The sequence below is a fragment of the Sphingobacterium puteale genome (assembly GCF_050986225.1).
Taxonomy (GTDB): Bacteria; Bacteroidota; Bacteroidia; order Sphingobacteriales; family Sphingobacteriaceae; genus Sphingobacterium; species Sphingobacterium puteale.
Window position 1 is genome coordinate 1,672,469 of the sequence record NZ_CP158959.1, and the last position, 57,671, is coordinate 1,730,139.

36 protein-coding genes (1 of these 36 cut by a window edge) are annotated in these 57,671 nt (G+C 45.9%); 26 read left to right on the forward strand and 10 right to left on the reverse strand.

Annotation, left to right across the window (positions count from 1 at the left end; translation table 11 throughout):
- Positions 1 to 1,290: 1,290 nt before the first annotated feature.
- Positions 1,291 to 1,554, reverse strand: coding sequence for a hypothetical protein (locus ABTV71_RS06955; protein WP_433902640.1), 264 nt, complete (start codon positions 1,552 to 1,554; stop codon positions 1,291 to 1,293).
- Between the two features lie 217 nt (positions 1,555 to 1,771).
- Here ABTV71_RS06955 and ABTV71_RS06960 point away from each other — a divergent pair, with 217 nt between their 5' ends.
- The 9 genes from ABTV71_RS06960 (at position 1,772) to ABTV71_RS07000 (ending at position 13,271) form a co-directional block, all read left to right on the forward strand.
- Positions 1,772 to 2,332: an RNA polymerase sigma factor gene (locus ABTV71_RS06960; RefSeq protein WP_433902641.1), complete on the forward strand. Its 561-nt coding sequence runs from the start codon at positions 1,772 to 1,774 to the stop codon at positions 2,330 to 2,332.
- A 55-nt stretch (positions 2,333 to 2,387) separates the two neighbouring features.
- Complete coding sequence (locus tag ABTV71_RS06965; RefSeq protein WP_433902642.1) at positions 2,388 to 3,380, forward strand: FecR family protein; 993 nt, start codon at positions 2,388 to 2,390, stop codon at positions 3,378 to 3,380.
- A gap of 12 nt (positions 3,381 to 3,392) precedes the next feature.
- Positions 3,393 to 6,416 carry a TonB-dependent receptor domain-containing protein gene (locus tag ABTV71_RS06970; RefSeq protein ID WP_433902643.1) on the forward strand — a complete coding sequence of 1,008 codons (3,024 nt, stop codon included), beginning with the start codon at positions 3,393 to 3,395 and terminating at the stop codon, positions 6,414 to 6,416.
- 4 nt (positions 6,417 to 6,420) lie between these two features.
- Positions 6,421 to 7,770 carry a DUF4876 domain-containing protein gene (locus ABTV71_RS06975; RefSeq protein WP_433902644.1) on the forward strand — a complete coding sequence of 450 codons (1,350 nt, stop codon included), beginning with the start codon at positions 6,421 to 6,423 and terminating at the stop codon, positions 7,768 to 7,770.
- 10 nt (positions 7,771 to 7,780) lie between these two features.
- Positions 7,781 to 9,355 carry a DUF6850 family outer membrane beta-barrel protein gene (locus tag ABTV71_RS06980; protein ID WP_433902645.1) on the forward strand — a complete coding sequence of 525 codons (1,575 nt, stop codon included), beginning with the start codon at positions 7,781 to 7,783 and terminating at the stop codon, positions 9,353 to 9,355.
- A gap of 13 nt (positions 9,356 to 9,368) precedes the next feature.
- Positions 9,369 to 10,514, forward strand: a complete 1,146-nt coding sequence (locus tag ABTV71_RS06985) for a cytochrome-c peroxidase (RefSeq protein ID WP_433902646.1) — start codon at positions 9,369 to 9,371, stop codon at positions 10,512 to 10,514.
- A 313-nt stretch (positions 10,515 to 10,827) separates the two neighbouring features.
- Entirely contained in the window at positions 10,828 to 11,841 is a 1,014-nt protein-coding gene (locus ABTV71_RS06990) for a terpene synthase family protein (protein WP_121125744.1), read from the forward strand.
- Positions 11,842 to 11,962: 121 nt separating this feature from the next.
- Positions 11,963 to 12,544: a glycoside hydrolase family 88 protein gene (locus ABTV71_RS06995; protein ID WP_433902647.1), complete on the forward strand. Its 582-nt coding sequence runs from the start codon at positions 11,963 to 11,965 to the stop codon at positions 12,542 to 12,544.
- Positions 12,545 to 12,659: 115 nt separating this feature from the next.
- Positions 12,660 to 13,271, forward strand: a complete 612-nt coding sequence (locus tag ABTV71_RS07000; protein WP_433902648.1) for a YdeI/OmpD-associated family protein — start codon at positions 12,660 to 12,662, stop codon at positions 13,269 to 13,271.
- Here ABTV71_RS07000 and ABTV71_RS07005 read toward each other — a convergent pair.
- Positions 13,266 to 17,303 (reverse strand): hybrid sensor histidine kinase/response regulator transcription factor, encoded by a 4,038-nt coding sequence (locus tag ABTV71_RS07005; RefSeq protein ID WP_433902649.1) that lies wholly within the window; start codon positions 17,301 to 17,303, stop codon positions 13,266 to 13,268. The two genes, ABTV71_RS07000 and ABTV71_RS07005, sit on opposite strands and share 6 nt — an antisense overlap.
- Before the next feature lie 321 nt (positions 17,304 to 17,624).
- Between ABTV71_RS07005 and ABTV71_RS07010 the strand changes: the two genes are divergently transcribed.
- The 11 genes from ABTV71_RS07010 to ABTV71_RS07060 all read left to right on the forward strand — a co-directional run bounded on the left by ABTV71_RS07010 (position 17,625) and on the right by ABTV71_RS07060 (position 37,982).
- Complete coding sequence (locus ABTV71_RS07010; protein WP_433902650.1) at positions 17,625 to 20,228, forward strand: glycosyl hydrolase 115 family protein; 2,604 nt, start codon at positions 17,625 to 17,627, stop codon at positions 20,226 to 20,228.
- A gap of 66 nt (positions 20,229 to 20,294) precedes the next feature.
- Complete coding sequence (locus tag ABTV71_RS07015; protein WP_433902651.1) at positions 20,295 to 21,794, forward strand: MFS transporter; 1,500 nt, start codon at positions 20,295 to 20,297, stop codon at positions 21,792 to 21,794.
- A gap of 116 nt (positions 21,795 to 21,910) precedes the next feature.
- Positions 21,911 to 23,044, forward strand: coding sequence for an endo-1,4-beta-xylanase (locus tag ABTV71_RS07020; RefSeq protein WP_433902652.1), 1,134 nt, complete (start codon positions 21,911 to 21,913; stop codon positions 23,042 to 23,044).
- Positions 23,045 to 23,071: 27 nt separating this feature from the next.
- Complete coding sequence (locus ABTV71_RS07025) at positions 23,072 to 24,037, forward strand: glycoside hydrolase family 43 protein (protein WP_121125738.1); 966 nt, start codon at positions 23,072 to 23,074, stop codon at positions 24,035 to 24,037.
- The gene (locus ABTV71_RS07030; RefSeq protein ID WP_433902653.1) at positions 24,037 to 26,079 is read left to right on the forward strand and encodes an alpha-glucuronidase; all 2,043 of its coding nucleotides are present in this window, start codon (positions 24,037 to 24,039) and stop codon (positions 26,077 to 26,079) included. Before ABTV71_RS07025 ends, ABTV71_RS07030 begins: the two co-directional genes overlap by 1 nt.
- Positions 26,080 to 26,258: 179 nt before the next feature.
- Positions 26,259 to 27,998: a glycoside hydrolase family 43 protein gene (locus ABTV71_RS07035; RefSeq protein ID WP_433902654.1), complete on the forward strand. Its 1,740-nt coding sequence runs from the start codon at positions 26,259 to 26,261 to the stop codon at positions 27,996 to 27,998.
- 85 nt (positions 27,999 to 28,083) lie between these two features.
- A complete protein-coding gene (locus ABTV71_RS07040) occupies positions 28,084 to 31,164 on the forward strand; it encodes a SusC/RagA family TonB-linked outer membrane protein (protein ID WP_433902655.1) in 3,081 nt (1,026 codons plus the stop codon).
- Positions 31,165 to 31,175: 11 nt separating this feature from the next.
- Positions 31,176 to 33,137 carry a RagB/SusD family nutrient uptake outer membrane protein gene (locus ABTV71_RS07045; RefSeq protein ID WP_433902656.1) on the forward strand — a complete coding sequence of 654 codons (1,962 nt, stop codon included), beginning with the start codon at positions 31,176 to 31,178 and terminating at the stop codon, positions 33,135 to 33,137.
- Between the two features lie 71 nt (positions 33,138 to 33,208).
- Positions 33,209 to 35,089: a sialate O-acetylesterase gene (locus tag ABTV71_RS07050; RefSeq protein WP_433902657.1), complete on the forward strand. Its 1,881-nt coding sequence runs from the start codon at positions 33,209 to 33,211 to the stop codon at positions 35,087 to 35,089.
- A 44-nt stretch (positions 35,090 to 35,133) separates the two neighbouring features.
- Positions 35,134 to 36,741 (forward strand): xylulokinase, encoded by a 1,608-nt coding sequence (locus ABTV71_RS07055; protein WP_433902658.1) that lies wholly within the window; start codon positions 35,134 to 35,136, stop codon positions 36,739 to 36,741.
- A gap of 2 nt (positions 36,742 to 36,743) precedes the next feature.
- The gene (locus ABTV71_RS07060; RefSeq protein ID WP_433902659.1) at positions 36,744 to 37,982 is read left to right on the forward strand and encodes an MFS transporter; all 1,239 of its coding nucleotides are present in this window, start codon (positions 36,744 to 36,746) and stop codon (positions 37,980 to 37,982) included.
- Positions 37,983 to 38,220: 238 nt separating this feature from the next.
- Here ABTV71_RS07060 and ABTV71_RS07065 read toward each other — a convergent pair whose 3' ends face one another.
- From ABTV71_RS07065 to murQ, 8 genes are all read right to left on the reverse strand, one after another.
- Positions 38,221 to 39,126, reverse strand: a complete 906-nt coding sequence (locus tag ABTV71_RS07065; RefSeq protein ID WP_433902660.1) for a hypothetical protein — start codon at positions 39,124 to 39,126, stop codon at positions 38,221 to 38,223.
- 20 nt (positions 39,127 to 39,146) lie between these two features.
- Positions 39,147 to 39,839, reverse strand: a complete 693-nt coding sequence (locus tag ABTV71_RS07070) for a hypothetical protein (RefSeq protein WP_433902661.1) — start codon at positions 39,837 to 39,839, stop codon at positions 39,147 to 39,149.
- Between the two features lie 91 nt (positions 39,840 to 39,930).
- Positions 39,931 to 41,043: a helix-turn-helix domain-containing protein gene (locus ABTV71_RS07075; RefSeq protein ID WP_433902662.1), complete on the reverse strand. Its 1,113-nt coding sequence runs from the start codon at positions 41,041 to 41,043 to the stop codon at positions 39,931 to 39,933.
- 55 nt (positions 41,044 to 41,098) lie between these two features.
- Positions 41,099 to 42,982, reverse strand: a complete 1,884-nt coding sequence (locus ABTV71_RS07080) for a serine hydrolase domain-containing protein (protein ID WP_433902663.1) — start codon at positions 42,980 to 42,982, stop codon at positions 41,099 to 41,101.
- Between the two features lie 438 nt (positions 42,983 to 43,420).
- The gene (locus ABTV71_RS07085) at positions 43,421 to 46,054 is read right to left on the reverse strand and encodes an outer membrane beta-barrel protein (protein WP_433902664.1); all 2,634 of its coding nucleotides are present in this window, start codon (positions 46,052 to 46,054) and stop codon (positions 43,421 to 43,423) included.
- A 10-nt stretch (positions 46,055 to 46,064) separates the two neighbouring features.
- Positions 46,065 to 47,066, reverse strand: coding sequence for a FecR family protein (locus tag ABTV71_RS07090; protein WP_433902665.1), 1,002 nt, complete (start codon positions 47,064 to 47,066; stop codon positions 46,065 to 46,067).
- Positions 47,067 to 47,097: 31 nt separating this feature from the next.
- Complete coding sequence (locus ABTV71_RS07095; protein WP_433902666.1) at positions 47,098 to 47,721, reverse strand: RNA polymerase sigma factor; 624 nt, start codon at positions 47,719 to 47,721, stop codon at positions 47,098 to 47,100.
- 3 nt (positions 47,722 to 47,724) lie between these two features.
- A complete protein-coding gene (murQ, locus tag ABTV71_RS07100) occupies positions 47,725 to 48,531 on the reverse strand; it encodes an N-acetylmuramic acid 6-phosphate etherase (RefSeq protein WP_433902667.1) in 807 nt (268 codons plus the stop codon).
- Between the two features lie 595 nt (positions 48,532 to 49,126).
- On the opposite strand from murQ, the gene ABTV71_RS07105 reads away from it, so the two are divergent.
- From ABTV71_RS07105 to ABTV71_RS07130, 6 genes are all read left to right on the forward strand, one after another.
- Positions 49,127 to 49,726 carry an RNA polymerase sigma factor gene (locus tag ABTV71_RS07105; protein ID WP_433902668.1) on the forward strand — a complete coding sequence of 200 codons (600 nt, stop codon included), beginning with the start codon at positions 49,127 to 49,129 and terminating at the stop codon, positions 49,724 to 49,726.
- Between the two features lie 92 nt (positions 49,727 to 49,818).
- Entirely contained in the window at positions 49,819 to 51,048 is a 1,230-nt protein-coding gene (locus tag ABTV71_RS07110) for a FecR family protein (protein WP_433902669.1), read from the forward strand.
- A gap of 94 nt (positions 51,049 to 51,142) precedes the next feature.
- Positions 51,143 to 54,454 carry a SusC/RagA family TonB-linked outer membrane protein gene (locus ABTV71_RS07115; protein ID WP_433902670.1) on the forward strand — a complete coding sequence of 1,104 codons (3,312 nt, stop codon included), beginning with the start codon at positions 51,143 to 51,145 and terminating at the stop codon, positions 54,452 to 54,454.
- 12 nt (positions 54,455 to 54,466) lie between these two features.
- The gene (locus tag ABTV71_RS07120; RefSeq protein ID WP_433902671.1) at positions 54,467 to 55,891 is read left to right on the forward strand and encodes a RagB/SusD family nutrient uptake outer membrane protein; all 1,425 of its coding nucleotides are present in this window, start codon (positions 54,467 to 54,469) and stop codon (positions 55,889 to 55,891) included.
- A 4-nt stretch (positions 55,892 to 55,895) separates the two neighbouring features.
- Complete coding sequence (locus ABTV71_RS07125; RefSeq protein ID WP_433902672.1) at positions 55,896 to 56,609, forward strand: DUF4843 domain-containing protein; 714 nt, start codon at positions 55,896 to 55,898, stop codon at positions 56,607 to 56,609.
- Between the two features lie 11 nt (positions 56,610 to 56,620).
- On the forward strand, positions 56,621 to 57,671 hold the 5' portion of the coding sequence (locus ABTV71_RS07130; RefSeq protein ID WP_433902673.1) for a PKD-like family lipoprotein. 386 nt of this gene lie beyond the right edge of the window; only the first 1,051 of its 1,437 coding nucleotides appear in the window; its start codon is at positions 56,621 to 56,623; its stop codon lies beyond the right edge, outside the window.

A 57,671-nucleotide genomic window follows, 5' to 3' on the forward strand; every position in this document is an offset into this window, starting at 1 on the left:
TCATTTTTATTGTTTTTTTTATTTGTGTATAGTTGGTTTTTGTTGAAATAAATTCTATAAAAATGTTTTTATCTTATTTTTTTAATAAAAACATAGTGTGTTATCTTTTTTATTTAGAGTAAATGGTTTTTTTTAAAAAAAACTCGACTTTTAGCATAATAATATGATATTTATCATGTTATTATGTAATTATTTGTATCAAATTTAATAATAATATTGTATAAAACATGTTTTTGTTATTTTATTTTTTTTGTTTTTGTGTTTGTTTTGTTGTTATTCATAGATGATAAATGATTTTTTTTGTGATAAAAAAAATTTTATGTGTAAAAATTGTTAAAAATTGATTTGTGTTGTTTTTTTTAAGGTTTTTGGCTTGTTTTTACTTTGAAAACGAAAGTTTTTAGATCTATTTTGGTTAAAATTCTTAAAAATCTGCTGTATAAATGGCGTTAGTATTATCTGATGGATTTACAAAGGGATTTTTATCAGAATTTTTGATGTGTAAATTTCTAATTAGTATAGCTGGTATTGTGTGTTAACTATTGATGCAAAGCCATGTGGATTTTTTTCTTTCGCTAAGTTCCATGATATCTCTCAGCTTTAACAATCATGTCAATGGCGTTCGTTGGTTTTATCGATCTATTGACCTATGGGCATAATAAATCTATTCGATCCAGCTTCTTCTAAATACTGAGTTTTCTAAAGTATTTTTTTACAATACACCTATTAATTAAAACACTTTCTTTAAAGGATTAAATCATCAATTTGATTTCACTAATCATATTTTTGAGCAACTGTTTTTGTAATTGTGTCACTACATTTGTATCAATTGAATACTCATGATCAAATACATGTTGGATAACTTTTTGGCCGTCTACATTAATCTTTAATGCAGGATGAGTATTGTTCAACGCCAATTTTAAGTCTATTATAAGCTTGGTTTTATTTCAAAAATTGCTAGACTTTTTTCCTCTGTACGTCTAGCGGCTAGATCATCAGGTATTCCTTTTAACCCGAAAAGGGGATGCACTTGATAAAATACCGCGAAATGATTGTTTACAGTCGCCTATGTGTTGGGCGATTCGGAAACCGCCATGACGATATATAAATTTTTTTAAGACAATCCCAATTTTGACATACAACATATTTACTTCAGAAGTTTTTGGAAAAAAAACGGGAACGCAAATAATCACAAAAAAGTTTAATGACCGTATGTCTTACCAAATGGTAACGGTGACTTCCTGAAGAGAAAGTTTGCCTTTAGTATTTTTGATCACGCGTATCAACTAATTAAGATTCAATTTCTTTCTTGTCTAAAACAGTTTGCAATGCTTTGTATACTCCCAAAAATAGGATGATCAGGCATGTCAGTGTAAGACCAAGATATTGCGCAACCCAAGCGATAAGAATTGTTACAATATGGATCTTGCCGTTTTCCGGCCTGAACATCTCCCCTGTGAAAAGATAAAAAGCAAAAGTAGCGAACACAGCCAACCAGATCAGGGCATAAATATAATGCAGTGGATTTTTACTGAATTGGTATTTGCTTAACATAGTTATCTTTAATTTAATTTTAAATATACAGAGGTTTGTGTTTGTTTATGAATGGAATTACAATTCGCAAGATGAGATTTATGAATCGTTGGGTAGTGATGGTGTCTTTTAAATAATCCAGTTCTTTTGGAGAGGTCATATTCGAGGTGAAAAAGATGGAGTATTAAAGGTTTAATATTATTTGGAATAGATCTAAATAATTGTTTATTTTGTGCACTTGGATGCAATACAAACATGGAACTCGATTAAAACCGGCGATAGCAACAGTTTTTTGGCCTTATACGACTCGTTATATACAGCCCTGTTCCGCTACGGATTGAAAATCAATGCTGACCGTGAAGTTGTAAAAGAATCCATCCATATCGTATTCTGTGACCTATGGGAAAAACGGGAAAAATTACCCATACTAACTACAGATCCAAAATATTACCTTTTTGTATGGCTAAAACGCGTGATCTACAAACAGCGTGCTTACCAAAAAATACCACTGGAAGACCTGTTGCACACACCGACGGAGGATTCGATCGAATCGCAAAAAATCGCAATTGAAGAAACATTGGAACGAGATCAGGCGCTGCGCGCTGCAATGGACAACCTGACGAAAAAACAGCAGCGTTATATAGAGCTAAAGTTTTTTCATAATAAGAGTTATGAGGAAATCGCGGACATGGAAAATGCTGCACTGAGAACAGTTTATAACGTTGTTTATGAAGCGATCAAAAAATTAAAGGGCTCACTATCAGTTATTATTGTTGTTGTTTTAAATTTTTCCAAATAAAAATAGGTAAAAAAAGACCCTTTACTGCACTATTGTATAAACGTAATATCGAGCAATGGAACAACCTACTTTGGAAAAACTGATCTGTGATGAATCCTTTATCAATTATTGTCTACAAGCCAGGCTTGAGGATATGGAATATTGGAAACAATGGGTTGAGGCGAATCCGCAGCACCGGCAACTTGTAAAAGATGCGAAAGGATTAGTCTCACTGCTGCAGGCCGGTCCAGGTCAGACCGAGATAGCGGAGGAACGTGCCCGACTTCAGGCCTTTATCCATAAAAATGACACTCCCGTATATCGTTTACGGAATTACAGGTGGATTGGCTATACCGCTGCGAGTCTCCTATTCGTATCCATGGGTTTTCTGTTCTTAAAACAACAGTTGCCGCTAGCGGAAAATGCCACTCAAACTGAATTTGTTAGCCAATTGGTACCGACCGGTAAGTATATGAATGTCCTTTTGAGCGATAGTACCAAAGTGAAGCTCGGCCCAACGTCTACACTGCGATATCCGAAGAATTTCAATGGCGATAAACGGGTCGTAAGCCTCAATGGTGAAGGCTATTTTGAGGTCGCACATAACGCCCGTAAGCCTTTTATTATTCAAACAGGTGAACTTGAAATCAAAGTGTTGGGAACTTCTTTTAATGTACACGCCTTTGAAAACGATAAACTGTCAAAAATAGCATTGTTTACTGGAAAAGTAGAAGTTTCAAACGGAACAAAGAGACTACAGCTCATTCCGGGGCAGGCAATTGTGTATCATAAAAACAAAGCGATCTTTAGTGTTGAATCATTTGAAGCAGCTAAAGAAAAGGAAATTATGGCGGGTGTCCTGCATTTTGAGAAGGCTACTTACCAAGAAATAGCCCGACAGCTAAACCGAAAATATGGTATCATCGTGCCCGACCGGCCGGATATCGAACTGATGTATTCGGGGACCATAGGGCATGAGCCGTTGGAAATGGTGCTTGAAAAGCTTTCCTTGACAACAGGCTATCGGTTCAGCATCGAATCCAATACACTTATCGTTCGCAAAAAATAACATCATATATCTATGTCTTCTAAATCCATCCATAGAAGAGCCCTGCTTCTTGGTGTACTTCTTTCTTTTCAGGTCTTAGCCGTGGACGCGCAACAACTGAAGATTGAAAGCAAAAATCAACCACTGAGGTCTGTTCTGAAGCAGATCGAAGAAAAATCGGGTTACAGTTTTCTCTATGACGAGTCTCAGATCAATGTGGAGCGTCGTATCAATATCGAGGTAAATGGAGCCCTTCCGCAGGTTTTAAATCAGCTGGAACAGTTGACTTATCTCAAATTGCAGGTCTCAGGTAAGAATATTCTGATCAGTAAGACTTCCTGGGCTGTTTTATTAGGTAGAGTTGTCGATGAGAATGGAAAAGGAATACCATTGGTAACCGTGCATCTTAAAGAACTTAACCAGTATTATTTTACGGATAATAATGGCTCTTTTAAATTCCAGTTTCCGGCCCATCGGCTGAAGTCCGCAAATTTGCAGTTTTCCATGATCGGAAGACAAGGATCCTCCATGACAACTGTTTTAAATGGAGCAAATAATACTATTGCCGACATCACATTACCAACGTTGAGTGTGGGCCTGGAAGAAATAGCCGTCACTCCCCGCATTAACAGACGACTGGAAAGCAACAGCTCACTTTATATCAACCGCGAAGTGATCGAACAGTCGGGTGCATTAAGTATTAATGACTTATTGAGCCTTATTCCTGGACAAAAGATTGCCGCGCCCTCTTTACAACAGGTCCAGCAAGCTAATTTGAGAAGCGCAACATTGGGCACAAATTCTTTTTCCAACAAAGATCCATTTGCACTCAATAATTCTTTTGGTGTAGCGCTGATTATGGATGGTATCGCATTGTCCAACAACGCCAATATGCAGACCTTAAATGCGGGAATCTACGGTATGGGTAATTCCTATGTCAGTGGCAAGATATCTGCGCTTAGTGGCAGTGATGCCGCCACGGATAATTATACTGGCGACTATACTTTTGGAGGTATCGATCTCCGCCAGATTGCCACAGACAATATCGAAAGTATAGAAATTGCTGCCGGCGTACCTTCGGTGAAGTATGGGGATATGACAAATGGTGCGATTATCATCAATCGTATTGCAGGAAAAACTCCGCTCAATTTTAATGTTCAACTCCGCGATAATGCAACCGTTTACGGAATGAGTAAAGGTATTGATACCCGTAAGTTTGGTGCGATCACCATTGGTGGAAATTTCACGCGCTCCTTTGAAGACAACAGGGATAAGATGAAATCCTACGATCGTGTTGGCGGAAATATCATGTGGAGCACTTTCGCCGGAAAAGAAAAAGCTTTCACCAATACTTTATCCTTAGATTATGGCCGCAACATGGATAAAGTCCGTCGTGATAGCGATGATCCAACGGCTGCGGTCATGCGCTTCAAATCATATAATTTCGCTATCGGAAGCCGCGCCAATTATCGGATTGACCGAGGTTTTCTTTCCAATATCGGGTTGAATGTCCGTTATAGCGAAACTTATCAGAATACATACAAGGAACAGGACGTCAACGGTACTTATATTATCTACTCAGATGCCACCGAGACGGGCATTCATCAAGGCCAATATGCAAGCGGGATCTATCAAGCTGTAACCAATATTGAGGGTAAGCCCATCGATTTAACGGCACGCCTGGATCTGACGGGTACATTTCAGACGGGCGTTCTACTGCATCAAGTGAATTTTGGGTCATTTTTCAATTACTCAAAAAATATAGGAAAAGGACAGATTGTGGACCCATCCAGACCACGCAATAATACCATCGCAGCAAATGCTGATCTTCGCAAAGAACGCTATTATGATGTCTCGCGTATTCATGGACAAAAACAGCTGGGATTTTATGCGGAGGACCTTTTTACGGCGGAAATTGCTGAGCGTGACCTGAACGTACGTATTGGTACACGGTTGGACAAATTTGAAAAATATCTTACATTTTCACCACGTACGAATATTAACTATGCCATTACCCCAGCGCTGACAGTGGGGGTAGCGTATGGCTGGGCCAGCAAGGCCCCCGCCTTGGCGCAATTGTATCCAGGACCGGTATTTTATGAGATTCCCTTATTTCAGCATACCGCCTTTAATGGGGGAAGTGTCGATGAGGCAAATAGTCTCTACCTAATGTATGTAGATAAATTTACACCGGATAACAGCAAGCTTAAGCCTTCGTTGTCCGAACAGCTTGAATTTTCAGCCACCTATGAATATAAAGATTTTAAATTGGGGATGAACCTTTATCATAAAAGGAATTACAGAGATGTCGTTACTGTTAACAGTTTTGAGAAAATCCTGCTGGACAAATACGACGATAATCCGGATCCCAATGCGGAAGTGCCCTATATTATTGAGGGGAGAAAACAATATAGGCTATCGCGCTATGAATTTATGAATGCTGGCGACAAAAGAACGCAGGGGATCGAATTCATGCTATCTACCCCAAAATGGATGGCGATCGCTACCTCATTTAATCTAAGGGCTGGAGTGACCCAATCAACCTATAGACCCTTGCAGAACATGGCGACATTTACGAATAACACGGACAATCCCAATCGTGCAGAATCTGCAATATATCCCACACAGCGCAGGACGACTACGGTAAGCAATGCGGCAATTACTTCAAGTACGCATATTCCTAAGGCTAAACTGTTGATCAATTTCACGACCGAACTTAACCTCATGAATAAAACGGATACCGATGCGTCCGACGGTATTCCTATCGGTTATTATACGCAGGATGGAACCTATCATGCCATAGTCAATTTTGATCGCGACAATGTCAATTATGCCCATACACTAAGGCCAATAGAAGAAATCAATAATCAGAACCAGCCTGCTGTCTATACAAATTTCCACTTAAATGTATCGAAGGAAATCAGCAAACGGCTAAGCTTGGCTTTCCATGTCTATAACGTATTTAATTATCGTCCGCAGTACAAACGTTCTGATAATTCCATGATCATTCCGAATGGTAAACCGACTTATGGTGCGCAACTCAGACTTAAATTATAATGCCATGAAAATCATCATTAAACTTATACTTTTAATCTTTGGCTCCAGCTATCTTTTTAGCGGTTGTCAAAAAGATAGCTATGCCGAAAATGGATCGGTAGACATCTCGTTGAGTACGTCTTACGAAAGTGAAACCTATGCCAATAAATTACCGTTGGATGATATTACTTTAAATCTTTATACCTTGAAAGGCAAACTGTTGTTGACGGTAAAATCTGATGAAAATGGTGTAATTGAGTTCGTGGATCTGGCGCCTAATACGTATAATGTTCAGGTCGTGAAAAAATTCAGTGCTGCAGAATTCAACCAGTTAACAGGGCAGCGTGAAGACAATGAGGTCACTTTTAGTTCGGTGATACGCCGGATCGAAGTCGTAAAAGGGTCGGCGGAGACACATTGGGATCTTTCTCTCCTGACCGGTAATAGTAATGAGGAGGGCTTGGTGATCAAACAGATTTATTACGCAGGTTCAGACGCCAATCAAGGCGCTAGTTTTAGGGATCAATTTATCGAAATATATAACAATTCCGATGAGGTCCGCTATGCAGACAGTCTCTATATAGCCGAAGCTTTTGGTACTACAAATGCAAGTACGACCTATGTATACCAGCCCAATAGTGGACAGTATGATTGGAGTAAGTCGTATCGTATGCCACAGGATATTGATGCCAACAGTGATTATGTCTACGCTCATTTGATCATACAGCTTCCAGGCAGTGGAAAAGAATATCCGATTCTGCCGGGCGAGAGTATTGTTGTTGCCTCAACAGCAGCTAACCATCAGTCGCCTTATATCGGAGCTGATGGGGTTGCGATCTCCGTAAAAAATCCGAACCTCACCATTGACCTCAGCAAGGCAGATTTTGAAGCTTATTATGTACCCTATCTCGGAAGTACCAAACCTTTGGCATCTGACATCGATAATCCAAATGTTCCCAATATCCGGCTGATCAACCGCGGTAATGGTGCTGACATGATTATGAACCAAGCGGGCCAACGCAGCTGGATCATTTTCCGTGATCAGAACATGGGGCCGGTACTCAGCTGGAAGGGCTATATGCCGCCATATGCCGATGGACGGGAGAATTTGGGCACAGATTACCTTCAGATTCCAATCGCTAATATTTTGGATGGCGTGGAAATTCAGTCCTCAACCTCTACACAATATCCGAAACGATTTACGGCAAAAATCGATGCCGGATCTATCGCTGTAGACGGAGGTGCGCGTTCCTCAAATTCAGTTAATAGGAAAACAAAAGAGATTATCAATGGAAGAAGAATACTGGAGGATTCTAATAACTCAAGTGACGATTTTGTGTCAATGAAGGCAATTCCAAAGGGATTTATTGATTAAGCGAAGAAAAATGAAAAATTATATTCAAATTACCTTATGCCTATTTGTCGGGGCGTTGTCCCAGCTTCCGGTCAAAGCGATAGCAAGACAAGATACCATATCCTATATTCAATATATTGACCAGGACAGTATGCAATTGCGCTTAAGGCAGTATGCTGTCGATAATCCGATGTGGCTGGAAAAGAAGGTGCCGCAGCGCTACAGTTTGATTCGTATGCGATATAATTCCACCTCGGGCGATTATCACCGCGCCCAGGACGCACAGCAGGTAAATACGCTGAATTTTAGTTCGGAAGGAGCTGTTACTATTAAAGATGTACGCTTGTGGGGGCGTTTCAATTATACGCGATCTGTCGAGGATAGTACAAGGTTTGCCCATCAGACCAGAGAAAACACTTCTTCCCCCTGGTATTTTGGTTCCTACGGTTACAATCATTATGAACGAACAACCTATCGTATCCAGACGCGGGGTCAACGATATTTTGCAGACAGAAAATACGCTGTCTTTGGGGGATTCGATTACCAGGTAGCAAATCATTTTAGCAATAATGACCCGAGAGGTAGCATCCGCGTAGCACAACTTAACGGTACGGTGGGCGGTAGCATGCGTGTAGTCAAAAACGTTGATATGGGTGTCGAAGGGAGGTATGGTTATGGGCAGGAGGACTTTGAAATCGCTTATAAAAATGGAAATTCGGCCACAAGCGCTGTGGAATCGCCCTACATGAATTATATTATCAGAGGATACGGTTGGAAGGTCAGCGACTGGCTCCTGGAGCAGAAGATGTTCTATCAGAATGACATGAAGCGCTTTGGTGGTAAGGTTTACTTCTCATGGAATTCTTCAATAGGTGACTTTTATGCCAATGCAGCTTATTTGCGTGAAGAACAGAAGTATCGACAAACACTGCGCAATGAGTCTCGCATCCATGAACTCAGTCAGTATAATTTAAATCGATTAGACTACAATTTAGTATGGCAGCTGTCAAAAGGAATTCATTCTTATATGGCATCGCTTGATTGGTCCAGTACACGTGGAAAGGACCAGGTAAAAGAAAGTGGAAATGCACAGAATTATGTTTATCAGAATGATAATGGAGCATTGAATTTATCTTATATGCTGGCCAAGAAAAGGTGGCGACACTATTACGGCGCGAAAATTAGTATATTGAATGAAATCAGAAGGGATGGCGGCACCGGGACAAATCTGGATTACGAGCATTTAAACTATCAACTCAAAGGAGCGTGGACCTATATAACCGCTGCGAATCAAGAAATAGAATTTGGTCTCACAGGTTCCCTTCGCCAAAATATAGGTACATCCTGGTCGCTACCACTAATCAATGAAAATGTATTCCATCAATATGTGTTTTATCATGATGTTATTTATAATCGCGCAAATTTATATGGTGGCAAAGTGAAATTGGGTTTCAAACAACGTTTAAGAAAGGGAAATTTCATTCATCTGGTAGCAGATTATTGTTATCAAAAAGCGGAGCGTTTATCTGATCTGGATCGCACCAATCTTGCCCCTCTAGGGACAACCCGGAAACAAATGAATTTAATGGTAGCATATGGATTTTAAGAGGCTGACCTTGATGAAGAAGAATACACTAATTGTTATCGCCATCTTTATAGCACCTTTGTTGATTTCTGCATTTGCAAACCGTACTGACGAGCAGGAAGAACTACAGGCATTGCGCAAACGCTACAGTAGCGGAAATCAGGAACTATGGCCCAAACCATATATCGACTCCGCTGTGAGACCTGGTTTTATGGATATCGGAGTATTGCCCGAGGTAAGCTATCCGGCAGATAATCTTTATAGCAAAGAAAAATCGTTGCTCGGAAAGCTATTGTTTTTTGACCCCAGACTTTCGGCATCGAAGCAAATCTCCTGCGCAAGCTGTCATGACCCGCAATTGGGATTTGGAGATGGAAAGAGTCTGGCTCACGGTCATGGAAGGCGAGAGGGAAAAAGAAATGCGATGACACTGTACAATGTCGCATTTTACAAATATTTTATGTGGGACGGCCGTGCTAAGAGCCTGGAAGATCAGGTCTTGTTGCCGACACAGGACCATTTGGAGATGAATACGTCTTTGGATACTTTGATAGCACATGTAAAAGCTGTGCCCGGCTATGTGGCATATTTCGAACAGGCTTTTGGTGATAAACAGATTACGCTGCTCCGAATACAACAGGCGCTTGCCACCTTTGAACGCGGTATCGTAAGCTATCCGACAAAATTTGACCGATTTGTGCAAGGGCAGGCCGATGCGCTGAATGATCAGGAACTTACCGGCCTGCATTTGTTTCGTACAAAGGCACGTTGTATAAATTGCCACAATACCCCTTTGTTCTCGGACAATCTATTTCATAATGACGGACAGACACTGTACGGAACCAAACAGCAGGATTTTGGCCACTATCATCTTACAGGAGATCAAAAAGACATTGGCGCATTCCGTACACCATCGCTTCGAAATACAGGCCTCACAGGACCCTGGATGCATCATGGTAACTTTCCAACGTTGCGTGATGTGGTCGAACTCTATAATCTGGGCAATCCGGCGCCTATACAAAGGCATGTGAAAATTGATGAAAAGACAAGACCTATACATTCACCATTATTAAAAAAATTGAATTTATCGCGACAGGAAGTTGATGCTGTGATAGCTTTTCTACAGGCTATAAGTACACCGACACAACGTCGGATTGCTATGCCTGAGCTTCCAGAATAAAAGGTAAAAATCAGTAAATATATCTATGTTTTTTAGTTAGCTGGGGAGTTCGTTTCGGCCTGAACATCCTTTTGTGAAAAGGTAAGAAGCAAAGGGCTCCTAAACTAAGATCACCCCATATTATTCGGTTCGTTTTAATATGTTATAGCCATGTAAATTTAATAATCTATAATAATGTAGTTATCTTGTATTATTAATAATAATTTATTTTTTTATTAACATAGTTGTATTCTTTTGTGATCTATAACTGTTTAAGATAATATTTTGTAAAATCTGAGTTTTTGCTAAATTTGTTTAACCAGAAGACAATATTATGAAAGCATCAATTACAGATGAGCAATTTTTTTCAAACTTGTTACATTTGCCAAAACCTTCTTATCCTTTTCCTGATTTTATTCATCCTGATTTTCAAGTGCAGCGCGAAGAATACTATAAATGGATAGATACTGAATATATCATCCACAGTAAAGAAGCACGAGAGAAACATAAAAAGCATAACCTGACTGATATTGCAGCAAGAGGATGTCCATTTTTAAAATCACTTGTTGAGTTGCGGCCTTTGGCAAATTATACTGCAAATGGAGCCATGATGGATGATTATTTTGACCGTTGCTCACGTGAAGAAATGTACATAATTATGGATAAAATAATGGCACTAGTATCGGGTAGCGTTTCCAGGGAACCGGAAGAGCCTGGTATCTTCCATTTATTTTGGCAGTTAAGACAAGATGCTGTAAGGTGTGCAATTCCTGAGAATATATACAATAGGTTTATAAAATCAATGAAAGATGTATTTATAGGTTATGCTGAAGAAAAAGTTTATTACAGGACAAATACAGTACCTCCGCTATCTGTTTATCTCTTGATTCGTGCAGAAACTAGTGGCGTAAAACCTTATTGTGATTATGTTGCTTTGCAAAAAGACTATCGAAAACTACCAGATGAAATATTTGATCATCCTTTTATTAGGCGTCTTTATACTCTTTCATCTTTAATGATCGGTATCCATAATGATATTATTTCTCTACCAAAGGAATTGAGTCGCGAGGGAGATACTATGAATCTTGTAAAGGTACTACAACAAGAAAATAATATATCATTGAAAGAGGCTTATATGCGAGCGCTTGATATGCATGATGCTTACTTAAATGAATTTGAATTGCTTCAAAGAAAAATGTCTTTCTTTGGTGAATATCAGGAACTTGTGTCTAATTATGTGCATGATTTGGGTGTTATGATTTCTGGTGTTTATGCCTGGCATACAAACGATACATCTAGATATGTAAATAATGGTTATGTGGAAGGTGAATATACTAACAAAGGATAGGAGTTGGCTAATGAATACTGCGTTAATATACACTTTATGAGATAGTGTCTTCCTGAAATTTCTTGCCATTCCATATCCTAGTAAAAGTCCAGTATTAGCTTGCTTGATATTTTCTATGCGAATGATAAGGTATTTCTTTGCGATTTTATCTGCGCAATCAAAGGAGTTTCTTTCATACAGATCTTTATATCGATCTAAGATAGATGGGCATGAAAAAGGCGATTTTCAGCTGATCAGCTATGAGTCGGGTATTACCTACGGTGCCATGCTGCTGGCTTCAGAGGTGGTCGGAGATTCTCGTTATGCGGCATATACGCTCGACCGGCTGGAATTTATCTGTAAAGTATTACCCTACTTCCGGAAGCTCAAATCCGCTCAGCCCGGATACTGGTCTCCGGTATATTCGGTCATGCATCCGCATGCTTTGGATAACGCTGGATGCATGTGCGCCGCGATGATTAAGGCACCGCATGGAAGAACATTGCCTCTGGATATGAAACCGGCAATTGCCAATTATATCGATTATATCCTGACCAAAGAATTCCGCCTGAAGGATGGCACATTGGCCCGAAACAGGCCACAGCCAAAAACGCTCTGCCTGGATGACTTGTATATGAGCCTACCCACACTGGCACAGAGAGGGTACCTGTGTAGGCACAGGCATGGGCTTCGATCCGGCATTTCAAAAAGAATACCTATGTGATCAACGATAGTTCAGTGCAATTCTAAAAGAAGTAGCTGGCACTCCGGACATACAGCTGTCATGAGGAATGGCTATCTTTGTATGGAGGTCAACGAAAATAAAGAGAGGCAAACCAATGAAAACCACAGCAGAGAAGTTATCCATAGCCATCTACACACAGGCGGAATGGCGGTACTGGTTAGAAACCAACCATAGGAAGGAACAGTCCGTATGGGTGATCTGCCATACGAAAAAGTCCGGGCTACCGGCTGTCAGCTGGTCGGAGTTGGTGGATGAGGCGCTTTGTTTTGGCTGGATCGACAGTACCCGCAAGACGATCGACACGCATACCTTCAAGCAATTGTTTAGCCGCCGTAAGCCGAACAGTACCTGGTCAAAGATCAACAAGGAGAAAGTGCAGCAGCTGATCGACAGCAAGTTGATGTCAGCGGCAGGACTGGAGTGTATCCAAATCGCCAAGGAGAATGGCTCCTGGACGATCCTTGATACAGTGGAGGCATTGACCATTCCGAGCGATCTGGAGGCGGCCTTTGTGCAATATAAAGGTTCAAAAGCCTATTTTCTGAGCTTGAGTAAATCCATCAGGAAGATGATGTTACACTGGATCGTGCTCGCCCGTCGCCCCGAGACGCGCCAAAAACGAATTGAGGAGATCGTGGCACATGCCGCAAAAAATGAACGTCCCAAACGGTTTCAGCCCATTAATTCGACCAGCCGGCAATTATAAGTGCTTTTCTTTTACATCCGAAGTCGAAGGATTTTCCTTGCAGCTGTGCCGCTGGATATAGTCGGTCGGGCTCAGTCCGTACATTTTCTTGAATAGCGTGGTGAAATGCGTCTGATTGGTGAAGCCGAGCGCATAGGCCACCTGCGAGATATTCATCTTTTTCTCCAGCAGTAGCTTTTCGGCCTGTTGCAGCCTGATATTGCGGATAAACTCTCCTGTAGATATGCCGGTCAGGGACTTCACCTTACGGTGCAGCTGTACGCGGCTCAGTCCGACTTCATCAGCCAGAAACTGCACATTAAACTCCGGATTTTCCAGATATTGGTTGACCGTTTTGAGGATACGTTCCATCAGTTGTTCATCGCTGGATTTGAAGCTGATCGTCTTCACCTTGCCGTCCTGCTGTTGCGCTCCCGAAAACTTCCCTTTCACCTTCATGCGGTTTTTGATCAGGTTGCCGGCCACCAGATGCAGTTCGTCAACCATAAAAGGCTTGGTCAGGTAGGCATCTGCACCCAGGCCGATGCCCTCCATACGATCTTCTGTATTGGTGCGCGCCGTCAGTAGGATCACCGGTATATGGTTGGTGGTGCTGTTGCTCTTGATCTTCTTGACTAAGGTATAGCCGTCCATGGCCGGCATGGCGACGTCAGAAATAATCAGGTCGGGCTGCTCGGCCAAGGCGAGCTGAAATCCTTCGCTGCCATTTTCGGCAACCAGAACCTTATAGCCACAGGCCAGCTCCTGACGCAAAAACTGCAGGATGTCCCGGTCGTCATCGACCACCAGAACCTTATAGCCTGTCTTCTGGTAGCCGTTTTTGGACAACTGCTGATCACCAACGACGACTTTTTCAGACTGTTGTTCAATAGGCGCATGCAGCGGCTGAAAGGCGACCAGATCTTCCTTGCGAAGGTGTCTATGGCCCATCGGAAGGCTGAGCACAAAGCGGCAGCCGCTGCTGTCCTTTCTGTTTTCGGCATGTACCCGTCCACCATGCAGCTCGACCAGCACTTTGGTCAGATGCAGGCCGATGCCGGAGCCCTGACGCTGAGCGGCCCCACCCGAAGTGGACTGATAATACCGCTTGAACACATGTCGGATATCGCTCTCGGGTATACCGGTCCCCGTGTCGCTGACAACAAGCTGTAGGCTTTCGCCCCCGTTTTTCCCTGCTTGGACGGCCAGAGAAAGCCTGATCTGCCCACCGTCCGGCGTGAACTTAAACGCATTGGACACAATATTGTGGATGATCTTTTCAAAGCTGCCCGCATCGATCCATACCGGGATCTCATCGGCTTCGCTGTGTACAGACAGCTCGATCTGATGGGCCAGCACCTGATCGTCAAAGGCCTTGATGACCTGCTTCACATAGTCCACAGCATTGACACGGGCAAACTTGAGGTTCAGGTGTCCGCTTTCGAGCTTGCGGATGTCGAGCAGCTGATTGACCAAGCTGAGGATCCGTTGTGCATTGCGGTTCATATTCTGTAGCGTCGAGCTCGTCTGGGCATCTGGAGCATGCTTGATCAGTTTGTCGATCGGGCTCATCACCAGGGTCAGCGGCGAGCGGATCTCATGGGAGATATCGGTAAAGAGCTGTAGTCTGAACGCATGCAGACGTTCGAGCCGCCGCTCGCGTAGGTATTTGCTGATCAGGAAGACGATACCAGCAATCAGCAGGAAATATACGAAATAGGCCGTGCCGCTAAGGTACCAGGGCGGCAGGATATGTAGTAACACCGTACGGCTCGGTGAATAGGTGCCAAATTTACAGGCCCGTATCTCGAGCTCATGCTCCCCCGAAGACAGGTTGTTGTAGGTAATCAGATTGACTCCGGGAAGTGTGGCGTTCCAGCTTTTGTTGATGCCCTTGATGCGGTACTCGTAGTGGACGTTTTCGGGACTGTTGAAGTCCATAGTGGACAGTTCAAAGGTAAAACTGTCGTCGTTGTTGTGAAAAAAAAACGCGTTTGCAGCCATCAGGTCACCCTGATAGATGACGCTGCCGCTGGGTGACATGTCCGGCTTGATCGGCTGATTTTTGACATAGAGGTTGGTAATCAGCACCGGATAGGAGTAGGTTTGCAACTGAATCTTTTCGGGAAAAAAAGAGGTAATGCCCTGTCTGCCGCCATAGTATATTTTCCCATCATTATCCTGGAAGAAAACGCCGCGGTTGTAGGACCGGTCAACTAGTCCATCCCCTGTATAATAGCTGACGATTTTTCCCGACGTTGGATTCAGACAGTTGATTCCCTTGAAGGTGCTGCACCAGATATGGCCCTTGCGGTCCCAGCCCAAACCTGATATCACATTGCTGGACAGTCCATTGTTACTGGTATAACTGCTGATCTTGCCATTTTTTTTATTAATTTGATAGAGCCCATTGTAGGTCCCCGCCCAGATATGGCCGGCTCGGTCCTCGAGGAGTGAGATCGTGATCTGCTCGGAGAGCCTATGATCGATAAATTGCTCAGAGAAGCTGTTGCGGACAGGATCATAGCAGCTGATGCCTTTGTGGTGTCCCAGCCACACGAGGCCATCCTGATCGCACAGGACAGCCGAAATCCAGTCGTTGGCCAGTGCACCTTTTGTCGAATTGGCGGTGTTCATGCTAAAAATTCGCGACTCTCCAGTCTGGCTGTCGTACTCGACAAATCCGGCACCGAAAGTAGCGATATAGATTTTATTATTTCTGCCCAGGGCAAATGCTTTGACCTGTTTGTTGGAGCAGATATTTAGATTATCGGTTTTACCGGTATGCGGATCGATGCGCCCCAGGCCTTTGGCGTACGAACTGAACCAGATCGTGCCGTCTGTCCCCGTTTCGAGTTGGGTGACATCCTGAATGGTATTTATTTGCCGGTGTGAGCTGCCTTGCGCATCAGTTTTGAATATGCCGCCGTGCTCCAGGGCATACCAGATGCTGCCCTCCCGGTCCCGGGTGATCGCGGTGATGTTCTTTTGATCGGTTTTTTCACGGCTCAGGATGCGCCAGAATTCAAACTGCTTGCTCTGCCCCGGAATAAAGACCAGTCCCCGCTGAAACCAGCCGAGCCAGAGGTTGTTTTCGCGATCCTGTAGAATCGTACGGATGCGCCCCTGCCGGTAGTCGTTGTCCAGATTAGGCAGTTCGGCAGGGGCCGCGATCAACGGCGTCCGCCCCAGATCCAGATACCAGAGACCGTCCCCCTCGGTACTGATCAGCAGATGGTTTTTTATGGTTTTGGAAAGCTGGATCTCCGTTACGGTAGACCGGAGTTTTTCCTTGAAGTCCACTGCTTCAAAACTGTTTTTCGCCGTATCATAACGGCATATTCTGGAAGGGGAGGCAAATAACAGCCTGCCATCGGCCTGCTCGACGATGTCGTAATTGCCACCCTTGGGCTGCGGCAGCAGGTCGGATACAAGTCGCATGGCTTGCTTATGGTCTGGCGAGATCCGCGATACGCCCACGCGGTCCACCGCTACCCAGATCGCGCGGTGTTGGTCTTCAAAGATGCTGCGGGCAAACATGCCGCCTACCTGCGAATTGATTCGCGGCAACGATGCAGCCTGTCTGCGGCCGACCTGGATATCGAAGATGCCCCAGCCCGAAGTGGCCACCCAGATGTGGCCGTCTTTTTTATGGATGATATCCGTGATGTGCGGCGCGATCTGGTTAGGAAAATGGATGCGGACAAACTGATCGATATTTTCATCATAGTATTGCAAACCGTTGTTGCAGCCTACCCACAGCCTTTTGTCACGGTCCAGATAAAGAATGATAATATTGTTGCTCGATATGGAGGTACTGTCCTGCACGTCATGCAGATATTGCACAAAACGGGTACCGTCAAATTTGTTGAGTCCATATTCGGTGCCGGTCCAGATGTAACCGTGCTTGTCCTGACTGATACTACTGGTCAGGTTGGAAGAAAGTTCGCCAAAGCCATAGTCCCGATTGTCATAAATACGTGTGGCCTGTCCATGTGCATAGAGTACAAAAGCAAATAATAGGATGACTGTCGAAAAAAAATCCCTCCGCATTGGTTTTATTGGTTTAAGTGTTGAAGATACATATTATTGCTCAACCCTAAAAACAAAAAAACGTTTGCGGCCCGGTAAACGCCGTTTCTAGCGCTGATGAAACAAATTGAAATAAATATGAAACATGACTGGGCTCTTACGCAACAAAGGCCAAAGGGAATGTAACAGATATGAATGTCGCTACTGCCTGGGACTACTAATTTTAGATTTTCCAGAATAGGGGAATGTACTGAATCCCAGGGGCCCGCCTTGCGCAGGGATAGGTTGCTGTATGTGCTGAGCCCAGAAAAGGGAAAAATACCAATTGTAAATAAGGTCATCATGTTATTATTGAATAAAATGGAGTTATCCGCTAGACGGATCTGTACCGGTCTTTTGACCGGGTACCGCTACGGCAAGGCGCTGCTGGCTGCGACGGTGCTGCTTTGTTGTGCAGGCAATACCCGTGCTGTGTCCCATAGCACAATGGATACGGTAAAGACGGGCTTGGTGGTCCGGGATGCCCAGCCGGGTTATCTGGCGTTGGTCAAGGATGGCCTGCCGCTGCCCATGTTCGTAGATCCCCAGGACCATAAGGGGGTACTTCGGGCCTTCGATAATCTGAAAAAAGACTTTGTGCGCGTCACGGGCCATAATCCAGGCCAGCAGCAACAGAGCCGCTCCAAAATAATTATCGGTACCTATGGCAAATCGGCGCTGATCGACAGCCTTGTCCGTAAAGGCCTTCTGGACAGTAAAGAGCTGGCCGGAAAGCGGGAAAAGTTTGTCATGACCGTGATCAGGCAGCCCCTGGATGGGCTTGAATCGGCTCTGGTCATCGCTGGCAGCGACAAGCGCGGCACCATCTACGGCATTTACGAGCTGTCGGCCCAGATCGGCGTGTCGCCCTGGTATTACTGGGCGGATGTGCCGGTCCGCAAAGCGGCACAGCTGTATGTCAAGCCCGGCGTCTATACACAAGGGGAGCCAAAGGTCAGGTACCGCGGTATTTTCCTCAACGATGAGGCTCCGGCGCTGAGTGGCTGGTCCAAAGCGACTTTTGGTGGGTTTAACGCGGACTTCTATGAAAAGGTGTTCGAACTGCTGCTACGGCTCAAGGCCAATTACCTCTGGCCGGCCATGTGGGGGAGCGCCTTTTACGATGATGATCCCCGCAATGGGCCGCTAGCAGATGAAATGGGCATCGTGATGGGAACCTCGCATCACGAACCGATGGCAAGGGCCCAGGCCGAATGGAAACGCTACGGAAATGGGGGCAGCTGGGATTATACCAAGAATAAAGCGGGGCTGCAGGAATTCTGGCGCGGCGGTATGCAGCGCGCGCGGGGCTGGGAGTCCATCATTACCATCGCCATGCGCGGCGACGGAGATGAGCCCATGAGCGAAGAGCAGAATGTCGGGCTGCTCGAGCAGATCGTCAGAGACCAGCGCCGCCTGATCGGCAAGGCAACGGGCCGGCCGGCTGCTGAAACACCGCAGCTATGGGCCCTCTACAAAGAAGTGCAGGACTATTATGACAAAGGAATGCGCGTACCGGACGATGTGACGCTACTGCTCTGTGACGACAACTGGGGCAATGTCCGCAAGCTACCCGAACGGGATGCTAAGCCACGCCCGGGCGGTTATGGTATGTATTACCATTTTGACTATGTAGGCGGCCCCCGCAATTCCAAATGGATCAATGTGTCGCAGATACAGCGTGTCTGGGAGCAGATGAACCTGACCTACCGGCACGGCGTGGACCGCATTTGGATCGTCAATGTCGGCGATCTCAAGCCGATGGAATTTCCTATCTCATTTTTTCTGGATATGGCCTGGGATCCCGACCGCTTTGATGCCGGCAACCTGATGGCGTATACCGAGCAGTGGTGCCGGCAGCAGTTTGGCGAGGCTTATGCGGCCGATGCCGCCGGACTGATCAACCGCTACAGCAAATATAACCATCGGGTCACACCCGAATTGCTGAACGAAAAGACATTTAGTCTCACTCATTATAACGAGTTTGACAGCGTCGTCAACGACTATAAAACGCTGGCCATGGAAGCCTCGCGCCTTTATTACCTGCTGCCGGATTCGCTGAAGGATGCGTTCGACCAGCTCGTGGTATTTCCGATCAATGCCTGCGCCAACCTGTATGAAATGTACCATGCCAAAGCCATGAACGAATACTGCTACGCAAGAAATGACCGTAAGGCAAATGACTGGGCCGACAAGGTAAAAGCCTGCTTCCGGCGTGATTCACTGTTCAGCGACCACTACAACCATAAGATCGCCGGCGGCAAATGGCAGCACATGATGGATCAGGTGCGTATCGGCTACAGCAGCTGGAACGAGCCACCACGGGCGATCATGCCCACGGTTCGCTATCTGCCGGAACCCGCTACTGCTTCTGTATCAAGGGTATTTGTCGAGGCAGACGGCTATATCGCCATGGAAGCGGCAAGCTATGCGGCAGCAAGCAGCGCTCCGGGCATTCAATGGACGGAAATCCCTGACCTCGGAAAGACCGTGTCGGCCATGACAACGCTGCCGGTCACAGCCAGCTTGGGGAACAATACGGCTTTGGAATACAGGATTCGCGTGAAGGAAAAGCGCGAAGCGAAAATCATCGCACTGCTGTCGCCCACGCTGAACTTCAATGGAAACCGCGGGCTGCGCTATGCTATATCCATAGACGGCGGTCCCGAAACGCTGGTCAACTTTAACGGCCACTACAAAGGGGAACTGGGCCAGTGGCAGGCACGCCGCATCATCGAAAGTGTTTCGGTCCACAGCCTGCTGCCGGGGGAGCATACGCTTAAAATCCGCTTTCTGGATCAGGGCATTGTCCTGCAGCGCATCCTCATCGACCTGGGCGGGCTCAAGCCTTCGTACCTGGGGCCGCGGCAGAGTGCGGAGCAAAGTCCCGCGAACGGGGACCTATAGGGATAAACAGCACAGGCAGCGAAAATGCCTGCAAAAAAATGAATGATTATACACATGATTTAATATATGAATGCAAAAACACAAAAGGTTGGTTTCTGGGAAAAGGTAGGTTACAGCATGGGGGACGGCTCGGCCAACCTCGTCTTCCAGATGATGATGATGTTTCAGCTGTTCTTTTATACCGATGTATTCGGCATAAAAGCGACCACAGCTGGTTTTATACTGCTGTTTGCAAGGGTCTTCGATGCCTTTGTGGACCCTCTGGCGGGTATTCTCGCCGACCGTACGCATACCCGCTGGGGCAAGTACCGCCCTTGGGTGCTCTGGACTGCGCTGCCTTTTGCGGTGTTTTTTGTCCTTTCTTTTACAACACCTGACTTGGAGGAACGTGGAAAAATATGGTATGCGGGTATTACCTACACGCTGCTGATGTCGATCTATTCGTTCAACAACACGCCGTATGCTTCGCTGGGTGGCGTGATGACCAGCGACATCAAGGAGCGTACGAGCATATCGTCCATACGTTTTGTGACGGCGACCATCGCGACCTTTGTGGTCCAGGGACTCACCCTGCCTTTGGTGGCCAAGCTCGGTGATGGCGACGCGGCCAGTGGCTGGATGTATACCATCATGATCTATGCAGCTGTGGCCTTTGTCCTGCTGCTGGTGGCCTTTTTGTCGGCACGCGAACGCATCACCCCGCCGGTGGGACAGACGAGTTCGGTCCGTCAGGACTTTCGCGACATCTTCTCCTGCCGCCCCTGGAAAGCGATGTTTGTGCTGACTTTATTCCTGTTCATCACCCTGGCGCTATGGGGAAGCAGCATGTCTTACTTCTTCAATTATTATGTGGATAAGGAAGCGCTGTTTGCCTTTATGGCACAGTTTGGCCTGGCCAGGGATGCGGCGGCTGAAACGGGGCTTGGACACCGCATATTGGATGCCTTCGGGCTGATTGTCTATAGTCCCGGACAGGTATTTGCGGTAGGCTTTAGCTTTTTCAATATGGTGGGCCAGCTGGTCACGCTGCTGGGCGTGATCTTTTTGTCCCGCTGGCTGTCGGGTATCTTCGGTAAGCGCAATGTCTTTATTGTCTGCCTGGCATTGACCGCTATTTTTACGGCTATGCTCTTTTTGGTGCCGGCAGATGCTATCGGCAGCCTGTTTGTGATCAATATCCTGAAAAGCTTGGCCTATGCACCGACCATACCACTGCTCTGGGCGATGATGGGGGACGTGGCGGATTTCTCGGAGTGGAAAAACCACCGCCGGGCAACGGGATTTGTGTTTGCCGGAATTGTCTTTGCGTTAAAAGCCGGACTGGGTATTGGCGGGGCGCTCTGCGGCTCGTTTATCGACGCATTCGGTTTTGTGGCAAACACGGTTCAGAATGAACAGGCGATACTGGGCATCCGGCTGAGTGCCAGCGTGATTCCGGCGATGACCTTTCTGGTCGGGGTGGTGGCCCTGCTGTTTTATCCGATCACCAAGCAGGTTAATGAAGATTTGCAGGCGGAGCTCCACCTGCGGCGCACATCAGCCAGCAAAAGCCCTGAACAATCTTAAAAATAGCTACGCTATGCACCCAGATAATCATTTGAAATGAACTGAATTGAATAACAAGGTGGGCGTTTCATGGAGACACATGAAAGCGGACACCTGATCAAATAGCTAATTTACGTATGAATACAACAAAAAAGCTGGCGATGCTGATCGCGGGATGTATGCTGCTGTCGGGCCCGGGCCTGTTGGCACAGCAGGCCGCACAGCGCGGAACGCTAAAAGCTGCTTTTGCTGACAAGTTTGACGTCGGCACAGCGCTCAGTCTCAAACAGATTTATGAGCGGGACAAGAAGGCCATGCCACTGATCGAAAGTCAGTTTAACGCGCTCACTGCCGAAAATTGCATGAAAGCCATGTACCTGCAGCCCCGTGAGGGCGAGTTTAACTTCAAGGATGCCGACCGCTTTGTGGAATATGGCGAAAAGCATGGCATGCGCCTGATCGGTCATACGCTGATCTGGCATTCGCAGGCACCGGCTTGGTTTTTTAAAGGCAAAGACGGCCGGGACGTATCCCGCGAGGTGCTGATCGAACGCATGCGCAGGCATATCCATACCGTCGTGTCCCGCTACAAGGGACGGATCAAGGGCTGGGATGTGGTCAACGAGTCTATTCTCGACAACGGCGAATGGCGTAGGAGCAAGTTTTATGACATCATCGGTGAGGACTTTGTGCGCCTGGCCTTCCAGTTTGCCCGCGAGGCAGACCCTCAGGCACAGCTCTATTACAACGATTACTCCATGTTCCTGGAAGGAAAGCGGAAAGGCGTGGTCAGCATGGTCCGCCGGCTGCAGCAGCAAGGGGTCAGGGTTGATGGCATCGGCATGCAGGGCCATCTGAATATCGATCATCCCAAGGTGTCGGACTTTGAAGATAGCCTCCTGGCTTTTGCGGCCCTTGGTGTGAAGGTCATGATCACCGAAATGGATATCTCGGTGCTTCCCTCGCCGCGTCAGACCATGGGTGCCGAGGTCAGCACCCATTTCAAATACGACAAACAGCTGAACCCATACGCCAAGGGATTACCCGCGGATAAGGAACAGCAGCTGGCGCAGCGCTACAAGGACTTCTTTGCGCTGTTTCTCAAACACCAAGACAAAATCGACCGCGTCACGGTCTGGGGTGTCACAGATGGCGACTCCTGGAAAAACAACTGGCCGGTGCCCGGACGTACGGATTATCCCTTGCTGTTTGACCGCAGCTATCAGCCCAAGCCTTTTGTGCAGGACTTGATAGACATGGCCACCAAATAAATATAAATGAACTGAACAGATATAAACATGAAAAAGCAAGCACGTTACTTATTTCCTAAAGACTATATGGCTGACCCGTCAGCGCATGTATTTGAGGGTAAAATCTATATTTATCCGTCCCACGACCGTGAGAGTGGCATCGCCGAAAACGATAATGGCGACCATTTTGACATGCAGGATTATCATGCCTTTTCACTGAGCTCGGTAGATGCCGAGGCGACCGACCACGGCCGTATCTTGTCCGTGGGCGACATCCCCTGGTCGGGAAGGCAGCTCTGGGATTCGGATGTGGCGCATAAGGACGGAAAGTACTACCTCTACTTTTCGCTGAAAGACAAAAATGATATCTTCCGCCTTGGCGTGGCCGTCAGTGACCGGCCGGAGGGGCCGTTTGTGCCTTGCCCTGATCCCATCCGCGGCAGCTATAGCATTGATCCCTGCGCTTTTGAAGACAATGGACAGCACTATTTGTACTTTGGCGGTATCTGGGGCGGCCAGCTGCAGTATTACCGCAACAACAAGCTGACCATGCCCGGACAGCTTCCGGAGGCAGGGCAACCAGCATTATCTCCAAAGGTCGTGCGCCTGTCGGACGATATGCTGCAGTTTGCCGAGGAGCCCCGGGACCTGCTGATCCTCGACGAAAAGGGCCAGCCCCTGTTGCAGGGTGATATCGACCGCCGTTTTTTTGAGGCTTCGTGGATGCACTGCTATCAGGGTAAATACTATTTTTCTTATTCTACGGGCGACAGCCACCTGCTGTGCTACGCGATAGGGGACAACCCTTATGGTCCTTTTACCTATCAGGGCGTCATTCTGACGCCGGTAGTGGGCTGGACCACACACCACAGTATCCTCGAATTTGAGGGACGCTGGTATCTGTTTCACCACGATTCGGTGCCTTCGGGCGGGCGGACATGGTTGCGTAGCATGAAAGTGGTGGAAATCGACTACGATGCGGATGGTCGTATCCTAACCGTGGAGGGCAGCTGATGGGGAATATCGTCTGGTATATCGTCTGTCTACTGGTGATCCTCTGCCATCAGCTGTGCCAAGCCGAGGACGGCAGCCAGCTGTGGCTGCGCTATGCCAGGGTAACCGCCAGTGAGGCTGCATTCCGTAAGATCCACTGCCCGTACCGGGATGCGGTGGCCAGTACGGCAGCGGCAGAGCTACAGGACTACTGGCGCCGGGGAGATGTGGATCTGCAGCTGGACAAAAAGTGGCCAAAGTGGCAGCCGGACGGATACCGGATCCGCTCGCTGGGCAGCAAAACGGTGATCAGTGCGGGCAGCAGCACTGGGCTCCTGTACGGGGCTTTTCACCTGCTGCGGTTACAGCAGCAAGGCGCGGCGATGCAGGGACTCGACATTAGCGAAAAGCCCAGCTATGCACTACGGATGCTCAACCACTGGGATAATCTGGATGGCACGGTCGAGCGTGGCTATGCAGGGCATTCGCTCTGGAAATGGGAAGAGCTCCCCGGTGTAATTTCACCGCGGTACCGCGAGTATGCACGGGCAAATGCCTCGATCGGGATCAACGCCGTTGTGCTCAACAATGTCAATGCATCGCCGCTGATCCTGCGTGCCGACTACCTGGAAAAGGTAAAGACTTTGGCCGATATTTTTCGGCCCTACGGGATCCGCGTATTTCTGTCCATTAATTTTTCCGCTCCCGCACTGCTGGGAAATCTGCCGGATTCGGATCCGCTCCGTCCGGTGGTGGCAGGCTGGTGGAAGGACAAGGCCGACGAGATCTACCGGTTGATACCGGACTTTGGCGGCTTTCTGGTCAAAGCCAATTCGGAGGGGCAGCCCGGACCGCAGGACTATGGCCGTACGCATGCCGATGGAGCCAATATGCTGGCCGCAGCACTCAGACCGCACCGGGGCCTCGTGCTATGGCGGGCGTTTGTATACAACCCCACGGCGGAGGACCGGGCTAAACAGGCGTATCAGGAGTTTGTACCCCTGGATGGCCAGTTTGACGACAACGTGATCCTTCAGATCAAAAATGGGCCCATCGATTTCCAGCCGCGTGAACCGTTCAACCCGCTGTTTGGCACGATGCCCAAAACCAGCCAGATGGTCGAATTCCAGATTACGCAGGAATACCTGGGCTTCTCCAACCACCTGGTCTACCTGGCACCGCTGTTTAAGGAAACACTGGATGCCCAGACCTATTCCCGCTCCGAGGCTGGCACAGTAGCGGGGATAACGCAGCGGGGGCCGCATCTGGTGTCGGCTATTGCGGGTGTGGCCAATATCGGTGAGGACCGCAACTGGTGCGGCCATCATTTTGCCCAGGCCAACTGGTACGCCTTTGGAAGGCTGGCCTGGAATACCGGACTGTCCAGCAATAGCCTGGCGCGGGAGTGGCTCTCGATGACCTTCTCGCCGGATCCGGCCCTAGTCAATCCGCTGTCGGAACTGATGGTGGAATCCCGAGAGGCTGTGGTCAACTATATGATGCCGCTGGGTCTGCACCATATTTTTGCTTTTGAGCATCATTATGGACCGGAGCCCTGGGGCGATATTCCCGGCGGAAGGCCGGACTGGATGCCCTGGTACTATCATAACGCGGATTCGCTGGGTATCGGATTTGACCGGACGGCCACAGGGAGCAATGCCGTAGCACAATACCGCAGTCCGCTCCGCGAGCAATTTGGCCAGATCGGTAGCTGTCCCGAACAATACCTGCTCTGGTTTCACCATGTGCCCTGGAAGCATCGTATGAAAAACGGCCGTTCCCTATGGGACAACCTCTGCTATGCATATCAGCAGGGTGTGGATCAGGTGCGTGGTTTTCAGCGGCAATGGGATAGCCTGGAAGGGAAAATGGATACACAGCGCTTTCAGGAGGTGCAGTCCAAACTAAAAATTCAGGCGCGGGACGCGGTATGGTGGCGTGATGCCTGCCTGCTGTATTTTCAGACCTTCTCCAAGATGCCGATTCCGGCTGCACTGGAACGCCCTGTGCACGAACTGGACGAACTGAAAAAAATCAGGCTGGATCTCAAGCATCATAATTAACTGGACCGGGCGCAATTTTTTTTACTGCGAGACCGTCCAGAGTGCCGTAAAAGGGCAATGGAGAAAGAAGAAAGGATGTGGTAACAAATTGAAATGTTTTTGTTACAAATTTTAATTGTTGCCTATACACTTAAAACTATGTTTGTAGGCAAATACACCAAATTATAAATAAACCAATCATGTTAAAGCGGAAGGAGAAAACGATGCTGGGCATGTCCGTAGTGATATTTGCTACATTAACAGCATTTAATACAAAAGAGCATAAACGAAAGTTACAGGGAGATCGCGTCTCTGGACCTGTATTTTCGGATTTTGTCTATAAAGGCGAAGATGCAGTTTACAAAGAAAATCCATTAAAACCGGGGCAGTTCTATTCGCCCATTCTACAGGGATGTTATCCCGATCCGAGCATTACACGCAAAGGTAATGACTATTACCTGGTGAATTCCTCCTTTTCGATGTTCCCGGGGGTGCCCATTTTCCACTCTGTGGATTTGGTCAACTGGACGCAGCTGGGGCATGTTCTGGACCGTGAATCGCAGCTGAAAGTGCAGTCGGCAGGTATCAGTGCGGGAATATATGCCCCAGATATCGTGTACAACCGGCACAACGACACGTTTTACATGATCACGACACAGATCGCCTCGGGTATCGGGAATATGGTCGTCAAGACCAAAGACCCCAAAGCGGGAAACTGGTCCGATCCGGTCAAGCTGGATTTTGACGGCATTGATCCAGCCCTGTTTTTTGATGATGACGGCAAAGCTTATGTCGTCCATAACGATGCGCCGGATAAAGGCAAACAGCGCTATGAGGGCCACCGCGTGATCAAACTCTGGGCATATGATACCGAAAAGGATCAGGTCATCCCAGGAAGTGACCGGATCCTGGTGGACGGTGGAGTCCATCCGGCTGAAAATCCCATCTGGATCGAAGGGCCGCATATTTACAAAAAAGATGACAAGTACTACCTGATGTGTGCCGAGGGCGGCACAGGCAGCGATCACAGTGAAGTGATCTTCTCGAGCGACCATGTCGCAGGACCTTATACCCCTGCGCCCAAAAATCCGATACTCTCCCAACGCCATCTGGACAAAAGTAGGCCCAACCCAGTGGAATGGTCTGGACACGCGGATCTGGTCGAAGGACCGGACGGATCCTGGTATGGCGTGTTTCTGGGTGTCAGGCCCAATGAAGTAAAACGGGTCAACACGGGCCGTGAAACTTTTATCCTGCCGGTCGACTGGTCGGGTGAATGGCCGGTCTTTGAAGGGGGAATGAAGGCCCTCAAACCCAGTGTGCGAATGCCTGCGGGCGTCAACAACAAGACCCATGCCCGGGGCTACTTTCCCAACGGCAATTTTACGTTCACCGATCCGCTGACCGCCATAGCGCTGGATCACCGCTGGGTTGCCCTGCGCGGTACCCGCGAGAAATTTTTGCAGGCCACGGACAAGGGCATGGTCTTCAGGCCGTACGCCGTGGATATCAGCGAGCAAAAACCAATTTCGGCCTTATTTTATCGGCAGCAGCACAAAAATTTTGAGAGCAGTGTATCGCTGGACTACGTGCCGGCCTCGGATTCACACCTGGCAGGCATCACCTGTCTGCAAAGTGAAAAATACCATTATGTGCTGGGTGTCACCAAGCTCGATAACGAGGACCATATCGTCCTTGCCAGAAGCGAAAATGGCAGCACCCGGATCCTGGCCAAAGAGAAAATCCATCTGAATGCCAAGGTGCAGCTGCAGGTAAAAGCAGCCGGCGACGCCTATCAGTTTGCTTATGCCGTGGGGAAAGGAGCCTTCCGGAATATCGGCAACACCGTGTCGGGCGACATCCTATCGACGGACGTGGCCGGTGGATTCACGGGCGCGCTGATCGGTCTGTACAGTACGACAGCGAACAGGGTCCGATAGACAGCTGAAAAGTATAAAGACTATTGAAATGACGATTATAAACAGAACTGAAAACAAAATTTTCTTAAATCCCTAAGTTATGAGAATGATGAAGTTTACAATTCCTGTGCAACGACAACGATGGCTACAGTATGGAATACTGCCCTTGCTCTTTTTGCTGGCAGCTCTACAGCTGGCCTTTGCACAGGATAAACTGGTCAAGGGGCTGGTCTCAGACCAGCAGAAACAGCCCATTGAAGGGGTGACCGTATCCGTCAAGGGCGGCACCAGGAGCACGACAACAGACAGTAAGGGCACATTTGCCATTGAGGCCGGCAACGGCGCTGTGCTGGTCTTCACCAATGTAGGCTACAAAACAGCCGAAGTGCCGGTGGGCGCCAATAACAGCGTGCAGGTGACGCTGCAATCCGATGATATTGCCATGGAAGAGGTGGTGGTCATCGGTTATGGTACGCAGCGCAAAGAAGCTGTGACGGGTTCGGTGGCCTCGGTAAGCGGTACGACGATGAACGAAGTGCCAGCAGCCAACATCAGCCGTGCCCTGCAGGGCCGTATTGCAGGGGTCAATATGCAGCAGAATTCGTCTAAGCCGGGCTCTCCGATGCAGATCCGGATCCGCGGTACACGCTCCCTGACCGCCGACAACAATCCGCTGATCGTGCTCGATGGAATTCCGTTTGCGGGTTCCATCTCGGATATCAATCCCGCGGACATCAAGAGTGTGGATGTGCTCAAAGATGCTTCGGCAACGGCAATCTACGGTTCGCGTGGTGCCAACGGCGTGATTCTCGTGACCACCAACAAGGGGCGCATGGGGCAGCAGGCACAGCTGGCGTACAACGGTTTTACCGGATTGCGTACGGTATTTGCCAAATATCCAATGATGTCCGGTCCGGAGTTTGCCGAAATGCGCCGCTATGTGGGACAGTTCCAGAACACCCTCGACGAGTCGGACGATACCAATACAGACTGGCAGGACCTTTTCTACAAAAATGGATTGGTCAACAGCCACGATATCAGCGTCAACGGTGGGGCAGAGAAAGGAAACTACAACTTCGGCGCCGGTTACTTCCGCGATGAGGGCGTGGTTCCCCTGCAGAACTATACCCGCTACAATCTGCGTGCTGCACTCGACCAGCAGGTGGGCAAGATATTTAAATTTGGGTTCAACCTCAATCAGAGCTACAGCATCACCAATGGCAACAACCTAGGCCTGTACGGCGTGCTGAGCGCCTCGCCGATAGCCAATCCCTTTAATGCGGATGGCACACTCAAATCCCGTATCCAGCAGCAGACATCGGGTCAGCAATGGGTGCATACCCGCGAGTCCTATGAGGCGCTGGGGGACAGCTATATTAATCAGCAGCGCGTATTCGGTTCGTACAACAACATGTACGGCGAGATCCGGATTCCCGGCGTGGAGGGCCTGACCTACCGCACCAACCTTGGACTCAACTTCCGTCAGAACAATGATGGCAGCTATACTGGACAGGGTGTATTCAGTGGCACCCCGGACAATGTGTCCACAGCTTCGGTCGCAAACGGCAGAACGGTACAATGGGTAATGGAAAATCTGCTGACTTACGATCGTACCTTTGCGCAAAAACATAACCTCAATTTGGTGGCTCTTTATTCGGCGGAGCAGAACACCACCAACAGCACGCTGATATCGGCCCGCGATATTCCGATCGATGCGTTCCAGTTCTATAACATCGGCCGGGCCCAGGGGGAGATCATTGTCAACCCTGACCAGCAGGGCTATGCCAAAAGCAGCCTGATGTCTTTTATGGGCCGCGCCATGTATACCTTTGACAACCGCTACATGCTGACGATGACCATGCGCCGCGACGGCTCCTCGCGACTGGCACCGGGGCACAAGTGGCATGCCTATCCGGCGATTTCGGCAGGATGGAATATCCACAACGAGAAGTTCATGTCCGCCGTGCCATGGATAAACCAGCTTAAGCTGCGCCTAGGCTACGGTCAGACGTCCAATCAGGCGGTCGATCCGTACAAGACCCTGGGCTTGCTGAGTACAAGACCGTATAATTTCGATACGCAGTTCCTGACCGGCTACTACATGTCCGAATTGCCCAATCCTTCGCTGGGCTGGGAGTTTTCCAAGACCTACAACTACGGTCTGGACTTCGGTCTCTTCAACAACAGGGTCAGCGGTACCATGGAATACTATGTGCAGAATACCGACAATATATTGCTGCGCGTGGGACTGCCACCGACAAACGGTGGCGGCAGCTACATGGCGAATATCGGAAAGACGCAGAACAAAGGCTTTGAACTCTCCCTCAACGGCGCGGTGATCGACAATGAAAACGGCTGGAAATGGGATGTGGGGGTCAATCTCTATGCCAACCGAAATAAGCTCGTTGAACTGACCTCCGGAAGCCAGCGTGATGAAGGTAATCAATGGTTTGTCGGCCATCCGATCGACGTGATCTTTGACTATAAGAAAATTGGGTTGTGGCAGGCCGACGATCCCTATCGCGATATCCTGGAGCCGGGTGGCAATCTGGGGATGATCAAGGTGGAGTATACAGGTGAATATGACGAAAATGGCGTGCCTACACGGGCGATCGGTGCTGCGGACCGGCAGATCATCAATATCCAGCCCAATTTTCTGGGTGGCTTCAATACGCGTCTGGCCTACAAAAATGTCGACCTGAATGTGGTGGGTACCTTCCAGAATGGCGGTACGCTGATCAGTTCGCTCTACGGAAGTACCGGCTACCTCAACCAGCTGAATACCCGCGCGGGCAACAACGTGAGCGTCGAATACTGGCGTGAAGACCGTACGGATGCCAAATATCCGAAACCCGGAGGCATACAGAGCGGTGACAATCCCAAATATGGCAGTACGCTGGGCTATTTTGATGCGTCGTATCTAAAGGTGCGTACGATTACGATGGGATACAACTTTAAACAGAAATGGGTGGAACGCATGGGTATTGGCCGCCTGCGCCTCTATGCGACGGTGGAAAATCCATTCGTCCTATTCTCGCCCTACCACAAGGAATCGGGCGGTGATCCGGAACCCAACTCCTATGGCGACGAGAATGTGGCCGTGGGTGGCCTGAGACGGATACTGGTGGTCGGTACAAATACACCGGCAATGAGAAGTTATATTCTGGGGCTCAATCTTTCATTTTAAAACATTCAGGCATGAAAACTTTCAATTCAAAACTTATCATAGGGCTCTGCCTTGGTTCACTGATGCTCGGCATGAACAGCTGCTCCAAATTTTTGGATGAACAGCCCAGAGGAATCTTTACGCCGGGGGATTTTAAGACACCAAACGGTATAAACAACAGTATTGTGGGACTCTATGCCCACCTGCGCTATATCTATGGACAGGCTTATTATTACAATGCCTGCCTGACCGGGACCGATGAGGTGACCTATGCGCAGAGTGCGGACGAAAACTTTCAGGTGATGGACTTTACAGGTCTCAGTACGATGACGGCTATAAATAGCAGGGCGGATGTGGCATGGCAGGCCGCCCTGCCTAACATCAACATGGCCTCGGGCATCATCGAGAATGCTCTGACAGTGGGCACCTCGCCCGCGATCATCGCCGAAGCACACTTTTTCCGGGCATTTGATTATTTCCTGCTGGTGCAGACTTTTGGTGGCGTGCCGCTCGACCTGGGTGGGGGCGAACTCAAATACAGCACCTCTGTGGAGCGTAAATCCAAACGCAATACCGTGGCTGAAGTGTATACACGGGCTATTTTCCCGGACCTGACTAAGGCCATTAGCGATCTGCCCGATGCACCGCGCTTAAAGGGGGCCGTGAGCAAGACGGTGGCCCGCTTATATTTGGCAAAGGCCTACCTGACCTACGCCTGGTGGCTGGAAAATCCGAAAAATATACCGACTTATCCGGAGACCGCACGGACGGATCCTGATGGCAAGACCAGCGCCTGGTATTTCCAGCAGGCTTACGACATAGCCGTGGCTGCTATTGAAAACCCGGGACCGTATGGCCTGCAGCCCACCTTTTACGATGTCAACGTCGGGACTAATGACCGCAACAACGAGATCCTGCTCTTTGCTGACCATACCGAAGACAGCGAGCTGTATAATGGCGGTAGCCTGAGCTATGGCAGTGGCGGTGCACCCGACAACTTTGCGGGCTGGATGATGACCTGGAATTACACGTCGATCACGAGCTCCAAAACAACGGCCTGGAATACCGCCGATCTGGTGAACTCGGTACAGCGGGAGGCCGCGCAGGCACTGGGGCGCCCATGGACACGGATGGCACCGACGATCAACGTGGTGACCGAAACCTTTGCCGACAAAACCAACGACTCGCGCTACGACGGCACCTTCACGACGGTGTACCGCGGCAACTGGAACAAGGCAAATATCAGCAACCCTTCGTTGTTTAACGCCAATAACATACCCGTCAAACCGGAAGAGGCCATCCTCACTTTCTTGAATGAGGAGCCACAGATGCCGATCAACTATGACAATAAAACCTACAAGAGCAGTATCGGGGCGGGGGTACTCCCCGGCAGGGCCGACTATGTGATCTCTCCGGAGGGCATCAGCCGCCGTGTCTATCCTGGACTGTGGAAGCTGGGCCCTTACCGCACCGACAACGGCAATGGCTTGGGACAGCCCAACGCGGGCAGCACCCGGCCGTTCAATATTGCCAAGTTTTCCGAGCTGTACTTTATCGCTGCCGAGGCGGCAGTGAAGGGTGCGACGGCCAAAGCCGGCAAGAGCGCACGCGACCTGGTCAATGTGATCCGCGGCCGCGCGGGGGTATGGCGCTGGGACAACAACGGCAACACGGCCAAGGAAGCCAACCGCCGTGCCGAAATGTTGGCTGCGACGCCGGCTCAGATTACGCTCAATTACATCTTGGCCGAACGTTCGCGCGAGTATTATGGTGAGGGCTACCGCTGGTATGACCTCGTGCGTACACAGACTTGGTCCGACATCGCTAAAACCTATCGTATTGCCGGTTCGAATGTAGGTGACCACACGGCAACAACCTTCACTCGGTCGATACAACCCTTCCACTACCTGCGGCCTATCCCGCAAGGACAGCTGGATGCCATGGATATGTCGGCAGCCGAAAAAGCAGCCTACCAGAATCCCGGATATAACTAATAGGGCTGTAGGACATGCCATCTGTACAGGATGAGCGGTCCTGCACTCTTATTTGTAGAATGTGCAATCGTATGAAGATGAAAAAAAGAAAAGCCTGTACTCTTGCCCTGACATTAGCCCTGTTCCTCTATGCTGTAGTCTCGTCCGCAGCAGTGCGGCTGCCTGCGCTGATAGCAGACCGCATGGTGCTGCAGCGTGATACCGAACTGAAAATCTGGGGCTGGGCCGACAGTGGTGAGAAAATAACGGTACGTTTTCGTGGCCAAAGCTACCTGACTGAGGCGGATGCGGCAGGTAACTGGGCCATCAGGCTGCCGGCACAGAAAGCCGGAGGTCCTTATCTGCTGCAGGTGAATGAGATCGCTATCCGAGATGTCCTGATCGGCGATGTGTGGCTTTGCTCGGGCCAGTCCAATATGGAGACACCGATAGAAAGGCTGGTAGAACGCTTTCCGGAGATCAATGAATCCAATAACCATATGATCCGTTATTTTAAGGTACCGACACAGAATGCGCTGGACCGCCGCAGCGAAATAGCCGGTGGCGGACGCTGGTACTCCGCTGTGGCTTCGGAAGTGATGAACTGGACGGCATTGGCCTATTTCTATGCACAGCAGAGCTATGCTCATACCGGTGTACCCGTGGGCATGCTCGTGTCGAGCCTCGGCGGCTCGAATATAGAAAGCTGGATCAGCCAGGATCAGCTAAAAGAATTTCCCCGGCTGCTGCTCGACCGCCCCGCACTGGACAGCATGCATCTGGCGCAGCATGACCGCGGTATCCGGGACTGGATAAAGCCAGACTGGAACGACAGTAGCTGGCCTACCTTTACCGTGCCGGGATGGTGGCGCGACCAGCAGTTGCATAACAAGGGAGTGGTCTATTTTAGAAAATCATTTGAATTGCCGGGCGAGCTGGCGGGGCGGTATGGCGTGTTGTACCTGGGGACCATGATCGACAGTGATTCGGTATTTGTCAATGGCCACTTTGTGGGTGCCACCGGCTATATGTATCCGCCCCGCAAGTACCCCGTACGGGCAGGTATCCTGCGCGCTGGGCACAATACCGTGACGGTACGCTTGCGGTCTAATACAGGTAATGGGGGATTTGTGGAAGGCAAGTCTTATAAGCTGCTGGTCAATGACAACGAGATCAATCTGGCTGGACCTTGGAAATATCAGGTAGGCATGGATCCCGATCTGGCCAAAAGCTATCAGCCGCGACTTCAAAATATTAATGAAGTAGGGTCAAAGCTGTATAACGGCATGATCTATCCGATAAAAGATGTGGCCGTGAGCGGCGTGATCTGGTACCAGGGAGAGGCCAATACGGGCAGTCCGCAGACCTACGAACAGTATCTGCGTCTGCTGATCAAAGACTGGCGCCTGACGTTGGAGCGCCCGCAGCTGCCTTTTTTGCTAGTGCAGCTACCTAATTATATGCGCAAACAGGAACGCCCCTCTGAATCGGGATGGGCGGGTGTACGGGAAGCGCAGTTTAAGGTATCCCGTGACGTTCCCTATACAGCGTTGACGGTCAACTATGATATTGGCGAGTGGAACGATATTCATCCCCTGAATAAAAAGGACCTTGCTGCGCGGCTGCTGCTGGCTGCCCGCAAACTGGTGTACGGTGAAAAGCTGGTAAGCTCAGGACCCGTCTATGAGCGTATGGAAATCAAGGACAACAGGATCGTACTCTTTTTTAAGGAGGTCGGCGCTGGACTGGCAAGCAGGGACGGGCAACCACTGAGACACTTTGCCATCGCTGGGCAGGACCGCAAATTTGTCTGGGCGGACGCTGTTGTCAAGGGCAATGCCGTCGTTGTCAGTCATAGGGATATAGCCCACCCCGTGGCAGTACGCTATGCCTGGAGTGATAATCCCGAGGATGCTAATCTGATCAACAGGCAACAGCTGCTGGCCTCTCCGTTCCGGACCGATAGCTGGTGATTTTTTAACAGTGGAAATTTGTTTTACAAAATATGGATAATAACATGAAGACGGCGATAATTCAGGGCAGAACCTATCTTGGCATAGAATTGGGTTCGACGAGAATTAAAGCTGTATTGGTTAATGATACATGTGAACAGCTAGCGTCAGGCTTATATGATTGGGAAAATCAGCTGATAGCTGGGTATTGGACATATAGCCAGAACGAGATAGTTAACGGACTTCAAAAAGCGTATGCGAGATTGGCTATGGAAATAAAAAATCGCTACGGTGTGTTATTAACACGGGTGGCGGCCATAGGCTGTTCGGCGATGATGCAGGGCTATATTGCTGTCGACAAAACCGGAAAACTGCTGGTGCCGTTCCGCACCTGGAGGAATATGACCACAGCAGCCGCGGCAGCGCAGCTGACTGAGCGCTTCCAGTTTAAAATCCCGCAGAGGTGGAGCATAGCTCATTTGTTTCAGGCCGTTCTGAATCGGGAGGAGCATGTTGCTCAGATAGATTATGTAACGACACTGGCTGGCTATATCCACTGGCGCCTCACCGGAGAAAGGTACTTGGGAATTGGTGATGCTTCCGGTATGTTTCCTGTTGACCTGACTAAAAGAAAGTTTGATGAGAATAAGTTAGCGGTTTTTGATAACCTGATTGCCCAAAGGGAATATTCCTGGAACCTGATCGATATCTTGCCTACAATTCGCGTTGCAGGTGAATCTGCAGGGTACCTTAGCGTCGAAGGAGCCCAGTTACTGGATCCTTCCGGCACGCTGGAGGCGGGTATCCCGATGTGTCCTCCGGAAGGAGATGGTGGTACCGGGACTGTGGCTACAAATAGCGTGAATATACGCGCGGGGAATATCTCTGTAGGTACATCCATTTTTGCCCAGTTTGTACTGGAAAAAGAACTGTCTAAGATATATCCTGAGATTGATATCATGGCAACCCCAGATGGGAAGCCGGTCGGTATCATCCTTGCCAATAACTGCTCCGGCGATATCAACGCATGGGTAAATTTATTCCGTGAGTTTTATCAGGCGATGGGACTCGCACCGGACATGGATAGGATTTATGAAACGCTATTTAACAAAGCTATGGATGCAGAACCCGACGGAGGAGCATTGTTGAGCTACGGCTATTATTCCGCAGAAAGTATCACCGGTGTCGATGTAGGCCGGCCGCTTTTTGTCCGGTGCCCTGAAAGCCGCTTTAATTTATCCAACTTTATGCGTACACATCTATTTTCTGCTTTTGCTGCACTCCGCTTGGGAATGGATATTTTAACAAATGGAGAACACATCCGGATCGAACAGATTAAAGCACATGGCGGTCTGTTCAAAACCCGTCTTCCCGCGCAAAAAATATGCGCGGCGGCACTCGATACACCCCTTTCGGTGGTGGCTACGGCCGGAGAGGCGGGCGCTTGGGGGATGGCAGTTTTGGCATCCTTTATGGTCAACAGAGAGGATGAGGAAACATTATCTAGCTACTTGTCTGACCGCGTTTTTGTATGGTTAGAAGAACAGATTATTGCTCCGGAGCCCAGAGATGTAGAAGGTTTCACTGTTTTTATGAACCGGTATAAGCAGGGTTTAGCCATTGAGCGCACGGCTGGCGAATATTTCATGGAAGATAACCTTTCTGACGGCTAAACATGACAAGTTTGAAAAAGGATGCACTGGACCGAAAGATAAATCCCTTCAACCAGGGGAACGGGACAGCCTATCCCATTCTCTTTATGTTGAGTTGCTGCCACTTGTTTAACGATACCATTCAATCGCTCATACCAGCGATCCATCCGGTCGTCAAAGAATCATTTCAACTGAATTTTTCTCAGATCGGGCTGGTTGTCTTTGTCTTCCAGCTATCTTCCTCGATCATGCAGCCGCTGATCGGATTTATCACCGATAGGAAACCTTATCCATATCTATTTCCGGTGAGTATGCTGTTCAGTCTCCTGGGCTTAGTCACGTTGGCTTTGGCCAGCAGTTACGGCTGGTTACTTATGGCTGTGGTGACAGTCGGTGCAGGATCCGCTATTTTTCATCCGGTAGCATCGAGAATTGCGTATGTGGCATCAGGAGCAAAACGCGGGTTTGCCCAGTCTCTTTTTCAGCTCGGCGGTAATGTCGGAACGGCAATGGGCCCTATACTTGCTGCGGTGTTGATCGCTCCATATGGTAAAAAAAATGTACTGTGGCTGTTGCCGGTAGCATTGCTGGCAATGGGGATATTGTACCGAATAGCATCTTGGTACAAATCAAAGAGCAGAACGGCGCCTACGGAGGACAAAAATGGATCGCAGTATACTGAAATGGTAGAGAGTCGGGGAAAGAGGATTGTTGTTCCCCTGGCTATTTTGTTGCTATTGATCTTCTCAAAGTATTTTTATTCGGCAAGCCTGTCGAGCTACTACACATTTTATCTGATGGATAAATTTGCACTTTCAGTGAGGGAATCTCAGGTTTATCTGTTCGTTTACTTATTGGCGGTAGCCGTCGGTACGATGATTGGAGGAGCCTTGGCCGACCGGATAGGCCGAAAGAATGTTATATTATTTTCAATATTCGGGGCATCGCCCTTTACGTTAGTTTTACCCCATTCAAATTTAATCTGCACGGTCATATTAACTGTCATCATTGGTTTAATTATAGCGTCTGCCTTTTCAGCAATCGTGGTGTATGCACAGGAGCTTTTACCCGGAAACGTGGGAATGGTGTCGGGACTCTTTTTTGGACTCTCTTTCGGAATGGCAGGGATTGGATCAGCTGTATTGGGAAAAATCGCCGACAGTTCTGGTATAGACCTTGTCTATCGTATATGTGCATTCTTACCACTCATAGGGGTGGTTGCTGTTTTTTTACCGGACCGGAGGGTGGAGAAAGCGTTTTGATTATTGTCTGAAAGTCAAAACTATTTTGCTTAAAAATTGTGTTCTAATTGATTGTAATCATAGGTTAGTCACAACATAGGTAATGGGTAGTTTTTAAGGCTGGGTCAGGTAATTGACTCAGCCCAACGTCGGATTGCTATGCCTGAGCTTCCAGAATAAAAGGTGAAAAATCAGCGCGTCAATATAGGAACTGACCTGAAATTTTTCAATAATGGTACTACTGGGATTTGCTGATCGTTCATTGGTCGAGCCAATGAACGATATTAAGCAGAAATTGTGCATTTTGGTAAGCAGAAGGATGATTCATTCCCCTTTTTTCACTTTTGATGCCATGGAGTTGGGCAGAAAAAGGAGCGCCATCCCCGAATATCACCATTCTTCCTTCCCCAAATCGAAGGTAAGCACCATTTGCAAATCCTTTGCCAGGCAATCGGGGAATGTAGTCTGGCATAGGCCTTTTTATCAGATTAGCATCGGCAGGTAAATAAATCTCATATCCTTCGTCCAACAAAGAGATAATTTGTGCGGTTTCTGGTACCGTAAATCCCGTGCCGCCCCAGCACATAATACTGTCTATTTCCGTACCCGATCCAGTTGTTACTTCGTTGGATAAAAGTGTTCCTTTATCTTTTGAAAAGATTTCGGGCTTTCCATCTTTTCGTAAAGCAAAGCCATTAATGACTTGAATGCCGAATACAGCGGCTAGAGCTTGTGCTGATCCGCCACAGGGCATATGATCGGTTACCAAAAATAAACATCCACCGTCAAATACCCATTGTCGGAGAATTTCTATTTCCTTATCTGTAAATGCCGAACGGGCAGGCAGGCTCCAGTTTTCTGGATCATGTAGCGCATTTACACTGATAAATATTTTTGCCTCTTTCAATCTTTCCAAATTGACCTTTTCTTTGGTACTTCGGAGACTATATCCGTCCGCTTGCAGAAGATCTGAAAATGCTGCATATGTTCCTCTCAAAGTAACCGCATTGTTGTGTGCCTCGTCAAAAAGGAGCAACGGTCCATTGCCGACCTGATGGTGCGGATCGGCAATGGGGTAATAAAACTGTTCGTCAGCTACCTGCTGCGCCTTTAATTGTGCTATACTCAACAGTATAGCAGATAAGCAGATAATCATTCTTTTCATATCTTTTTTGAATTGGAAAATTAATCAGCCTTCAACCAGAGGTCCTTTTCAAAACAGGTCATCTGCTCCACCTTTCCATTGGCAACAGAAAATGTCAAAGGAAAGGTGCCATCTTCGTTGAGGAAGAAAAGTTCAGAGCGAGGGGTAAATGAAACTGTTTTGTTGTCCCACAATTGTTTAAGGATTAAGCCCTGTGCTGAAGGTTCTATAGTAATTTTAAAATTGTTGTCGTTGGCCATTAAGTAAGTTCCGGAAAGCTGTTTCAATTGAGATGCGGTCAGACTTGCAATTTTATTGGGGTCAAACGGTACACGCTCACATACAATTCTGCCCAGGAGCTTTGCTTGGCTAAAATCTCCGGAGCTATTTTTTAAGAATTCTATCGAATAGCCTTCGTTTTTGGATTCAAAGTGCGTGTTATCTTTACGGACGAGCTGATATCTTTTTTTCTGGTCCCATAGCTGTGTAGCGTGCAGCGCATTATCCTGCTCGTCGAAAGCAATGAAAGCTACTTTGTTGGGGAGCTGATAATAACCCTGAAATGATTTCAGTGGAGACTGATTTTGCTGCTGGGAAGCATTTGCAGCGGCGGTCTGTGCGAATGCACCATGGCCGACTAAAAGACAGTAGGCTCCCGTGAGAAAGCCATATGTTGCTTTGGAAATCTGGCGTATCGCTTTCGAGCGAATACTTGGTTTAATTTGTTGTATCATAATCTTTTTTGTTGATATGATACAAGAGTAGGTCTTTTTGATAGGTTAATTGTCCGAATGGATGCAATCGAACAAACTCCACTTTCCCTCGTTAAGATGATTTTTTACCATGGACTTTCATATATGCTGTCGGTGTCATTCCGTTTACCTTTTTGAAGCTGCTATAAAAAGTTGTTCTTGAATTAAAGCCGGCCCTTATCGCGATCCCAAACATATCAAGTCGCTTGGCCTCTTCGGATAATAGTAGTCTTTTCGCTTCTTCCGTGCGCAGTTCGTTGATAAACTGGTAGAAATTTTTTTGTAAGCCATTGTTTATAATATAGGAAAGATCATGCGGATTGATGCCGATATGGTCCGCGAGGGATGAGAGTGTTAGGGCAGGGTCTAGATATAACTTTTCAGCTGTTGTTTTCTGCACGAGTTTTTCTTTTAATGTGTCTACCTGTTGTTCTGTCAATCGCTCTTCGGTTTTAATATTCTTTGTTTTATCACTTTCATCAATCAGATTATCGCTAGATTCCACAGCATATATTGACCGCTGTGTTAAAGTTCCGTACCCAAGTGCCACTATGCCCATAAAATATAGAATTGGTGCAAGGGAGTCAAAGGAAAAATGAGCCAACGCCAGCAAACGGACAATGATCATAAATAATAGAGCGATCAATAGATACTTCAACCAGATCATGTTGATCTTCTCCGTATAGGAAGACAGCTGGCGAATATTCTTTTGATGTATTTTAAAGAGCCAATAGCAGGCCATCCAATAAAAGATGCATTGCGCAAAGAAGAAATATTTAATAGCGAACATGATCCAATGCGGTAATTGCGGAGCGTGGATGTGTTTGTTAAAAAGTCCGGGTATTAAATAGATGACGGAGAAGAAAAGAAAAGCCAGGAATGGAACAAAATGTAATCCCCAGTACCGAATAGGTGTTGTTGGTTTGACGAGGTAATGAACTGCGAGATAAAAGCAGGGGAGAGTCGCCCAGCGGGGAAGCTCCAGAACATGGATCAAAGCTCCGTTGTCGATATGAAAACCTTCTAGAAAGAGCTGGGTAAATAAGCTCGCCAATAGACAATAGTATGCGCCCAGCCAGCGGTCTGCTTGGGGACCTGTCTTGTTTACCCCCATAAAGATCAAGGTCCCGAGCAACCATAATGCACCAGCTGAAAAAGCGTGAAAAGTATAGAGTATGTTGACCATGGTTTATATTAACCTATCTTTGTACTGTGAATTTAAACATAATTGGCCAAATGAATTACATCATCCAGATCGGCACACCAATCCAGCCATTGATAGACAACAGCGCAACCAAGTAGCATAAAAAGAAATTACAGAACACTAATAGCGGACGCAACCATCTCGGAGTTAGTTGAAACCAACGTTTATAGAGCAGCAGGCTACTGACAATAACTAATATCGCAAATGAGAGCATGCCCAGGAAAATCAAAAAACTTGTTATGTTAAAAGAAGTAAAGAGCTCTTTGTGACTGGCATCCGTCAATCCCATGAGACGATAGGCCGCAATAAAACAACAGGTTCCTACTATTGGCAATAGTGGAATTCCAACGTCGATCAATTTTATTTTTCGAAAGAACATAAGCACTATTCCCACCAGACTAAAGATCATATAAATCAAAATGGCACAAAAACCTAAATAGATAGGAATCTTTTGTATTAACAGGGAAGCCGAAGGCACTTTTCGATAGAAGCTATTGCCATAACCTTGAAAGAAAGGCTGGTCATTGGAATCTTTGGCTAATACAAAAGAAGGGAGAATATCATCTTTTGCGCGAAATATGCCATTGCCGATGTGGATCAGGGAATCCACCTGTCCGTTCTCTTTTTTGACGAGGAGTCGATCCTTGCTGATCCCTCTTAATTCAATACCGCCAAAGATCCGCCTATAGAATTCCCAACGGTCATTTTTTGGATTCATAAATTGGTAGTAGCCTAAAAGCGGTTTCAGTTTTTGTTTATCTATTGGGTGACTAGTGAGTTTTGGAGGGGATATATTTTTAGTTAGGAAGTCTTCGATTGCTTGCGAGATTGGCCACATATTGACCACACTGTTTGCTGCTATGGCATAAGCTATACCAGCATCACGGTTAAAAAATAACCAGGATACAAAACCTTCCCCTTTACCGTTGTGGCCACGTAGGCTAATCCTTTTATTATTCGGGAATAGATCATTGCCCAAAGCATAGCCAGTTTGTAATCCCGCCTGGCTGGCTAAAGTACTGTGGATGATCTCCATTTCATTGAGATTGCCATTATTTAGTAGTGTGCTGTCAGCACTACCATTGAGCAGATAAAGCATAAATTTGGCCATATCTTCTGCGTTTGATACCAATGCGCTGCCTGCTCCATTGCTACCTGGCTGATAGAAAGGCATCGGCCTGAATTTCCCATCTCGAAAATCGTAACCTGTGGCGAAGTTAGGCATACGGGTTCCATTACGATCGAATAGGCTCTTACGCATGTTCAGTGGTAAAAAAATCTGATCTTGTAGATACTTATCCCAAGGCATGTCCGTCACTTTTTCGATGATATAACCGAGTACATTATAACCGGGGTTGGAGTAGGACATCATCGTTCCGGGCTTCCAGCGAACGGTCAGTGAATTGCTGACAGCCTTGATCGCGTCAATACCAAGTAGCGGTTTTTCACCTATGGTTACCATACTATTGAGCTGCACGTCATCAAAGCCTGCTGTATGTTCTAGGAGGTGAACTACCCTAACTGGATAAGTATCTTCCCAAGGATTGTTAAAAGGAATTTCAGGTGCTATATCGCGAATGCGGTCGCTAAGTTTAAGCCTTCCCTTAGCGACTAATTGCTGGATTCCCATCGCCACGAAAAATTTTGTAACGGAGGCGAGGTGAAATTGGGTGAGTTGATCTACGGGACGACGTTTCCCAAGGTCGGCATAGCCCAGTCCACCAGCGTATAGAATGTTATCGTTTTTTACAATCGAAACCATCAGGCCCGGGATGTTTTCTTTTTGTATAACAGTTTCGAGCTGTTTATGCAGTTGGGCTATGGTGGTATTGGAATTTGTTTTGGATTTTACCTGTGCTGCTGCGGTAAAATAACTTACCGCAATGAGTATTGCGATATAGAAAGTTTTTAAGTTGATCATAAGCTTTTCTTTTTTGCAAATTAGCAATGATCTTTCCTGAACCTGTCCGTCTCCATCCAGACGGATTGATCAATTGCGCAGATTATCACAAAAGACATAAATAACTAGCGCGAATACTGTCTCCAAGAGTAATGGCAATGAGATCGATGGTAACACCTTTTATAATTCGCTAAAAGTTGGCGGGTATTTATTGGTGTCGGGGACATTCGATACCAGTAATTTTTGGGGAAATGGTAATTGTATCCGATTGGAGTCCCAGGCGACGTTGATATTAAAGAAAGACATAATCATAGCACTCAGCAAAACGTTGCCTCTGCCTTAAAGAGGGACAGAGCAGGACTGGGATTGACATTGATATATTCGTCAATAAGGTGTCCGTCATCACACAGATATTTTATAGAACAATAGTATTTGTACGATGGGAGTGTTTAGGCTATCTTAATTGACACGTTTTCTCTGTTCATCGTTGGATTGTATGATTTTCTTATCTTCAAATTTCTTTCCATTTGTAATCGTATAGGCAAAGGATAGCCCAAAAGTGCGTGTGGGGCGTTTTTGATAGAAATTGATGATAGTACCTTCATAGCTTGAATATTCACGCTCCCTCGCTGTATTGAATAAATCATTGGCTTGCAGTGTTATTTTACCTTTCCCATTTAAAATCCCTCTAGAAAACATTACGCTGGAATAGAATTGATCCGCATATTTAGTATTTCCAATGTAAGACGGTGTTCGATAACTCAAGTATAGATTAACATCAAATAGTTTGCTAACTTTCAGAAAGTTAAATAGGCTTCCTTCAAATACTTTTTGAGAAAGGTTGATATTACCATATTCAAACTCGGATTTGAAGAATGAAAGATTGCTTTGAACCCTCCAACAACTGTTTATTGTAAATGGGAAAAACGCACTTGAGCCATAGTCTTTGCCATTTTTGAAGTTTATTGATTGATATTTGATCTGCCTGTTGTTTACCTGTGTGGTAAATTGTACTATTTTATCCTGTGTATTGGAATAGAATAGATCGATCGAGAGACCTTTTTTTAGCGTAATCCCTGTTTCAATGCGATGGATGTATTCCGGTTGTAGATTGACATTCCCCTGAATTAGCACAAAGTCGTCGATCTGAAGCGTATAGGGATTTAAATCCTTAAAAGAAGGCCGCCGTACCCTTTTTCCGTAGTTAAGATGAATAGAAGCACCCTTCTTTCCTATGTTCTGCAATAGAAAGATAGAGGGAAATAGATTGAGATAATTTTGTTTTACCTTCTCGGAACTTGTCACCGATAGTCCATTGATAAAAGTTTGTTCGGCCCGTAATCCTGCTTTTATTGAGAAGTTGTTGATTTTTTTATCCAGGGTGAAATATCCCATGATTAGATCTTCGTTGTATATAAACTGATTACTATACAAAGAATCGAGCTGCCAGTTATCCTCAACAAAATTATTTCTTTCCACGGTATTATTGCGTTTTGTCCGCACATATTTGACGCCTGTCGCAAAACTAAAGTCCTTTTGATATTTTTTGTTGAGATCGGCCTGTATACTGTAGATATGTGTTGTGCTGGGTGAAAGATTTTGATAAATGTAGGGGGCAGGGCTACTAGGTGCTGTCATGCGATAGTGATTCGATTCCCGATTGTCATTGTACAAATAATCGGCGATCACTTTAAAGTTAGACTCTAATGTATCTATTTTTAGCGAATAATTGAAGGTAGAGTTAACCATTGTCGGTCTATTCTTCCAGACGTTATCCGTTGTTTTGTATAAAGTATCCCCCCTCATTTGATGGGCATTATTGGTATGGAAGTCTTGGTCAGACTTAGAATTTGTCCAGATAGTCTGCAATCCAATATTTTGGTTTTTAGCGATTTCGTAGTTGGCTGTTAACCGCGCATTATAGCTATTGAGATCCTTAAAACGTTGTGTATTGCTCAGGTATTTCGAGTCGTCAGGATACTGGATGTTATAGTCTGTCTTATAGCGTTGGTTATCTTTGGTATAGGCGATTGCTCCAGACAGGTAGAGCCGTTTGTTTTTGTAATCAAATAAGGTGCCTCCGTTAAAATAAGGGTCGTTGACATTTTGGATATAGCGAGCCAATAAGATTACTTTGAATCCATCATTTGTTCCCTTTTTCATTACTATTTTTACGATTCCGCCAAGGCCTTGAGCTTCATATTCAGCTCCCGGATTAGAGATAATTTCTATTCGCTTAATATTTTCCGAAGGAATTGAGCGGAGGTATTCTGCCAATTGCTCAGTAGACATCCGTTGTATAATATCATCGATCATGACGATCACAGATTGGTTACCCCTGATTCTGATATTGCCGTTGTGGTCTACCCAAAGGTTAGGTGATCGTTGTAAAAGGTCGAGTGTAGATAGGCCGTTTGCAAGCATCGTCCCTTCTACATTCACGATCATACGGTCTGCCTGCCTGACATAGGGCGATCGGTTTTCCGTAATCGTTACCGTCTCCAATACGGTATTGTCGATATCCAAGGTCAGCTTTAGTTTGCCCGTTCGATCAAGGTCGCTAAACGATTTTCTGACTGATTTATAACCTAGAGAAGAAACCTCGAGCAGCAGCAGTCTTTGATCACTGGGTAGAGCAATATTAAAGCGTCCTAGCTCATTTGCAACTGTAACACCTATTATGGAGTCGCCTTTTAATACACGGACGGTTGCATAGGGCAAAGGTTGATTTTTTATATCATTGATCTGCCCTTCGATTTTATCTGCTCGCATTTGTTCTAATGTACTCGGAGGCAAGTCAGATATTACTAAAATTTTTTTGTCAAGAAATTGATACGCAAGATGGTAATCCTTAAATTTTTTGTTTAATAGATAATCTAGTGAGATCTGCTTGCTGTCTACCGTCAGGGTCATGTCTTCCGTAACGATCTCATCGCTGTAAAATACGGTATAATCACATTGACTCTGAATCATTTCAAAGACATCCTTTAATGGATATGTACCTGGTTCCAGACGGATATGACGTACCTGTGCTAGACAAAACTGCAGGCCAACTAAAGTGATTATTAGTGATAAAATCGATCTTGTAAACATTTTCATATTTTTAGCGTAAAAAGATCACACTATCTCTTATCTCATATTCAAAAGGATAGCTGACTTTTAATGCGTGTAATAGTTCATTTATTTTAAGATTCTTACTTGCAAACGCTCCAGTGAATTTGGCGTCCATCAATTTCTTGTTTTCAAAGATTACTTTCATCCCGTAGTTTTTACCAACCTTTTCCATCAGATCTTTTAGTGGTTGATTTTTGAATATAATAGAATCCTGAGTCCATAGCCTGCTAAACTCCAATTCACGGAGACTCACTCTATTGATCACTAGATCAGGAACGCCTCTGTGTGCTTTTTGCTTCCATACCGCTTTTTCTCCAGGAGTGATGGTAAAAATATGATCCGGCGAATCGTTATGGATTAACTGAACCTTTCCATTGTATAATACGAGTTCTGATTCATCCTTGGACAAGTTTGGCTTGATGGTAAAACTCGTTCCCACAACATTTACTTTCCAATCTCCCACAGTGATGCGCATCGGATGCAAGGTATCCTTTGCTACATCAAAAAATGCGGTGCCATTTAAGAGAATTTCTCTGTTATCCTTACCATAGTTGCTATTGTAGCTTAATGTAGCATGTCTATTCAAGGTTACCTTTGTCCCATCTTTCAATACAAGAGAGACTATTTTCGTTCCTGATTCTTGGATTACGGTTTCGCCAATATCTGTGGGATTGAAGTATCTGATGCCAATAAGAACGAAAATCAGCAAGGCTGCAGCTATGCTCCCAAAAAGAAAGACCATTTTACGGTAGTTTTTGGTTTTTGCTGTCGGGCTTTCCGCTGCATCAATTTTTTTCCATATAGAATTTAATTTGTCCTTATTGGTCGATTCGTTGTGTTTCGGTCTCTTGTAAAATTCTTCTAACAGGAGGCTTATCTCTTTCTCTTGCTTATGCTCCACTAGATATATATCGTAATCCAACTGTTCGCTTGCGGTCAACCCATCAGCTAACTTTTTAGCGAATAATCTTAAAAAATCATCTTTGTCCATTGTGTTTATTTTTTGATAACTGTTTAACTGCCTACCAGAAAAGTGATAGTAAAAAACGTTTGAAATTTGATTTGTTGATGATTGACTGCTCCTTCTTCCAATATACCTCGATATAATTGGACAGGTATTTGACTGCCCTGTAGAGTTGATTTTCCACTGTACGCAGCGAAATGTCCAATAGCTCGGCGACTTCTTTCTGTTTTAAGCCATCTTCTCGAATCAATGTAAAAATGACTTTGCGTTGCTTAGGCAAGGAATTCACAGCTTCCGTCAGTATGGCATGTAGTTCCTTGTCAATCAATGCATCGAAGGGGCTGGGAGTTTGAGCAACAGTACGTTCCTCCAATTCATAGTCAATGGTTTGGCTAGCATAGACGTTCTTTCTGATCTCGTTTAGACAGCCGTTTTTCAATGCCTTATAGAGATATAGCTGTGGTTTTTGGATTTCTCTGATTAGAGCTCTTTTTGTCCATATTTGTACAAAGAGATCCGATACGATTTCCTCCGCCGTATCGGCATCAGCAAGCATTTGCTTTGCAAAATTCAGTAACCTTAACGCGTAGCAGGAATAGAATTCATTAAAGGCTTGCTTATCGCCCTGATGGATTTTTTCAAATAGCGTGGACAAGTGTGAACTATGAGGCTGGCTATTCATGCGCTAATCGTTATAATGCTCCAATACAGCCCGTACGCTACCGTATTTCTGTAAATTGGTTAATGCTTGATATTCCGTACAGCCGAGTTCGTCCATGATAAAAAGCACACCTCTTTTTATCAGTTTATCATTTGAGATCTTCATGTCTATCATTTTGTTGCCTTTGACCTTGCCCAACTGAATCATGGCTGATGTACTAATCATGTTGAGAATTAGCTTCTGTGCCGTTCCTGCTTTCATCCGGGTGGAACCTGTAATGAACTCGGGTCCAGTGACTACTTCAATCGGAAAATCCACTGTCTGCGCGATGTGAGTTCCTGCGTTGCAGACAATGCATCCTGTTGTGATACCCATGGCGGCCATTGCCTGCAATCCTGCCAATACATATGGAGTTGAACCCGATGCCGAAATACCGATTACAAAATCTGCATCTGAAACGTTTATTTTTTTGAGGCTTTCCCACGCGGTACTCTTATTATCTTCCGCATTTTCGACTGCATGTTTTATCGCTGTGTCTCCACCGGCAATTAGTCCGACAACGACATCGCTGGAGACACCAAATGTTGGTGGGCATTCGGATGCATCTAAAATCCCGAGTCGCCCGCTTGTTCCGGCTCCTATATAAATCAACCGACCATTGTTTTTAAGCTTTTTGACGGCCTCATTTACAAGCATTTCAATCTGTGGAATCACTTTCTTTACGAGCTGCGGCACCGTGTTGTCCTCATCATTTATATAGTTTAACAGTTCAGCGGTATTCAACTCTTCAAGATTGCTGTATTTTGATTCACTTTCAGTCAACTTAATCATATTTCATGTTATCATTTACCTTTAAGACACCTAAAATAAAAAAACTACTCACGCTCTTTGGATAATTCTTTTCATACGGTTTATTGCATTATAACATATACCAAAAAAGGCAAATCAATTATCTTTAATTTGTCCTTTTTATCCTCTTAACATCCTGTTAATGCTTCGAGTGTCGTATACTGTAGTCGCCGACCCTCATGTGTTGTTGCTAAACGTACTAAGCTTCCCAAGTACCCTCATAGCTGACAACCTTCCATTCGCCACATATATAACCCAGAGAGATACAATTGCTTTTGTCGGTTATGAATCAGGATCGGTAAGTGGAAAACCAACTTTGTAAAAAACGTTCTTCAGCGATCAATTTATTGCTGTCTTTGTCCTTGGAATTTACGGGATATTTGTAGCAAATTTGTGTTTAATAGTTTAGAAATGGGGGCCTAGTACCGTTTGCTTAGGTATGTTATTATGCTTAACTATTAACTTGTTGTAACATGGATAATCTTAAAAAATCTATTTATATATTTGTAGGCACAGTAAAAGGGAGCTAATGCTTCTATTACGACTGGTATATAAACAAAATTAGGATCTAATACCTATGGATAGTCACATCCCTAACCACGAAATAGCTGAAATATTACTTCGTGTTTCTAATGGAGATGAACAGGCCTTTCGTACTATTTTTGAGGTTTACAAAACGTCCATCTATTCGACGATTTTTAACCTGAGTGATGACGAATTCATGGCTGAGGAAGTCTTGCAAGATACTTTTATCCGACTTTGGAACTACAGGAGCAAACTTATCGAAGTCAATAATTTCGATGCGTGGATCTATCGGGTGGCAAAGAATGTCTTCCTGACAAAGATTAAGAAAATAAGCCCTTCACAAGAGCCTCTTGACCTTATCCTACACGATATCTTTGCGACCCCCAAGACCTATAATGATATCGAATATCAAGAGTTGGAAACGGCATTTGAACAGGCCTTACAGCTTCTATCTCCCAAACAACGGATCACTTATCAACTGGTTAAAATAGAAGGACTTTCCCGTAAAGAGGTTGCAAAGATACTTGAAGTTTCTGCCGAAACCGTCAAATGGAACCTGGATGCGTCGGTAAAAAAAATAAGGGCCACGATGACCGAAATGCTAAATGACCTCCCATTAGCGCTCATTTTTTACTATTTGCAAAAAAAGTAAATTATTCCCCCCCCAAAAGGTAATATACCAAAGTCATACTAATAAAGGGATTTAGGTATTAAAATTTTCTAATCCCAATTTTTATAGGCCCTATGAATTATAACGATAGCTATATAAACTTGTTGATACAACGTTGTTTGGATCGTACAGCGACTGCCGAAGAGCGAAAAGTACTAATGCGTGTATTGAAATATACGGACAATGAGCAGATCGAAGCTAAGATTGTTGCCGCCTTTCAGCAGACACAGGTCAGGCTGGAACCTTCGGATTCAGTTTGGACAGCGATAGAAAAGCAAGTCGCTCAAGAGGTTCCTGTAAAACCTATCCATAAATCTAGTGCTGTATTGCAGTTTGTGAAGTATGCTGCTGCTGTTTTATTGTTTTTAATGATTCCGTTGTACTTTTTCAGGGATGCTTTGCCGCCCGCGATCACCGAGTTAAAATTGGTACGTGAGGTAAACGATATTTTTAAAGATAAAACTCCAGACGCTAGTTCGGAAGAATTTGCCGAAGAGATTGAATTGCTTCTCTCTCAGGACAGAAGGGTCAATCTATTAGGCAGCGACTCGGCAGTGCTTGCCAATGCGGAAAAATCTATTCGTATATCGCACAGCGATAATCAGATTAGCTATACGCTCCAAGATAGCACCACCTGGCTTATGCCCAGCGCCACGGTATACCACACGATCAAAGTGCCTTACGGCAAGCGTTTTTCTGTCAGGTTGATTGATGGTACCACGGTATTACTTAATTCGGGTACAGAATTGCGGTATCCTATTAATACCCAGCAGCAAGATATGGATCTGTATCTGACGGGGGAAGCCTATTTTGATGTTGCCAAATTGCAGAACCGAAAATTCAATGTACATGTTCTGGGTAATCGGCTTAAGAGGGAGCATATTGTTCAGGTGTTAGGCACGCAATTTAACATCAGGGCATTCCGTAGTGACAAGCAAAACGTGACAACATTGTATGAGGGGGCTATTCAAGTGTCTGGGCTAGCATCCACTCCTGTGCGCTTAGAGCCATCAAAACAAATTACGGTAGATCAGCACTATGCCATTGCTACAGCCGATTTGCAAATGAGTTCAGCTTGGAGAAACAATGTTTTTTATTTCAGGAATATCCCTGTAGATGAGGTTTGCTTAGAGTTGGAAAGATGGTATGGTATCAAGGTTATTTATAATAAAAGTAAAGAAAACAAGAAAGTACTCGCTCAAATATCCAGAAATAAGAGTCTAATAGAAGTACTGGATATGTTGGCTCAGACTAATGATATCAAATATGATTTTCGTGGAAAGGAGGTTATTTTGACAGATTGATACTTACCAAGTAAATAAAAAGTTATGGTTTTAGAAGCCAATAATTTTTGACCCTAAAATATAAAGAACTAACCAGTCTTTACTTACACTATTTATGAAGAAATTTTTTATTAACAATAACAGATTTAGATGCTGCCTATTATTTTTTTGCAGCCTTATTTTTGTGACCACTGTCTTTGGACAGCAACCAAAGATAACGATCCAAAAGAAGGGCATTACTATAGATGAGCTTCTTACTGAACTTCGGAAGCAGAGCGGAGTTGATTTTGTGTCGCTAACTTCCAAAATCGATCATTTCCAAAGAATTGATGTAAACTTTAAAGATGAGCCACTGTATCAGGTATTGGACAAGTATTTTAATGTTCGATCGGGTGTAGTATACGTATTTAAAAATAACAGTATCATTTTGATGGATGAGCAGAAGGCCAAGATGCGCAGAATAAGCGGAGTAGTACACCACCAAGACACAGATCGTGAGATGGCCGGTGTTTCGGTCACATTTACCGATAAGGCAATTAAAGCGAACACAGATATAAATGGGAAGTTTATCATCCAAATACCCGAATATGCCAAAGCATTGGAGGTATCTTATTTAGGATTTAAAAAGAAGACCGTCCCACTAACAGCGGCAACTAATTACATCATTCATTTAACACCCACGTCCGAGGAGTTAAACGAAGTCGTCGTGACCGGTATATTTAACCGCTCCGCCGAAAGTTTTACCGGAGCCGCAACGACCGTTAGCGGCGAGGAAATCAAAAAAATTAATACCAATTCGGTACTAGCCGCCATATCGGCTATAGATCCAGCCTTTAGATTGGTAACTAATAATCAGTTTGGAGGAGATATCAATCGTCTGCCTGAGGTGCAGATGCGAGGGCAAAACTCGTTTCCAAACCTCAGTGGCGAGCTTTCCAACAATCCCAATGAGCCTCTTTTTATATTGGATGGATTTCAGGTCAACCTACAGCGTGTCGTCGATCTCGATATGAATTTGATCAAGTCCATTACATTGCTGAAAGATGCTTCAGCTACCGCGATTTATGGTTCTAGGGGAGCAAACGGCGTTATGGTCATTACCACGATACCTCCAGCGGCCGGGAAAGTACAGGTCACCTTTACAAACGACTTTAGAATAGCCACACCTGAATTAGGAGTGTACAATCTGTTGAATGCCCGCGAAAAGCTGGACTTCGAAAAGCGTGCAGGCTTTTACACCAGCACCTTCAATATCGGTCAATTGGGGAAAGATGTATTGTACAATTCACGCCTCAAAAATATCTTGGAAGGTGTAGATACCGACTGGTTGAAAATTCCGACTCAAATCGGGCATAGTAACCGTTCTTCCTTACGTGTTCAGGGCGGTGATGAGATTTTTCGCTATGGATTGCAGTTCACCGCTGATAGGCAACAAGGGGTAATGAAGGGACAGGACAGGGATAATTACAGTGGCCAAGTCGACCTAAGTTATAACGTCGATAAGTTCCGCTTTATGAACTCCCTGCGTGTATTCCAAAATAAAGCCAATGTTTCTCCATACGGAAGTTTTAGCGATTATGTGACAGCAAATCCTTATTTTTCACCGTATGATGCTGAAGGTAATATTCCATTATTGTTGGAAAATGTTTATTATCATGAATGGTATGCACCTTATACGACGATAAATCCGTTATACAATACGACTTTGCATTCGGTCAATAAATCAGCATACTTTGGTGTTACCAATAATTTTTCTGTACGATACAATATTATTCCGGGATTATTTGTGGAGTCTAATTTCAGTATTACAAAGCAGCACGATGATGCTGATCAGTTTTATTCTGCACAGGATTCCAGGTTTGCTTCTATTGCCGAGCCAAGTCGCCGCGGATCCTATACCGCCCGGACAGGAAAGTCATTTGGTTATGAAAGTTTGACCACGGCTAATTATAACGTGCAACTCGGGAAACATCAGCTCTTTTCGATGCTTGGGTTTAATGCTAAAAATGCTGCGAACGAATTTTACCAGATTGTTGCGGAAGGATTTCCGTACGACCGCCTGGACAATTTGTTGTATGCTAATCAATATCAGACGAATGGCAGACCTACGGGTGACGAGAGTACCACTCGCAATATAGGTCTAGTATATTCCGGCAACTATAGCTATGACAATCGTTATCTAATGGACCTGTCAGTCCGTCGGGATGGTTCGTCTCAGTTTGGTACGGACAGGCGCTTTGGTACATTCTGGTCCGCGGGCTTAGGATGGAATATTCATAATGAGCATTTTTTCAAAGATAGCCCGATTATTAACAAACTCCGCCTAAGAGCGAATTACGGAAGCACGGGGTCGCTGAATATTCCCGCATATGGCGCCCAATTTAGGTACAATTTGGGGGTAGGATCTTCGTATTATGACCAGCTGGGAGCTATCTTGAATAATTTAGGAAATTATAACTTAAGTTGGCAAAACGTCTATAAGTTAAATATTGGGATGGACGCATCGTTGCTGAACCAACGTTTAGACCTTCGAATGGAGGTTTACAGAGACGATACCAAGAACGCTTTGACTTCAGTTACACTTGCCCCTTCGACCGGTTTTAGCAGTTATTCGGAAAATCTTGGTGAGCTACGGAATACAGGTATGGAATTCTCTGCGCGATATGCCATTATCAATCAAAAGGCGAAGGGTGTAATGTGGTCTGTCAATGTCAATGGATTCACGAATAAAAACATACTCAAGAAATTGTCCAACAAGTTGAAGACGGCTAACGAAGATCTGAATACGGCAAATGCAGGTCAGATTTACCCGAATGTACTGTTGGAAGAGGGGCAGTCTATGAATACCATATTTGCGGTGCGCTCCCTAGGTATTGATCCTGCCACAGGTACTGAAATGTTTTTGAAAAAAGATGGGACGACTACTTACGATTGGGATATTAGAGACAAGGTTCCGGTGGGGATACAGCAGCCGAAATGGAACGGTAACTTCGGATCTAATCTGATCTATAAAGGATTTGAGCTGAATTTAATCTTTAACTATCAATTTGGAGGAAAACTCTATAACTATACCTTGGTAGACCGGGTCGAGAATGTGGATATTTCGCAAAATGTAGACCGCCGTGCCTATGAACTGGGATGGTCCAAGCCGGGGGATGTGTCTCTCTACAAACGTATCGTGGCTACACCCAATGCTACCAGGGCCACTTCACGATTCGTTCAGGATGACAATAACCTGAAACTGACCTCCGCATCATTGGGGTATAATTTTTATGGCAAGGCCTTTCTAAGAAGATTGGGTTTCAATTCCCTGTCTATTACAGCATTGACAAATGATCCGATATGGTGGAGTTCTGTCCAGCTCGAACGGGGTACGGAAAACCCATTCGCCCGCAATTATTCACTATCGCTTCGCGCGAGTTTCTAAATAGAAGAGATTATGAAAATATACGTATTTTTACTAGCATTAATAACTCTTTCGTTGCTCTCCGGATGCAGCAAGTATCTAGATGTTGAGCCTAAATCCTCTGTGGCTGAGGAACAGATGTTTGCTTCTGAAATAGGGTTTGAACAGGCTTTGGTAGGGGTATACTCACAGCTCAGCAAACAAAGTATGTATGGAGACCGCCTCTCCCTGGGTTTTGTGTCAGCCTTGGCGCAGAACTATACCCAATCCAGTTCGACAGCTCCTTATTACGAGACACGTTCATATAATTACAACAGCGATGAGGTTAGAAATATCCTTAGCGCAGTTTGGAGCAGCTCGTATAATGCTATTGCAGGACTGAATAAAATTATAGAGAAATCAGCGTCAAACAGAACGGTTCTTTCTTCAAAAGGATATAATTTGATCCGTGGGGAAGCGTTGGCATTACGGGCTTATATCCACTTTGATCTTTTCCGTTTGTTTGGCCCCGAGTATCAAGCTGGAAAAGGACAAAAGGCCATTCCCTACGAGACGATGGTGGATGCCTTTGCTAATGTACCGGGTACATCGGAGCAAGTGTGTAAATTGGTATTAAACGATATTGCCGAAGCTGCAACTCTACTTAAATCCGTCGACCCGGTTTTCGAGGATGATACCGACCTGAATACCCGTCGTATCCGAATGAATTATTATGGGGTCAAAGGATTAGAGGCTCGTGTAAACATGTATATGGGAGACAAACCAGCTGCAGCTAGAGCTGCACAGGAAGTAGTCGATGGTGCGAAGTTTCAATTTGTCTCCAATACGGCAGTTAGTGCAGCGGCCGGATCGAAAGACAGGTTGTTTATGTCAGAACTAGTATTCGCCTTACGCTCAAGGGATATTCTTAATTGGACACAACAATATTTTAGGTTCTACATAAGTTCAGGAAGAGGTTTGACCCGTACCTTGGCCAATATAAACACCTTGTATGAAAATTCGACCACCGATGTCCGAAGGCTCTACTTATTCGAACAAGATCAGAGTATATTGTTTCCTTCCAAGTTTTGGCAGACCTACGCACCAGTGACGGGAGAAGGATTGACCTCGTCTCAGCGACGCGATCAACTGATACCACTTATACGTCTGTCGGAAATGTACTACATATTGGCAGAAGCTGCGACTAGTCCGGCATCTGGGGCGGTTGAATTGAACAACGTGCGCTCCGCCCGGGCAGTAAATAAGTTACCAGAAGACGGGTCGGTTACCGATACACAGCTACAGAACGAAATTCAAAAAGAATATCATAAAGAGTTCTATGCCGAAGGACAATATTTTTTCTATTTGAAGAGAAAAGCAATCACTCGTATGCCTTTTATGTCTTCTGATGTTCCGCTATCTATTTATAAATTGCCTGTTCCTGACGTGGAATTGGAGTATAATCCTACTTATCAATAAGCCTATGAAAACAATACAATATTTTATTTTTGCCGGACTGCTGTTCGCATTGATGGCCTGTAAAAGACAGGATACAATCTTGTTCGAAGGCGAAGAGCGTATTTCATTCTTTATCGGTGAGTATGATGTTGATTCGACCAGTTACACTTTTGCTTTTGACCCGGTGAAAAAAGAGCGGGATACCATATACCTCAAAATGCGTATCCAGGGTAGAACGCACGATCGAGCTAGAACGATTAAGGTTAAACCGGGTGCAGGTACTACAGCTGTTTTGGGCGAAGATTTTCTTTTTCCAGAGGTAGTACTTCCAGCGGATTCCATTACCATTAACTATCCGGTCATATTGATCAATACACCCAAAATGGAAACACAAGCTTTACGAATCGTGGCCGAAGTCGTCGCGTCAGACGATTTTTTACCGGGCGGTACAGGACAAGTTATCGATGGCAGCAAAGCCATTAATTCGTACAAGGTCTGGGTGTCCAACAAGCCTGAAAGACCAATTTACTGGGATGATGCGGAATACTACTTTGGTTCTTTTTCTGCGACCCGTATACGTTTTATGATTAGCGTATTAGGAATCTCTGATTTTTCATATGATGCTATAGGTGCTTATGGATCGTATACCTATCCGGTTATTCTACGCAATGCATTAGCAAAATACGAAACGACGAACGGCCCTTTGATCGATGAGTTTGGGCAACGCGTAACTTTTTAACTCAGCACACAATGAAAAGAAATAGATTTTTAAAATATACTATAGATTACTTACGACTTGGTCTGATAGTTTTACTTATGCAGGGCTGCTCTTCATTTGAACAGGATTTTAGCATAGCGCCAATTGGTGAAGTCAAAATTCTGATGGACAAGAGCGAGTACGACGTCGTACAACTGGAAAAAATACATATCCCGGTTACGCTAACTGTGCCGCCGGGGAAAACCGGGCGATATGCCTACCGCTGGAAAGCAATGACAAATGAAGCCGTCTACATATTGTCGGATAAAAAGGATTTGGATACGATCATTAATTTGCCTCCTCAACAGTATAATATTCAATATACGGTAACCGATCTCGATAACGGCCTAGAATTTAACAAGCAGCTATTTTTAAATGTAAATGGCGCCTTTTATGAAGGTTGGCTGGTTTCTCATAATCAAGGAGGCAAAGGTAAGCTTACTTTTATACGGGCTGACGATGTGGTGTATCCCGATCCGGTGGGACAGGCAAATAACCTATCCTTCCCAGAAAACCTAAAGGCGACGTTTTACACCCAAGTATCTTATCAGGCCAAATATGCTTCAGTAGCCAGCTTTACCGGAACAGAAATATTTCGTTTTGACCCCAATACATTTAAATTGACGGGCAAGAGTCAGGAAGTTTTTACGTCTCCAAGCGGTTATGATGGGATAGCTTGGGATAGTGGATTAAGTGGTATTGACCAGTATTTCATTAACAAAGGCGAAGTTCATGTTGGTATGGGCGATTTTTACCCCGAAGATATATTAAAACCATATACACCTGGTCTGGGGGGAGATTATGACTTGTTTCCTGTGGTTATTTCTTCCGCTTCACGAAAGACTTTCTTTTACGACAACAAGTATAAGCGATTTATGGAGATTCCGTATTTCGGACGGGAAATAACTCCTGCTGCCAATGGTTCCAATACCACACTGAACATATTGGATATGTCAAGGGTGGGAAAGACGATGATTGCTGCAGAAAAGGGAAGGACTAGTTATAGTTCTGGAGTGTTTTATTTTGTAATGGAGGACCATGAAG

Bases quoted from the DNA above. Each gene is read 5' to 3' on its own strand.
- ABTV71_RS06955 (WP_433902640.1), bottom strand. From the start codon at position 1,554: ATGTTAAGCAAATACCAATTCAGTAAAAATCCACTGCATTATATTTAT.
- ABTV71_RS06965 (WP_433902642.1), top strand. From the start codon at position 2,388: ATGGAACAACCTACTTTGGAAAAACTGATCTGTGATGAATCCTTTATC.
- ABTV71_RS06970 (WP_433902643.1), top strand. From the start codon at position 3,393: ATGTCTTCTAAATCCATCCATAGAAGAGCCCTGCTTCTTGGTGTACTT.
- ABTV71_RS06975 (WP_433902644.1), top strand. From the start codon at position 6,421: ATGAAAATCATCATTAAACTTATACTTTTAATCTTTGGCTCCAGCTAT.
- ABTV71_RS06980 (WP_433902645.1), top strand. From the start codon at position 7,781: ATGAAAAATTATATTCAAATTACCTTATGCCTATTTGTCGGGGCGTTG.
- ABTV71_RS06985 (WP_433902646.1), top strand. From the start codon at position 9,369: ATGAAGAAGAATACACTAATTGTTATCGCCATCTTTATAGCACCTTTG.
- ABTV71_RS06990 (WP_121125744.1), top strand. From the start codon at position 10,828: ATGAAAGCATCAATTACAGATGAGCAATTTTTTTCAAACTTGTTACAT.
- ABTV71_RS06995 (WP_433902647.1), top strand. From the start codon at position 11,963: ATGATAAGGTATTTCTTTGCGATTTTATCTGCGCAATCAAAGGAGTTT.
- ABTV71_RS07000 (WP_433902648.1), top strand. From the start codon at position 12,660: ATGAAAACCACAGCAGAGAAGTTATCCATAGCCATCTACACACAGGCG.
- ABTV71_RS07005 (WP_433902649.1), bottom strand. From the start codon at position 17,303: ATGCGGAGGGATTTTTTTTCGACAGTCATCCTATTATTTGCTTTTGTA.
- ABTV71_RS07010 (WP_433902650.1), top strand. From the start codon at position 17,625: ATGTTATTATTGAATAAAATGGAGTTATCCGCTAGACGGATCTGTACC.
- ABTV71_RS07015 (WP_433902651.1), top strand. From the start codon at position 20,295: ATGAATGCAAAAACACAAAAGGTTGGTTTCTGGGAAAAGGTAGGTTAC.
- ABTV71_RS07020 (WP_433902652.1), top strand. From the start codon at position 21,911: ATGAATACAACAAAAAAGCTGGCGATGCTGATCGCGGGATGTATGCTG.
- ABTV71_RS07025 (WP_121125738.1), top strand. From the start codon at position 23,072: ATGAAAAAGCAAGCACGTTACTTATTTCCTAAAGACTATATGGCTGAC.
- ABTV71_RS07030 (WP_433902653.1), top strand. From the start codon at position 24,037: ATGGGGAATATCGTCTGGTATATCGTCTGTCTACTGGTGATCCTCTGC.
- ABTV71_RS07035 (WP_433902654.1), top strand. From the start codon at position 26,259: ATGTTAAAGCGGAAGGAGAAAACGATGCTGGGCATGTCCGTAGTGATA.
- ABTV71_RS07040 (WP_433902655.1), top strand. From the start codon at position 28,084: ATGATGAAGTTTACAATTCCTGTGCAACGACAACGATGGCTACAGTAT.
- ABTV71_RS07045 (WP_433902656.1), top strand. From the start codon at position 31,176: ATGAAAACTTTCAATTCAAAACTTATCATAGGGCTCTGCCTTGGTTCA.
- ABTV71_RS07050 (WP_433902657.1), top strand. From the start codon at position 33,209: ATGAAGATGAAAAAAAGAAAAGCCTGTACTCTTGCCCTGACATTAGCC.
- ABTV71_RS07055 (WP_433902658.1), top strand. From the start codon at position 35,134: ATGAAGACGGCGATAATTCAGGGCAGAACCTATCTTGGCATAGAATTG.
- ABTV71_RS07060 (WP_433902659.1), top strand. From the start codon at position 36,744: ATGACAAGTTTGAAAAAGGATGCACTGGACCGAAAGATAAATCCCTTC.
- ABTV71_RS07065 (WP_433902660.1), bottom strand. From the start codon at position 39,126: ATGAAAAGAATGATTATCTGCTTATCTGCTATACTGTTGAGTATAGCA.
- ABTV71_RS07070 (WP_433902661.1), bottom strand. From the start codon at position 39,839: ATGATACAACAAATTAAACCAAGTATTCGCTCGAAAGCGATACGCCAG.
- ABTV71_RS07075 (WP_433902662.1), bottom strand. From the start codon at position 41,043: ATGGTCAACATACTCTATACTTTTCACGCTTTTTCAGCTGGTGCATTA.
- ABTV71_RS07080 (WP_433902663.1), bottom strand. From the start codon at position 42,982: ATGATCAACTTAAAAACTTTCTATATCGCAATACTCATTGCGGTAAGT.
- ABTV71_RS07085 (WP_433902664.1), bottom strand. From the start codon at position 46,054: ATGTTTACAAGATCGATTTTATCACTAATAATCACTTTAGTTGGCCTG.
- ABTV71_RS07090 (WP_433902665.1), bottom strand. From the start codon at position 47,066: ATGGACAAAGATGATTTTTTAAGATTATTCGCTAAAAAGTTAGCTGAT.
- ABTV71_RS07095 (WP_433902666.1), bottom strand. From the start codon at position 47,721: ATGAATAGCCAGCCTCATAGTTCACACTTGTCCACGCTATTTGAAAAA.
- murQ (WP_433902667.1), bottom strand. From the start codon at position 48,531: ATGATTAAGTTGACTGAAAGTGAATCAAAATACAGCAATCTTGAAGAG.
- ABTV71_RS07105 (WP_433902668.1), top strand. From the start codon at position 49,127: ATGGATAGTCACATCCCTAACCACGAAATAGCTGAAATATTACTTCGT.
- ABTV71_RS07110 (WP_433902669.1), top strand. From the start codon at position 49,819: ATGAATTATAACGATAGCTATATAAACTTGTTGATACAACGTTGTTTG.
- ABTV71_RS07115 (WP_433902670.1), top strand. From the start codon at position 51,143: ATGAAGAAATTTTTTATTAACAATAACAGATTTAGATGCTGCCTATTA.
- ABTV71_RS07120 (WP_433902671.1), top strand. From the start codon at position 54,467: ATGAAAATATACGTATTTTTACTAGCATTAATAACTCTTTCGTTGCTC.
- ABTV71_RS07125 (WP_433902672.1), top strand. From the start codon at position 55,896: ATGAAAACAATACAATATTTTATTTTTGCCGGACTGCTGTTCGCATTG.